The sequence below is a fragment of the Streptomyces roseus genome, from assembly GCF_001044425.1.
GTDB classification, from domain to species: domain Bacteria; phylum Actinomycetota; class Actinomycetes; order Streptomycetales; family Streptomycetaceae; genus Streptomyces; species Streptomyces roseus.
On the sequence record NZ_LFML01000100.1, the window covers coordinates 1 to 53,555 of the forward strand.

51 protein-coding genes and 4 pseudogenes are annotated in these 53,555 nt (G+C 74.1%); 16 read left to right on the forward strand and 39 right to left on the reverse strand.

All coding sequences use genetic code 11. The annotated features are described in order from the left end of the window. The first annotated feature begins 797 nt into the window (after positions 1 to 797). The gene (locus tag ACS04_RS23280) at positions 798 to 1,484 is read left to right on the forward strand and encodes a GNAT family N-acetyltransferase (RefSeq protein WP_048478673.1); all 687 of its coding nucleotides are present in this window, start codon (positions 798 to 800) and stop codon (positions 1,482 to 1,484) included. 75 nt (positions 1,485 to 1,559) lie between these two features. Here the strand turns inward: ACS04_RS23280 and ACS04_RS23285 are convergent, their stop codons facing one another. From ACS04_RS23285 to ACS04_RS23295, 3 genes and pseudogenes are all read right to left on the reverse strand, one after another. Then, on the reverse strand, positions 1,560 to 2,588 hold the full coding sequence (locus tag ACS04_RS23285; RefSeq protein ID WP_048478674.1) for a TolB-like translocation protein: 1,029 nt from the start codon (positions 2,586 to 2,588) through the stop codon (positions 1,560 to 1,562). Positions 2,589 to 2,635: 47 nt separating this feature from the next. Further along, complete coding sequence (locus tag ACS04_RS23290) at positions 2,636 to 3,949, reverse strand: MFS transporter (RefSeq protein WP_063839294.1); 1,314 nt, start codon at positions 3,947 to 3,949, stop codon at positions 2,636 to 2,638. Between the two features lie 2 nt (positions 3,950 to 3,951). Then, positions 3,952 to 4,832: pseudogene (locus ACS04_RS23295) on the reverse strand (alkaline phosphatase family protein). A 279-nt stretch (positions 4,833 to 5,111) separates the two neighbouring features. Here ACS04_RS23295 and ACS04_RS23300 point away from each other — a divergent pair. Beyond that, on the forward strand, positions 5,112 to 6,356 hold the full coding sequence (locus ACS04_RS23300) for an alpha/beta hydrolase-fold protein (RefSeq protein ID WP_078865203.1): 1,245 nt from the start codon (positions 5,112 to 5,114) through the stop codon (positions 6,354 to 6,356). On the opposite strand, the gene ACS04_RS23305 is transcribed toward ACS04_RS23300, so the two are convergent. Continuing rightward, positions 6,334 to 7,788, reverse strand: a complete 1,455-nt coding sequence (locus ACS04_RS23305; protein ID WP_048478675.1) for a carboxylesterase/lipase family protein — start codon at positions 7,786 to 7,788, stop codon at positions 6,334 to 6,336. The genes ACS04_RS23300 and ACS04_RS23305 overlap by 23 nt on opposite strands. A gap of 130 nt (positions 7,789 to 7,918) precedes the next feature. Here ACS04_RS23305 and ACS04_RS23310 point away from each other — a divergent pair, with 130 nt between their 5' ends. Both ACS04_RS23310 and ACS04_RS23315 read left to right on the forward strand, forming a co-directional pair. Next, positions 7,919 to 8,299: a hypothetical protein gene (locus ACS04_RS23310; protein ID WP_209441758.1), complete on the forward strand. Its 381-nt coding sequence runs from the start codon at positions 7,919 to 7,921 to the stop codon at positions 8,297 to 8,299. 82 nt (positions 8,300 to 8,381) lie between these two features. After that, a complete protein-coding gene (locus ACS04_RS23315) occupies positions 8,382 to 8,660 on the forward strand; it encodes a chaplin (RefSeq protein ID WP_030154075.1) in 279 nt (92 codons plus the stop codon). Positions 8,661 to 8,723: 63 nt separating this feature from the next. On the opposite strand, the gene ACS04_RS23320 is transcribed toward ACS04_RS23315, so the two are convergent. The 5 genes from ACS04_RS23320 to ACS04_RS23340 form a co-directional block, all read right to left on the reverse strand. Further along, positions 8,724 to 9,587 carry a tyrosinase family protein gene (locus ACS04_RS23320; RefSeq protein ID WP_048478677.1) on the reverse strand — a complete coding sequence of 288 codons (864 nt, stop codon included), beginning with the start codon at positions 9,585 to 9,587 and terminating at the stop codon, positions 8,724 to 8,726. 10 nt (positions 9,588 to 9,597) lie between these two features. Continuing rightward, positions 9,598 to 9,963 (reverse strand): tyrosinase family oxidase copper chaperone, encoded by a 366-nt coding sequence (locus ACS04_RS23325; RefSeq protein ID WP_048478678.1) that lies wholly within the window; start codon positions 9,961 to 9,963, stop codon positions 9,598 to 9,600. Positions 9,964 to 10,192: 229 nt separating this feature from the next. Continuing rightward, complete coding sequence (locus ACS04_RS23330) at positions 10,193 to 11,299, reverse strand: acyl-CoA dehydrogenase family protein (protein ID WP_048478679.1); 1,107 nt, start codon at positions 11,297 to 11,299, stop codon at positions 10,193 to 10,195. Then, on the reverse strand, positions 11,296 to 12,489 hold the full coding sequence (locus tag ACS04_RS23335; RefSeq protein ID WP_048478680.1) for an acyl-CoA dehydrogenase family protein: 1,194 nt from the start codon (positions 12,487 to 12,489) through the stop codon (positions 11,296 to 11,298). The genes ACS04_RS23330 and ACS04_RS23335 overlap by 4 nt, the downstream gene beginning before the upstream one ends. Continuing rightward, positions 12,486 to 13,463, reverse strand: coding sequence for an NADPH:quinone oxidoreductase family protein (locus ACS04_RS23340; protein ID WP_048478681.1), 978 nt, complete (start codon positions 13,461 to 13,463; stop codon positions 12,486 to 12,488). The genes ACS04_RS23335 and ACS04_RS23340 overlap by 4 nt, the downstream gene beginning before the upstream one ends. 195 nt (positions 13,464 to 13,658) lie before the next feature. On the opposite strand from ACS04_RS23340, the gene ACS04_RS35430 reads away from it, so the two are divergent. Genes ACS04_RS35430 through ACS04_RS23355 form a run of 3 tightly spaced genes read left to right on the forward strand, consistent with a single transcriptional unit; the run spans position 13,659 to position 16,587 of the window. Then, positions 13,659 to 14,801: a hypothetical protein gene (locus tag ACS04_RS35430; RefSeq protein ID WP_053080909.1), complete on the forward strand. Its 1,143-nt coding sequence runs from the start codon at positions 13,659 to 13,661 to the stop codon at positions 14,799 to 14,801. A gap of 49 nt (positions 14,802 to 14,850) precedes the next feature. Beyond that, positions 14,851 to 15,750, forward strand: a complete 900-nt coding sequence (locus ACS04_RS23350) for an SDR family oxidoreductase (RefSeq protein ID WP_048478682.1) — start codon at positions 14,851 to 14,853, stop codon at positions 15,748 to 15,750. Between the two features lie 36 nt (positions 15,751 to 15,786). After that, positions 15,787 to 16,587, forward strand: a complete 801-nt coding sequence (locus ACS04_RS23355) for a hypothetical protein (protein WP_048478683.1) — start codon at positions 15,787 to 15,789, stop codon at positions 16,585 to 16,587. Here ACS04_RS23355 and ACS04_RS23360 read toward each other — a convergent pair. The 5 genes from ACS04_RS23360 to ACS04_RS23380 form a co-directional block, all read right to left on the reverse strand. Next, positions 16,574 to 17,407 (reverse strand): enoyl-CoA hydratase/isomerase family protein, encoded by an 834-nt coding sequence (locus ACS04_RS23360; RefSeq protein ID WP_048478684.1) that lies wholly within the window; start codon positions 17,405 to 17,407, stop codon positions 16,574 to 16,576. The genes ACS04_RS23355 and ACS04_RS23360 overlap by 14 nt on opposite strands. Before the next feature lie 43 nt (positions 17,408 to 17,450). Then, complete coding sequence (locus tag ACS04_RS23365) at positions 17,451 to 18,215, reverse strand: PIG-L deacetylase family protein (protein WP_048478685.1); 765 nt, start codon at positions 18,213 to 18,215, stop codon at positions 17,451 to 17,453. Between the two features lie 53 nt (positions 18,216 to 18,268). Beyond that, positions 18,269 to 19,573 (reverse strand): alpha/beta fold hydrolase, encoded by a 1,305-nt coding sequence (locus tag ACS04_RS23370; RefSeq protein ID WP_107438672.1) that lies wholly within the window; start codon positions 19,571 to 19,573, stop codon positions 18,269 to 18,271. A 200-nt stretch (positions 19,574 to 19,773) separates the two neighbouring features. Continuing rightward, positions 19,774 to 20,859 carry an S-(hydroxymethyl)mycothiol dehydrogenase gene (locus tag ACS04_RS23375; protein WP_048478687.1) on the reverse strand — a complete coding sequence of 362 codons (1,086 nt, stop codon included), beginning with the start codon at positions 20,857 to 20,859 and terminating at the stop codon, positions 19,774 to 19,776. A gap of 73 nt (positions 20,860 to 20,932) precedes the next feature. Next, positions 20,933 to 21,880: a LysR family transcriptional regulator gene (locus tag ACS04_RS23380; protein ID WP_048478688.1), complete on the reverse strand. Its 948-nt coding sequence runs from the start codon at positions 21,878 to 21,880 to the stop codon at positions 20,933 to 20,935. A 71-nt stretch (positions 21,881 to 21,951) separates the two neighbouring features. Between ACS04_RS23380 and ACS04_RS23385 the strand changes: the two genes are divergently transcribed. Together ACS04_RS23385 and ACS04_RS39515 are read left to right on the forward strand one after the other, a co-directional pair. After that, positions 21,952 to 22,926 carry a dihydrodipicolinate synthase family protein gene (locus ACS04_RS23385; RefSeq protein ID WP_078865213.1) on the forward strand — a complete coding sequence of 325 codons (975 nt, stop codon included), beginning with the start codon at positions 21,952 to 21,954 and terminating at the stop codon, positions 22,924 to 22,926. A 303-nt stretch (positions 22,927 to 23,229) separates the two neighbouring features. Then, positions 23,230 to 23,988, forward strand: coding sequence for a transglycosylase SLT domain-containing protein (locus tag ACS04_RS39515; protein ID WP_048478689.1), 759 nt, complete (start codon positions 23,230 to 23,232; stop codon positions 23,986 to 23,988). A gap of 106 nt (positions 23,989 to 24,094) precedes the next feature. Here ACS04_RS39515 and ACS04_RS23395 read toward each other — a convergent pair whose 3' ends face one another. The 12 genes from ACS04_RS23395 to ACS04_RS23450 form a co-directional block, all read right to left on the reverse strand. Then, entirely contained in the window at positions 24,095 to 24,526 is a 432-nt protein-coding gene (locus ACS04_RS23395; RefSeq protein ID WP_048478690.1) for a VOC family protein, read from the reverse strand. A 20-nt stretch (positions 24,527 to 24,546) separates the two neighbouring features. Then, positions 24,547 to 25,152, reverse strand: a complete 606-nt coding sequence (locus tag ACS04_RS23400) for a response regulator transcription factor (RefSeq protein ID WP_048478691.1) — start codon at positions 25,150 to 25,152, stop codon at positions 24,547 to 24,549. Further along, the gene (locus tag ACS04_RS23405) at positions 25,149 to 26,462 is read right to left on the reverse strand and encodes a sensor histidine kinase (protein WP_078865205.1); all 1,314 of its coding nucleotides are present in this window, start codon (positions 26,460 to 26,462) and stop codon (positions 25,149 to 25,151) included. The genes ACS04_RS23400 and ACS04_RS23405 overlap by 4 nt, the downstream gene beginning before the upstream one ends. Positions 26,463 to 26,465: 3 nt before the next feature. Then, positions 26,466 to 27,188: an ABC transporter permease gene (locus ACS04_RS23410; protein ID WP_107438674.1), complete on the reverse strand. Its 723-nt coding sequence runs from the start codon at positions 27,186 to 27,188 to the stop codon at positions 26,466 to 26,468. Further along, a complete protein-coding gene (locus tag ACS04_RS23415; protein ID WP_107438671.1) occupies positions 27,188 to 28,165 on the reverse strand; it encodes an ABC transporter ATP-binding protein in 978 nt (325 codons plus the stop codon). The genes ACS04_RS23410 and ACS04_RS23415 overlap by 1 nt, the downstream gene beginning before the upstream one ends. Positions 28,166 to 28,259: 94 nt before the next feature. Beyond that, the gene (locus tag ACS04_RS23420; RefSeq protein WP_053080910.1) at positions 28,260 to 29,180 is read right to left on the reverse strand and encodes a squalene/phytoene synthase family protein; all 921 of its coding nucleotides are present in this window, start codon (positions 29,178 to 29,180) and stop codon (positions 28,260 to 28,262) included. 63 nt (positions 29,181 to 29,243) lie between these two features. After that, entirely contained in the window at positions 29,244 to 30,953 is a 1,710-nt protein-coding gene (locus ACS04_RS23425) for a serine/threonine-protein kinase (RefSeq protein ID WP_245236504.1), read from the reverse strand. A gap of 27 nt (positions 30,954 to 30,980) precedes the next feature. Further along, positions 30,981 to 32,657, reverse strand: a complete 1,677-nt coding sequence (locus ACS04_RS23430) for a peptide-N4-asparagine amidase (RefSeq protein WP_048478693.1) — start codon at positions 32,655 to 32,657, stop codon at positions 30,981 to 30,983. Positions 32,658 to 32,739: 82 nt separating this feature from the next. After that, positions 32,740 to 33,240 (reverse strand): ribonuclease E activity regulator RraA, encoded by a 501-nt coding sequence (gene rraA, locus ACS04_RS23435; RefSeq protein ID WP_048478694.1) that lies wholly within the window; start codon positions 33,238 to 33,240, stop codon positions 32,740 to 32,742. 72 nt (positions 33,241 to 33,312) lie between these two features. Next, positions 33,313 to 33,579, reverse strand: coding sequence for a GlsB/YeaQ/YmgE family stress response membrane protein (locus ACS04_RS23440; protein ID WP_048478695.1), 267 nt, complete (start codon positions 33,577 to 33,579; stop codon positions 33,313 to 33,315). A gap of 85 nt (positions 33,580 to 33,664) precedes the next feature. Beyond that, a complete protein-coding gene (locus ACS04_RS23445) occupies positions 33,665 to 34,645 on the reverse strand; it encodes a hypothetical protein (protein ID WP_048478696.1) in 981 nt (326 codons plus the stop codon). Further along, positions 34,642 to 35,556: a phosphatase PAP2 family protein gene (locus ACS04_RS23450; RefSeq protein WP_048478697.1), complete on the reverse strand. Its 915-nt coding sequence runs from the start codon at positions 35,554 to 35,556 to the stop codon at positions 34,642 to 34,644. Before ACS04_RS23450 ends, ACS04_RS23445 begins: the two co-directional genes overlap by 4 nt. A gap of 171 nt (positions 35,557 to 35,727) precedes the next feature. Between ACS04_RS23450 and ACS04_RS23455 the strand changes: the two are divergent. Beyond that, a pseudogene (locus ACS04_RS23455) lies at positions 35,728 to 36,315 on the forward strand (TetR/AcrR family transcriptional regulator); the annotation flags it as partial. A gap of 280 nt (positions 36,316 to 36,595) precedes the next feature. Here the strand turns inward: ACS04_RS23455 and ACS04_RS23460 are convergent. The 3 genes and pseudogenes from ACS04_RS23460 to ACS04_RS23470 all read right to left on the reverse strand — a co-directional run. Then, on the reverse strand, positions 36,596 to 37,150 hold the full coding sequence (locus tag ACS04_RS23460; RefSeq protein WP_048478698.1) for a TerD family protein: 555 nt from the start codon (positions 37,148 to 37,150) through the stop codon (positions 36,596 to 36,598). A gap of 109 nt (positions 37,151 to 37,259) precedes the next feature. Continuing rightward, on the reverse strand, positions 37,260 to 38,435 hold the full coding sequence (locus ACS04_RS23465) for a vWA domain-containing protein (protein ID WP_078865209.1): 1,176 nt from the start codon (positions 38,433 to 38,435) through the stop codon (positions 37,260 to 37,262). Between the two features lie 68 nt (positions 38,436 to 38,503). Further along, a pseudogene (locus ACS04_RS23470) lies at positions 38,504 to 38,908 on the reverse strand (AAA family ATPase); the annotation flags it as partial. Between the two features lie 332 nt (positions 38,909 to 39,240). Here ACS04_RS23470 and ACS04_RS23475 point away from each other — a divergent pair. Then, positions 39,241 to 40,056 (forward strand): glutamate ABC transporter substrate-binding protein, encoded by an 816-nt coding sequence (locus tag ACS04_RS23475; RefSeq protein WP_048478700.1) that lies wholly within the window; start codon positions 39,241 to 39,243, stop codon positions 40,054 to 40,056. A gap of 66 nt (positions 40,057 to 40,122) precedes the next feature. Here ACS04_RS23475 and ACS04_RS23480 read toward each other — a convergent pair whose 3' ends face one another. Further along, a complete protein-coding gene (locus ACS04_RS23480; RefSeq protein WP_048478701.1) occupies positions 40,123 to 40,689 on the reverse strand; it encodes a DJ-1/PfpI family protein in 567 nt (188 codons plus the stop codon). Between the two features lie 262 nt (positions 40,690 to 40,951). Here ACS04_RS23480 and ACS04_RS23485 point away from each other — a divergent pair, with 262 nt between their 5' ends. Both ACS04_RS23485 and ACS04_RS23490 read left to right on the forward strand, forming a co-directional pair. Next, entirely contained in the window at positions 40,952 to 41,797 is an 846-nt protein-coding gene (locus ACS04_RS23485) for an endonuclease I family protein (protein WP_048478702.1), read from the forward strand. A gap of 116 nt (positions 41,798 to 41,913) precedes the next feature. Further along, a complete protein-coding gene (locus ACS04_RS23490; RefSeq protein ID WP_048478703.1) occupies positions 41,914 to 42,225 on the forward strand; it encodes a DUF3040 domain-containing protein in 312 nt (103 codons plus the stop codon). 46 nt (positions 42,226 to 42,271) lie between these two features. Here ACS04_RS23490 and ACS04_RS23495 read toward each other — a convergent pair whose 3' ends face one another. The 4 genes from ACS04_RS23495 to ACS04_RS23510 form a co-directional block, all read right to left on the reverse strand. Further along, positions 42,272 to 42,703 carry a GNAT family N-acetyltransferase gene (locus ACS04_RS23495; RefSeq protein ID WP_048478704.1) on the reverse strand — a complete coding sequence of 144 codons (432 nt, stop codon included), beginning with the start codon at positions 42,701 to 42,703 and terminating at the stop codon, positions 42,272 to 42,274. Positions 42,704 to 42,779: 76 nt separating this feature from the next. Further along, positions 42,780 to 44,417, reverse strand: a complete 1,638-nt coding sequence (locus tag ACS04_RS23500; RefSeq protein WP_048478705.1) for a family 20 glycosylhydrolase — start codon at positions 44,415 to 44,417, stop codon at positions 42,780 to 42,782. 100 nt (positions 44,418 to 44,517) lie between these two features. Continuing rightward, on the reverse strand, positions 44,518 to 44,955 hold the full coding sequence (locus ACS04_RS23505) for a GlcG/HbpS family heme-binding protein (protein ID WP_048478706.1): 438 nt from the start codon (positions 44,953 to 44,955) through the stop codon (positions 44,518 to 44,520). Between the two features lie 74 nt (positions 44,956 to 45,029). After that, positions 45,030 to 46,250, reverse strand: a complete 1,221-nt coding sequence (locus tag ACS04_RS23510; protein ID WP_048478707.1) for an MFS transporter — start codon at positions 46,248 to 46,250, stop codon at positions 45,030 to 45,032. 201 nt (positions 46,251 to 46,451) lie between these two features. On the opposite strand from ACS04_RS23510, the gene ACS04_RS23515 reads away from it, so the two are divergent. Further along, positions 46,452 to 46,925 carry a MarR family winged helix-turn-helix transcriptional regulator gene (locus ACS04_RS23515; protein WP_048478708.1) on the forward strand — a complete coding sequence of 158 codons (474 nt, stop codon included), beginning with the start codon at positions 46,452 to 46,454 and terminating at the stop codon, positions 46,923 to 46,925. Between the two features lie 448 nt (positions 46,926 to 47,373). Here ACS04_RS23515 and ACS04_RS35435 read toward each other — a convergent pair whose 3' ends face one another. From ACS04_RS35435 to pdxR, 5 genes are all read right to left on the reverse strand, one after another. Continuing rightward, positions 47,374 to 47,889: a hypothetical protein gene (locus ACS04_RS35435; RefSeq protein WP_053080911.1), complete on the reverse strand. Its 516-nt coding sequence runs from the start codon at positions 47,887 to 47,889 to the stop codon at positions 47,374 to 47,376. Beyond that, positions 47,886 to 48,488, reverse strand: coding sequence for an RNA polymerase sigma factor (locus ACS04_RS23530; protein ID WP_245236505.1), 603 nt, complete (start codon positions 48,486 to 48,488; stop codon positions 47,886 to 47,888). The genes ACS04_RS35435 and ACS04_RS23530 overlap by 4 nt, the downstream gene beginning before the upstream one ends. Positions 48,489 to 48,605: 117 nt before the next feature. After that, positions 48,606 to 49,037 carry an LAETG motif-containing sortase-dependent surface protein gene (locus tag ACS04_RS23535; RefSeq protein ID WP_048478709.1) on the reverse strand — a complete coding sequence of 144 codons (432 nt, stop codon included), beginning with the start codon at positions 49,035 to 49,037 and terminating at the stop codon, positions 48,606 to 48,608. A 153-nt stretch (positions 49,038 to 49,190) separates the two neighbouring features. Next, complete coding sequence (locus ACS04_RS23540) at positions 49,191 to 50,777, reverse strand: glycosyltransferase (protein ID WP_158977469.1); 1,587 nt, start codon at positions 50,775 to 50,777, stop codon at positions 49,191 to 49,193. A 48-nt stretch (positions 50,778 to 50,825) separates the two neighbouring features. Continuing rightward, on the reverse strand, positions 50,826 to 52,355 hold the full coding sequence (gene pdxR / locus ACS04_RS23545; RefSeq protein ID WP_048478710.1) for a MocR-like pyridoxine biosynthesis transcription factor PdxR: 1,530 nt from the start codon (positions 52,353 to 52,355) through the stop codon (positions 50,826 to 50,828). A 29-nt stretch (positions 52,356 to 52,384) separates the two neighbouring features. Between pdxR and ACS04_RS23550 the strand changes: the two genes are divergently transcribed. Together ACS04_RS23550 and ACS04_RS23555 are read left to right on the forward strand one after the other, a co-directional pair. Beyond that, a complete protein-coding gene (locus tag ACS04_RS23550) occupies positions 52,385 to 53,332 on the forward strand; it encodes a DMT family transporter (RefSeq protein WP_245236506.1) in 948 nt (315 codons plus the stop codon). 32 nt (positions 53,333 to 53,364) lie between these two features. Beyond that, positions 53,365 to 53,555 (forward strand): annotated as a pseudogene (locus ACS04_RS23555) (AraC family transcriptional regulator); the annotation flags it as partial.

Genomic DNA, 53,555 nt, shown 5'->3' on the forward strand with positions numbered 1-53,555 from the left:
GGTGTGAAGCCGCGCTCGGGAAGAGCGCGTTGGAGGGACGGTAGGGGGCGGGCGGCGGGGCCGGGTGCCGCAGGCCCCGTCCTCCTCGCGTCCGCGGCCCGGGGTCGCCGGCTCGAGCGTCGCGATCCGCGGGCGGAAGAGCACGTAGGAGAGCCCGTGGGAGAGTCCGCCGCGGGCGAGTGCGACCGGGAGGAGCGGCCGGGTCTGCTCGCGATGCCGCGGTTGACGACGCGGCCGGTCGGGCGTCGTGCGGCGGCGCGCGCCGCCGGCTGCGGACCGCCTTCCGCGAGGCCCGGGGCGCCCCCGCCGGGCCCCCGGGCGCCGCGGGGCACCGACCTGCGCCCCGAAGGGCCCTGGGGGCGGTGTTGGACACATCACCGACGGCCGCCCGTTCGATGCCCCCGGGGCCCCGGCGGGGCCCGGGATCATCGGCTCCCGCGGCGGCCTGCGCCACCCCGGGCGCGCACCTGGCCCCTCTTACGTCCATGCAGTTCAGAGGGTGTTTTCCGCCCGATCGGAGGCGATCGTGACGGCCGCCCGGGGGACATGTGCGGCGCGCCGGAACGGATGTCCGGGGATCAGGATTGCGGACGCTTGGGAGCGGGGACCAAAGTCATCGAAAAACATGGCCGCGGCGTTGCCAATTTGGGGGTTCATGAGAGCACATTTAGGGGCTACATTGAGCCACTCGCGTTCACCTGACAGCCCGTTGCCTTTCACCCGTGTTTTGCGCGGGGGGTGACGTCAGGGACGCACACTGTGCAACCACCCCACCGCCCAGAAGGACCGAAGGCTCCGTGCCCGTACCCGTACTTCTCGCCGGCCGCACCGTGCGGCTCGAGCCCCTCGCCCCCCGCCACACCGAGGCCTTGGCCGTGGCCGGCGCCGAGGATCGTACGACTTACGCCTTCACCCCCGTACCCCATGGGGTGCAGGCGTCCCACGAGTACATCGACCGCGCCCTCGCAGATCAGGCGGCGGGTCGATCGCTCCCCTTCGCGGTGGTCAGAGCCACCGACGGCCGGGTCGTCGGTTCGACCCGGTTCCTGGAACTCGACTACTGGCAGGGACCACTGGTGTGGCCCGCCGTGCCGGGCGTCCCGTTCGGTGATCCGGCGACCGCGATCCCCGATGCCGCCGAGATCGGCAATACCTGGCTGTCCCCGGGCGCCCAGGGGACGGGCATCAACACGGAGGCGAAGCTGCTCATGCTCCGCCATGCCTTCGAGACCTGGGGCGTACGCCGCATCTCGCTGCGCGCCGACGCCCGCAACGGGCGCTCGCGGGCCGCGATGGAACGGCTCGGGTTCACCTGCGAGGGGGTCCGCCGGGCTCATTCGCGGGGCCTGGACGGCGCCGTGCGCAGTACCGCCTTCTACTCGATCCTCGACGAGGAGTGGCCGGCCGTGCGGTCGATCATCGAGCTGAAGCTGTCGGCGGGCGCCCAGCGCAAGCGGCGCCGCAAGACCCTGGTCCCGGCGTAACGGTCCCGCGTTCGGCGCGGCGGTCCCGCGTACGCGCGGCGGTCCCGGCGGCCCCCGTCCCGTCCTCCCCCGGCGTCAGCCGAGGAAGGCCGGGGCGAGGGCCGATGCCATCAGCGGGGCGGGGGCGCCGCTGCCGTCGGCCGGCAGGGCGTACAGGTCGGCGCCGAAGTCGCCGGGCAGCGAGTAGACGACGGTCCTGTCGTCCCTCCACACCACCTGGTCGTCCACGCTGCGCTCCTCCGCGAGCGGCATCTCCCGCATCGAGGCCAGGTCCAGGACGTACAGCCGCCACGGGGCGTCGGGCGACAGGCCCGGCACCCGCTTCTTGAAGACCAGCCGGGTCCCGTCGGGCGACAGCGACGGGCATTCCAGGTTCTCGCGCAGCGTGGTCACGGTGCGTTCGCCGAGGTCGCCGCGGACCAGGTAGGTCTGGCCTCCGGTGGCGAGCGTCGCGTAGAACGTCCGCTCGTCGGCGGCGAAGGTCACCCCCCAGAAGTTGACGTCCGCGTTGCGGTAGGCCTTGCCGTCCTTGCGGATCGCGAAGTCCTCCAGCGAGGCGTCGAACCTCCCCGTGCGCAGATCGAGCAGCGAGGTCCGGGTGGAGAAGTTCGTACCGGCGTACGAGTCCCCGCCGACGAAGACCGTCCAGGCGACGAGGTGCCCGCCGGGCGAGACGCGGGCGCGGGTGGGGATCCCGGCCAGCGGGTGCGCGGAGACCTCCTTGAGGCGGGCGTCGAGGACGACGGCCCGGTAGCTCTCCTGGACCCCGCCCTTCTCCGCCTGGAGGCAGATCCCGGTGCCGGCGGCGGCGTGGAAGCGCAGGCAGCTCACTCCCGAGGCGGTACGGGGACCCTGAGGCGCGTCGGCGGGGACGGTGGCCAGCTCGTCGCGGTGCGGGCCCCACGCCATGTTCCGGAACACGATCCGCCGCCCGTCCCCGCCCGGGGCCAGGGTCACCTCGCCCCGGGTGATCTGCGGCCCGCCGGCCTGGCTCCGGTTCTTCTCGTCGGCCCGGGAGGAGGCCCGTACGACGGCGAGCACCCCCACGGCGGCGAGCAGCAGGACGGCGGAGACCAGGATCAGGATCCGGCGTTGGAGGGTCATGGGGGCCTTTCGGGGAGGTGGGGGAGGTTCGGGGCGGTGGGGACCGCTCAGCCGGCCCGCGCGGCGGCGGGCCGGTCGTCCATCGCGTCGGAGGGCCGCAGCAGTGCGCAGGCCGCGGCCGCGGCGGCCAGCAGTACGGCCGCGACCGCGAGGGCCGGGCGGGGGCCCCAGACGGTCCAGGCTGCGCCGAAGCCCAGCGAGGCGGCGAAGCGGGCGAGAGCCTGCCCGGTCTGGACGAGGGCGAGGCCGCCGCCGCGGTGCTCCTCGGGCACGGCTCCGGCGGCCGCTGCCATCAGCACCCCGTCGGTGGCCGCGTAGAAGCCGCCGTGGAGGAGGAGCACGGCGTACGGCAGGGCCGCGCTCCGGCCGTGCCCGGCCCCGCCGGCCAGCAGCAGCCCGTACGCGAGGAGCAGCGCGAGGTGGCCGCCGAGGAAGACGCGCCAGCGGCCCATGCGGTCGGCGAGCCGGCCGAGCGGCAGCGCGAGCAGGAAGAACGCGGCGGCGGTGCCCAGCGGCAGCAGGGCGAACCAGCGGTCGGCGATCCCGGTGGCCCGCTGGAGCAGCAGGAAGACGAAGGCGTCGCTGACGGTGCACAGCCCGAGCAGCAGGGCGCACAGGGCGATCCGGCGCAGGTCGCGGCGGCCCAGCAGCCCGAAGGCGGCGCGCAGCGAGACGGGTTCCGCGGCGGGCGAGGGCGCGGGCCCGGTGCGCCGGCCGGGCACGAACAGGACCAGCACGAGCACGCCGAGGGCGGCGACGCAGGCGCTGACCGTGAAGACGGCGTCGTAGCCGTCGGCGGCCCCGCGCAGGATCAGGAAGGCCAGGATCGGCCCGATCAGCGCGCCGGCGGTGTCCATGGCCCGGTGCACCCCGAAGGCCCGGCCGCGGTCCTCGGGGGCGGCGGCCAGGGAGATGAGCGCGTCGCGCGGGGCGGTGCGCAGGCCCTTGCCGGTGCGGTCGAGGGCGAGCACCGCGCCGATGGCGGGGAGGGTGTGGGCGAGCAGCAGCAGCGGTTTGCACAGGGCGGAGAGCCCGTAGCCGAGGCCGGCGAGGGCCTTGTGGCGGCCGAGGCGGTCGCCGAGGTGGCCCCCGGTGAGCCGGACCAGGGCGCTGATGCCGTTGTAGATCCCGTCGAGCAGACCGAAGCCGAGCGGGGACAGGCCGAGGCCTGCGACGAGGTAGAGCGGGAGCACGGCCGTGACCATCTCCGAGGAGACGTCGGTGATCAGGCTGACCGTGCCGAGGGCGAGGACCGTGGGGGCGAGCGCGGCGCGCCGCCCCGGGCTGATGCCCGGGACGGCGGCCTGCGGCTCGGGGGTCACGGCGGGCGCGGGGGTACCGCGGCTGTCCGCAACGTACATGGTCAGGAAGCCCAGATCCCCGTGATGTCCTTGGCGCTCGCCGCGTTCCCGGCGTGGGCGGTCAGACCGGCCAGGCCTTCCAGGGTGCGCAGCACGTCGTAGTGGTTGTAGGTGGTGGAGGAGGTGCTGCCGGGGGTGACGGGCTGGCCGTATAGCACGGTGGGGATCTTGTTGCCCGCGAGCCGGTTGTCCTCGTCGAAGGTGACGACGAGGAGGCTGTTGTGGGTCTTGGCCCAGTCCGCGTAGGCCTTGAGGTTGTTCTTGAGCCAGGTGTCGCCCGTGCCGACCGAGCAGTCGTGCATGTCACTGCACAGGTTCGGGACGACGAAGGACACCTTGGGGAGGGTGGTGTAGTCCGTCGGGAACTGGGTCATGGTCTTCGCGGTGCTGGTGGGCACGTTGGAGAAGGCGAACCAGGGGTTGTGCTTGCGGGCGTAGTCCCCGCTGCTGCACGTGGTGGAGCCCTGGCTGGGGAGGGTCTCGTTGTAGCTGGCCCAGCTCTTGCCCGCGGCGATGAGCTCGGAGGCGAGGTTGGGGGCGGAGCTGAAGCCGGGCGTGTAGCAGCTGTCGCCGGTGACGCCCTGGTTGGAGCCCGAGAAGAGCTGGAGGTAGTTGGGCGGCTCGGGTGGGTGATGCCGAAGGACTGCGTGAGGTTGGCGCCCCCGCTCTTGAGGGAGTTGATGTACGGGGCGCTGGAGCTGCCGATGACCTGGTTGTAGGCGTGGTTCTCGAAGACCACGACGACGACGTGGTCGGGGGCCGGAAGGCCCGCCGCGTGCGCGGGCTGGGCGGCGCCGAGGCCGGCCCACAGGGCCGTGCCGGCGGCGGTGAGGCCGAAGGCGGTGGCGAGGGCGGTCTTTCGGGCGGACCGTGACGAGGTCATGCCAAACACGGAAAATACCTCCGGGCAGGGGGTTCTGGTGGCGGCGCGTCGGCACCATACCCAGGGGCATGTGCATGGGCCAGGGACAGGCGGCTAACAGACCGGGAACTCCGAGGGCCTTCCCGGTGTTCGGCAACGCGCCGGCCTACGGAAGTCCAAGAGCTGGAAAAAAGGGGAACCGGGCAGCACGTAGGCTCATCCTTCGAACAAGAAGAGACCACCCCCAGGCGGGGTCATGACATCCCCCACGGGGCAGCACCAGCCGGAGAGCAACCGCACATGTCGTACTCACCCGACGGACAGCACCAGCCGTACCGATCGGAAGGGCAGTACCAGCAGCAGCCCTACGGCGCTTCGTACACGCAGCAGTACGAACCCCAGTACCAGCCCGAGCCCCCGTACGGGCCGCCGCAGCCGCCGTACGGCGAGCCGGAGGAGCCGCGGTACGAGGAGCGGCGGCCGCGCCGGGGCAGGCGCTGGCTGATCGCGGGCGTCACGGTCCTGGCCCTCGCCGGCATCGCGGCCGGGGTGATGTACCACTTCGAGATACCGCCGTTCACGGACAAGGGCAAGGACGTCTCCTTCGGCCAGCCCGCCGCGGGCGCGGGCAAGACCGGCGGGACGGGCGGCGCGGTCCAGCAGGCGCCCAACTCGAAGGCGCTGATGCCCACCGGCCCGCAGGCGGAGTTCAAGAACTCCATGACCCTGGCCGACGGCACGCACGTGGCCGTGACCACGCTGGACGGCAAGAAGTCCGGCTTCAAGGGCAAGGTGTGGGTCTGGGCGCCCAAGGAGTACAACGACCCGAAGTTCGCCAAGAGCGGCTTCCCGGTCATGATCGCCCTGCCCGGCGGGGCCGGCTACCCGAACAACTACTGGATGGGCACCGACCTGGGGCTCCAGACCAGCATCAGCAAGTGGTACGCCGAGGGCAAGAGCAAGCCCTTCATCCTCGCCATGCCCGTGCTGAACCCGGGCCCGGACGACAAGGGCATCTACTGGGACGGCTCCGACATCCCCGAGCAGCCGAAGATGGGCACCTGGCTGACCGAGGACGTCCCGGACCTGATGAAGGCGAATTTCCGCACCGTCAAGTCCCGTGACGGCTGGGCCTACATGGGCTCCTCCACCGGCGGTTTCGCGAGCCTGAAGGCGGTGCTCAAGTACCCGGAGAAGTTCAAGGCCGCGATCTGCTCCGGCCCGGACATCGTGCCCGACTCCTCGCTGTGGAAGGGCCACGAGAAGGAGAAGGCCGAGAACAACCCGGAGCTGCTGGCGAAGGCCCTGATCGAGAAGAAGGGCGCTCCGGACGTCTACCTCGCCTTCCAGGTCGGCGACAACGAGAACAACAAGAAGACGCTGCCCGACGTGCAGAAGTTCATCGCCACGTACGGCAAGGGGCCGATCCACACCAGCATGAGGGTCATCCCCGGCGGCCAGCACAACGCCAAGACCTACGTGCCGAACATGGGCGAGGGCCCGATCCAGTTCATCAGCAAGGTCATGGAAGGACCCGTGGAGTAACACCCGCCGCGATCGATTCCCCGCGCCCCGGCCCGCCGAACACCATCGGCGGGCCGTTGCCGTCCCAGGCCCGCCAGCCCGGGTCCCCGGTGGCGGCGAAGCGCACCCAGGCCGCGTGCATCCGGTCGGCCAGTTCCTGCGGGGCGTCCGGCCCGGCCAGCCAGGAGGACTCCGGCACGTCGAGCGTGTCGAACACGAAGCCCAGCTCCAGGGCGTGACAGGCGCCCAGGCCGGGGACGCCCGAGGGCCAGCCGAACTCGTACAGGAAGCTCGGGGCGGAGCGCCGCGCCCCGGCGAGCCGGCGCAGCGGATCGCGCAGCAGCCGGTCGGTGAGCAGCTGCCCCGCGAGCTCGCCCGCGCCCGCCCCCGGCAGTGCGGCGCGCAGCGCCCGTACGGCGGCCCGGTCCTTGCCGCTGCGGGCCCGGGCCAAGGCCAGGGTGAGCGGACCGAGCCGGTCCATGACGGGCAGCGCGCCGGTGGGGGCGAGCCAGAGCCGGTACTCCTCGGTGGTCCAGCCCAGGAGCAGGGGTACGTCCGCCGCCCCGGCGGCCTCCAGCGGGTCACCGGGCAGCGTGTCCGGGTCGGTGACGAGGCCGAAGGCCGGGCCCCCGGTGAGCGGGCCGGAACGGCGCAGTACGGCGCCCTGGGCGGCGAGCAGGTCGGGGAGGGCGGTGGCACCGAAGGCCTCCGCGGTCGCGGGGACCTTCAGCAGGGAGGCCATCCGCCGGACCACGGCGCGCACCTTCTCGCGCGCCAGCACCTCGGGGGCGCCGCTCTGCAGGGCCGCCCGGGCGAAGAGCCCGGCGGCGCGCGGGGATCCGAGCAGGGCTCCGACGCTGATGGCTCCGGCGGACTCGCCGAAGACGGTGACGCGGGCGGGGTCCCCGCCGAACGCCTCGATGTTGTCGCGGACCCAGGTCAGGGCGGCGATCTGGTCGAGCAGCCCGCGGTTGGCGGGGGCGTCGGGGAAGAGCCCGTAGCCGAGGACGCCCAGGCGGTAGTTGACGGAGACGAAAACCACCCCGTCACGGGCGAAGGCCGAGCCGTCGTAGACGGGGACGGCCGAGGAGCCGCGGGTGAGCGCCCCGCCGTGCAGCCACACCATGACCGGCACCCGGGCCCCCGGCGCCGGGTGCGGGGTCCACACGTTGAGGTTCAGGCAGTCGTCCCCGGGGACCTCGGGGTCGGGCAGCAGGGCGGCGAACTTCGGCGGGTAGGGCACCTTGGGCGCGGTGGGCCCGAAGGCTCCGGCGTCGCGCACGCCCTCCCAGGCGGCCGGGGGTACGGGCGCGGCGAAGCGCAGGGCTCCGACGGGCGGGGCGGCGTACGGGACGCCCCGGAAGACGGCGGTGCCGCCCCGGCCGTTCCGGCCCTCGACGAGGCCGTACCCGGTCCTGACCCGGGGCCGGCCGCTGCCGCCCGCTGCGCTCATCGCGTCCTCCGTCGAACCGCCCCCGCGACGAGGGCCCGAATGCGGCGTTCCGCCGCCCGGGCACGGTCGCACAGGCCTGCGAGGGGTGACAAGGCGTGACCCGGTGCGGGGCGGTCCGGGTTGGACCGGCATGCGATCCATGCGTATCCACCCCGGCGTCCGCGGCCTCGTCCGGGCGGCCGGGCCGGTCCACCCGCTCGCGCCCGTGCTGCTGCCCCTGCTCCTGCTCGTGGCGGCGGGCCCGGCGCGGGCCGCGGCCGGACCCGGCTTCCAGTACGTCGGCCAGGACGACAAGGTCCACGGCATCGCCGCCCCGAAGGGCTGTGTGGCGGCGAAGGGCGGCGGCTCCAGGGCCGCCACCAACTCCACCCGCGGCACGGCGACCTTCTACCGGGAGCCGGGCTGCGCGGGCAGCCCGGCGGCCGTGCTGCAGCCGGGCGCCGCGGGTCAGATCACTCCGTATTTCGCCTCCGTGCGATTTTCCTTCACCACCTCGGCCCAGCGGCCGTGACCGCTCGGCCTCGGCCGCGTTGTACGCCATGTCACATGCCACGGACCTCTGTGGCAGCCACACATCTCACGAGGAGATCTTGATGTCGCGTATCGCGAAGGCAATCGCCGTCACCGCTGTTGCCGGTAGCGCCCTGGCCGCCGGCGCCGGGCTGGCCGTCGCCGATGCCGGAGCGCACGGTGCGGCGGTCGGCTCCCCCGGTGTCCTCTCGGGCAACCTGGTCCAGGTTCCGGTTCACGTCCCGGTCAACGTCTGCGGCAACACCGTGAACGTGATCGCCCTGCTCAACCCGGCGTTCGGCAACACCTGCGTCAACGCGTCGGGTGGCGGCGAGCACCACACCGAGGGCTACGGCGGCTGACGGCCGGTCGAAGGACCGAGGGCCCCCGCCGCATGGCGGGGGCCCTTTCCGTTCCCGCGGCCGTCACTCGTAGCGGTAGAGGCCCTGGTGGCTGAGCATGTCGCGCGGGGTGAGGTCCCACGGGGGCATCGGCTCGTCGAGGGCGATCACCCGGCCGCGCTGGAGGTCGCCCGGTTCGAGCGGGGCGGCGGGCAGGTAGCCGGAGCGGGGGTGCCTCTGCTGCCAGCGGTCCCAGAGCAGGTCCACGAAGGCGTGGTGCAGCCAGAAGGCCGGGTCGTTGGGGGCCGTCCCGCCCGTCATGTGACCGCCGATCCACTGGTGCACCTTGTTGTGGTTGCGCCAGCGCTCACTCTTCGGCGCCGCCCAGCCCTCCAGCTTGTTGCGGAACCCCCCGCCCCGGGCCGTCGAGTCCCAGGGCGAGGTGTCGTACGTCGGGTCGTCGAGCGCCCACTGGAGCTCGGCCGCGGTGGGCAGGGCGATCGGCTTCTGCGGCCGGCCCAGGTTGCGGGTCAGGAAGCGGGCCTCCGTGATGCCGACCGTGATCTCCCAGTTGCCGTTGTCGTAGGCGAACGGGCCGGTCATCACCCGGCGGTCGCCCTCGCGGCCGGTACCGCCGAGGAAGTCCTCGGCCCAGAGGGAGGAGACCGGGCTGTTGTCCGCGGTCCAGTCCCAGTACGGGACCGAGACGCCCGGATCGACACCCTGGAGCAGCCGCTCGAACTGGAGCAGGTAGCGCCGGTGCCAGGGGAAGAAGGACGGGGACATGTGCCCGACGCGCAGTTTGCTGTCGCGGTCGGGCACGAAGTACTTGTCGTGGGTGCGCACCAGGTCGTCGTACGCGCCGGTGCGCTTGACCTCCAGCACGGCCGCCGTGAACCGCTTCTTCTGGGCGCGGGTCAGGTTCTTCTGGTTCTGCCGGGTGTACATGCGGGGCTCCTCAGCCGTGGTGCGGGGCCGCGAACGCCAGCTGCGTGGTGCCCAGCTCGTCGACGGCGGCGCGGGCGAGTTCCAGCGGGGTCCCGAAGGACTGGAAGTGGTTGATCCCGCTCAGGTAGCTGCCGTCCGCGCGGCGCATGACGTGCAGCGGGCGGCCGTCGATGCGGACGCCTGCGAGGTCGACGGCGATGTGCCGGCCCCGGTACGTCTCCTCGGCGAGGGGAGCCGGGGTCAGGGTCTGCCGGGGGCGGCGGGCGCGCAGTACGGGGGCCAGGGCCGCGGCCGTACCGGCGAGCACCGCCGCGGTGAAGGCCGTACGAAGGACCGTGCGGCGGGTGAGTGCTGCGGAGGCGGGTGTGGCGTACATACGGTCTCCTTCGCTCGGTGGTCCGCGCTACGGGGTCTAACGCGGAGCGGCGGGCGAGGTCACCTCAACGGCTCAGGTGCTTGGGGAAGAGGCCACCGGTCGACCCCGCCCTCCCGCCGAGGCCCTTCCCGAAGGGGTGTCCGCAAGGTCCTGAACGGCCCGCGGCGCCCGGCGCGCCAGGAGCGCGCACCGGACGCCGCGGGGCCGCCGTGGTCCGAAGGAGACGGCCTCAGGGGGCCGGGAGTTCCGCGAAGTCGGCCACCAGGGTGTGGTGGTGGCCCGGGGTGCCCAGGGCCAGGGCCGCGCTCTTGGCGCGCTTGAGGTAGAGGTGGGCCGGGTGTTCCCAGGTCATGCCGATGCCGCCGTGCAGCTGCACGCACTCCTCCGCGGCCCGCACCGCGACGCCGGAGCAGTACGCCTGCGCGACCGCCACCGTGAGCGGGGCGTCGGGCGCCCCGGTCGCCAGTGCGTCCGCCGCCGCGCGGGCCGCCGCGCGCGCCGATGCCACGTCCAGCCACAGCCGGGCCAGCCGGTGCTTCAGCGCCTGGAAGGAGCCGACCGGCCGGTTGAACTGGTGGCGCCCGCGCACGTGCCGCACCGTCTCCGCCAGGCACCACTGCGCGAGCCCGAGCTGCTCGGAGGCCAGCAGTCCGGCCCCCGAGAGCAGCGCGCCGGCGACCGCCGCCCGCGCCGTCGCCGGGTCCGCGAGCCGGGTGCCCGCGGCGCCGTCCAGGGTCACCGTGGCGAGCGGGCGGGTCAGGTCCAGCGGGACCCGCTCCGTCAGCGAGACCTCCGCCGTCGGAACCGCGTACAGCCCCGTGTCGGCGAGGACCAGCAGGACGTCGGCGGCCACCGCGTCCGCCACCGAGGTGACGGTGCCCGTCAGGATCCCGCCGCCGGTGTCCCGGACGGCGGCCGGCAGCGGCGCGCCCGGAGCCTGCGTCAGGGGCAGCGCGGGGACGCACACCTGCCGGCCCGCGGCCAGCTCCCGCAGCGGTCCGGCGACGTCCGGGGTGTCGCAGCCCAGCAGGATCTCCGTCGCGAGCACCGCGCTCGTCAGGTACGGCACCGGAGCCACCGCCCGCCCCAGCTCCTCCAGGACCACGGCCGCCTCCCGGTGGCCCGCGCCCTGGCCGCCGAGCTTCTCCGGTACGAGCAGCCCGGCGGTGCCGATCTCCGCCGCGAGCGTGTGCCACAGAGCGGGGTCGTGCGGCCGGCCGGTCTCCGCCCGGGCGAGTACGTCCGCCGGTGCGCACCGGTCCGCGAGCAGGGCCCGTACGGCGGACCGGAGCTCCTCCTCCGTCTCGGAGTAGAGGAGGTCGAACGCAGTGCTCATCGGGCCAGGTCCTTCCAGGCGAGGTCCTTGTCGTCGCGCGGCTCGGCGGGCAGGCCGAGGACGCGTTCGGCGACGATGTTGAGGAGGATTTCGCTGGTGCCGCCCTCGATGCTGTTGCCCTTGGCGCGCAGGTAGCGGTAGCCGGCGTCGCGGCCGGTGAAGTCGACGAGCTCGGGCCGGCGCATCGTCCAGTCCTCGTACAGCAGGCCCTCCTCGCCGAGGAGTTCCACTTCCAGGCCGCTGATCTCCTGGTTGAGGCGGGCGAAGGTGAGCTTCATCCCGGAGCCCTCGGGGCCGGGCTGTCCGGCGGCGAGCTGCTGGCGCAGCCGCTCGCCGGTGAGGCGGGCCACCTCCGCCTCCACCCACAGTTCGAGCAGACGCTGGTGCAGGGCGTGGGTACGGAGCCCGGGCCGCTCGCGCCAGGCCGCGGCGACGGGCGCGATCATGCCGCCCTCGCGCGGGATCCGCATGCCGCCGATGGAGACGCGTTCGTTCATCAGGGTGGTGCGGGCGACCTCCCAGCCCTGGCCCACGGCGCCGAGGCGGTGGCTGTCGGGGATGCGGACGCCGGTCAGGAAGACCTCGTTGAACTCGGCCTCGCCGGTGATCTGGCGCAGCGGCCGGACCTCGACTCCGGGGGCGTGCATGTCGCAGAGGAAGTACGTGATGCCCTGGTGCTTGGGGAGCGCCGGGTCGGTGCGGGCGATCAGGATGGCCCAGCGGGCGGTGTGGGCGCTGGAGGTCCACACCTTCTGGCCGTCGACGATCCAGTCGCCGGTGGCGGCGTCGCGCAGCGCCCGGGTGCCGAGCGCGGCGAGGTCGGAGCCGGCGCCGGGTTCGCTGAAGAGCTGGCACCAGACCTCCTCCCCCACCCACAGGGGGCGCAGGAAGCGGCGTTTCTGCTCGTCGGTGCCGTACGCGAGGATCGTGGGCGCGGCCATGCCGAGGCCGATGCCGATCCGGCGCGGGTCGTTGTCGGGGGCGCCGGCGGCTTCGAGTTCGGCGTCGACGACGGCCTGGAGGGTGCGGGGTGCGGCGAGTCCGCCGAGGCCCTCGGGGTAGTGGACCCAGGCGAGGCCGGCGTCGAAGCGGGCCCGCAGGAAGTCGGCGCGGCCGGTGTCGGCGGGCGGGTGCGCGGCGAGCAGGTCCCGGACGCGGGTGAGCAGGTGTTCGGCGGTGATCACGGTCATCGGGACACACCCGGCTGCCGGGGCAGGGCCAGGACGATCCGGCCGGTGGTGGTGCCGTCGGCGAGGCGCTGTACGGCGTCGGCCACGGCGGCCATGTCGATGGTCTCGCTGATCAGGGGTGTGATCGCGCCTTCGGCTGCGAGGCGGGTGAGTTCGGTGTGGCAGGCGAGGACCGAGGCCGGGTCCTTGGCCGCGTACAGGCCCCAGTGGAGGCCGAGGATCGCGTAGTTCTTGACGAGGGCGTGGTTCAGGGCGGGGGTGGGGATGGTGCCGCTCGCGAAGCCGACGACGACGATCCGGCCCTCGAAGGCCACGCACTTGGCGGAGGCGGTGTACGAGTCGCCGCCGACGGGGTCGTAGACCACGTCGGCCCCGCGCCCGCCGGTGAACTCCTTCACCCGGGAGACGACGTCCTCGCTCTTCCGGTCGATCACCAGGTCGCAGCCGAGTTCCTCGGCGGTGCGCACCTTGGCCTTGCCCCCGACGACCCCGATGACGGTGGCCCCGGCGGCCTTGCCGAGCTGGACGGCGGCGCTGCCGACCCCGCCGGCGGCGGCGTGCACGAGCAGGGTCTCACCGGCCTGGAGGCGGGCCCGGCGGTGCAGGCCGAACCAGCCGGTCTGGTAGCCGATGTGCAGGGCGGCGGCCTGGGCGTCGTCGAGGCTTTCGGGGGCCGGGAGCAGGCCGCGCTCGGAGGCGGTCACGTACTCGGCGAAGCCGCCGTGGGGCAGGCTCGGGGTGGCGATGACCCGGCGGCCGTCCTCGGTGAGGCCGCAGATCTCGACCCCGGGGGTGAAGGGCAGCGGCGGGCGGACCTGGTACTGGCCGCGGACGAGCAGCGCGTCGGGGAAGTTGAGGTTGGCCGCGAGGACCCGCAGCCGCACCTCGCCCTCGCCGGGGACCGGTTCGGGAATCTCCTCGAGGCGCAGAGCCTCTCGGGGTTCGCCGGGGGTATGTACTCGCCATGCCTGCATCCGGGGCCTCCAGCCGCCGTCGAGGAACCACGCTCCGCGGGCATACTAAGCGGTCGCTTGTCACTCTGGGAACCGTCGGCGGGACGGATTCCGGGCCGGACCGAAACACCACGCGTCATTCCGGCCACTTCCTTCCCGGATCCGGCAGCATGTGGCGTGCACTCGTCATGACTTGAGTCCAGGGGGGACCACCACATGAGAAGAAGCACGTCCGCGGCCGCGGCCGCCGTCGTCCTGGCCGGGCTGATCACGACCGCCGCCCCGGCCGCGGCCGCCGGGACCGCGTGCACGCCGGACATCCTGCGGCTGCCGGCCCTCGCGCAGGGCCCCTCGCCCGCCTACGGGTCCGTACGGGCCTTCGGGGCCGGCGGACTGGTGGCCGGCGAAAGCGCCGGACTGCCCGCGTACTGGACCGCCGACCACGCGGTGCACGCCGTGCCGCTGCCCGAGGGCTTCGTGTCCGGCGAGGTCCTCGCGGTGAACGCCGGCGGCCTGATGGTGGGAACGCTCCGGCGGGCCGGCGGCTCCGACACCCCGTACGGGTTCACGTACCAGAAGGGCGCGGCCGCGGTCCGGCTGATCGGCGGCGGAGCCGCGCCGGGCGCCGTGACGGACGTCAACGACGCGGGCCGCTCCGTCGGCATGGAGGGCGGCGTCGCCAAGGAGTGGCGGGGCGGCGCGGTGGTGCGCGAACTGCCCGTGCCCGCGGACGCCCATCCGGGCACCGGGATCGTCTCGGTGGACGGGATCAACGCGCGCGGCGACATCGTCGGCACGGCGAGGACGTCCTACGAGGAGGACGACCAGCTCAGGGGGAAGACCTTCCCGGTCGTCTGGCCCGCCGGGGGCGGCTACCCGCCCTACAGCCTGCGGGTGTGGACCGAGGACGACCCGACGGTGCGGACGTCCGCGGCCGGCATCGACGACCGCGGCCGGGTCGTCGGCCACGAGGACCGCAGCCACCGCGACTGGCAGGAGCGCAAGCCGGCCGTCTGGAAGAAGCCGTACGACGCCCTCCCGAACGACCCCGGCCGGGTCAAGGGCTACGACCACGTGACCTTCGACGGGCTCAGCCCGGCCACGAACGTGGCCGTCGGCTCGGCCGTCACCTTCGTCGAGGGGTACCCCAACCGGCTCCACGCCGCGTACTGGCCGGGCACGGGAGCCCCGCTGGCCCTCCCCCACCCCGCCGGCACCGGCCCGGACTCGCGCAGTTCGGCGTACGCGGCCTCGGACGACGACCGGGTGGGCGGGAACTTCTACGACTGGGAGACGCTGAAGGGCACCGCCGTGGTCTGGACCTGCGCGAGCAAGCAGGCGTACGCGCCGCAGGGTTGACCCCGCCGCGGGCATGGCCATCTCGGCTCCCGCGCGCTATCGATGCCCCATGACGGACGAGACCCCGCGCGGGCTGCCCGCGCCCCCGCCGCTCGGCGCGGCCGCCCTGCCCCCCGGTACGTACGGGGGGCGGGTGATCCTCGTGACGGGCGGCGGGACCGGGCTGGGCAAGGCCATCGCCGCCGAGTTCGCGCGGCTCGGCGCGGACCTGGTGATCGCGGGCCGGCGCGCCGGGCGGCTGGAGGCGGCGCGCAAGGAGTTGTCAGCCGTCCCCGGCGCGGGGCGGGTGACGGCCGCCGTCTGCGACATCCGGGATCCCGAGCGGATCGCGGAGGTCTTCGACGCGGCGCAGGCGGCGCTCGGCCTGCCGGACGTCCTGGTCAACAACGCGGCCGCCAACTTCCCCTCCCCGGCGGAGGACCTGTCCCCGAACGCCTGGCGGGCGGTCGTCGACATCACCCTGACCGGCACCTGGTTCATGACGCGCGAGTTCGCCCGCCGCCACCTCGGCGACGGTACGCCCGGCTCCATCGTGAACATCGGCGCCTCGTACGCCTGGACCGGCGGGCCGGGCTTCGCCCACAGCGCGGCGGCCAAGGCCGGCGTGAAGAACCTGGTGGAGACCCTCGCCGTCGAGTGGGGCCCCTACGGCATCCAGGTCAACGCTCTCGTACCGGGCCTGTTCCCGCACGCCGACATGACCGAGGAGATCCGCGGCGGCCTGGAGCGCGCCGCACCCGATGCGAAGGACTCGCGCCAGCCCGCCCTGCGCGTCGGCGCCCCGCGCGAACTCGGCTGGGCGGCCACCTTCCTGGCCTCCCCGTACGCCCGGTTCATCACCGGGCACACGCTGGTGGTCGACGGGGCGAACTGGCAGCGCCGCTCACCGGTCAACCCGGAGGTGGTCCCGGTCCGCACGCAGCTGGGCCGCGGCCCGTTCACCCCGTGAGCGCCTGTTGTCAGTGCCCGGTGCGAAGATCACCGCATGTCTCTCGCCGAACTGACCCTGGACCACTGGCGTTCGCTCGACCGGGCCGCCGCCGGACGCCTGGCCCACGAGGCCGCCGCGCAGGCGGGCGGGCGCGTGGTGCTGCTCGACACCGTCGACCACCTCGGCGCGCCGCTGCACCGTGTCCGCATCGAGCGCGAGGGGCAGGAATTCGCCCTCATACCCGGCGGACGGGTACGGCTCGGCTTCGACCCGGACGCCTGGGTGCCGACCGCCGCGCAGATCGCGGACTTCGAGGAGAGCCGGGCCGAGGGGTACGGCTACGAGCTCCCGCTGAAGGACTATCTCGCCGAGGTGCTCAGCCCGGTGCGCACCGCGGCGCCGGCCACCGTGCTCATGGCGGTGCGGGACGAGACGCTGACCGAGTGCCCGGAGGAGATGGCGGACGTGCTCGCGGCGCGCGGGCTGCGGATGCCGAGCGCCGACGAGTGGGAGCACGCCTGCGGGGCCGGGGCGGACACCCTGTTCCGGTGGGGGAACGAGTGCCCGCTGGAGGAGCCCTCGTACGGGGGCGGTGGTGGCGTGCGGCAGGAACCGAACGCCTTCGGGCTGCACATCGCCTACGACAGCTACGCCACGGAGCTCAGCGGTGACCGGGCCGCGGTGCACGGCGGCGACGGCGGGGAGGCCGTCTGCGGAGGATACGGCGCCCTGCTCGCGTGGCTGCCGCTGGCCACCGCCAACCGCAACCCGTCCGTGGCGGAGTTCGTGTACGGACCGGAGGGCGCGGGGATGGGCGAGGAGTTCTCGACGCGGCCCGTGTTCAGCCTCCGGTGAAGTGCGGCGGACGGCGGGCCGCCTTGGCGGTGTAGCCCTCGGCGCAGTCCTCGGAGGTGAGGGTCAGGGCCGCCGTCATCGCCACGCGGTCCAGCGCCGGGGCGAGGGCCGCGTCCGCGTAGGCGTCGATCGCGCGCTTGACGCCCTGTACGGCGAGCGGTGCGTTGGCCGCGATCTCCGCCGCCACCGCGCGGGCCGTGCCCTCCAGCTCGGCCGGGGCGACGAGCAGCTGGACGAGGTTGAGCCTGTGCGCGGTAGCGGCGTCGATGCGGCGGCCGGTCAGCGCCAGGAACTTGGCCCACCCCGCGCCCGCCTCGCGGGCGATCCGCAGATCGCCGCCCGCGTCCACCGCCACGCCCAACTGCGCCTCGGGCAGGGCGAAGACGGCGTCCTCGGCGGCGATGCGCAGGTCGGCCATCAGGGCCAGTTCGAAGCCGAAGCCGAGGCAGTAGCCCTGTACCGCGGCCACGACCGGCTGCGGCAGGCGCGAGAGCACGGCGAAGCGCTCGTGCACCCAGCGGATTCCCTCGTAGTAGTTGCGGGTGCGCTCGGCGGCGGTGGCGCCCGTGATGGAGCCGCCGGGGGCCTTCACGTCGATGCCCGCGCAGAAGGCGCGGCCCTCGGCGCGCAGCAGCACCACCCGCACCTCGGGGTCGAAGCGGATCCGGTCCGCGAGCAGGCCCAGCTGGCGGGTTGACTCCCAGCTCCAGCCGTTGAGCCGGTCGGGGCGGCAGAGGGTGAGGACCGCGATGCCGTCCTCGGTGTCGAGACGGATGCGCTCCTCACCCTCCGCGACCCCGGCGGCGATGGTGTCGATCACGAGACCCCTCCTTCTGACGGTTCGTCAGAATAGAGGCTCGGGCTCAGCGGGTGAAGAGCTCGAACGTCACCGCCGGGCGGCCGCCGAAGCGCGGGGCCGCCTGCTCGGCGTAACCGGTGAGGAAGCCGCGGACGTACTCCTCGGGGTCCTGGTCGGTGAGGACCTCGATGTACGCCTTGTGCTCCATCAGCGATGCGATCGAGCGCTCCAGTCCGGGACCGGCGTCCACCGCGTGCGTGGGTGTCGGGGACCCGGCGACCGCGACCCAGCGCACCCCGTTCCAGGGCTCCAGACCCTGCTCGGATATGAGCTCGGGGAAGATCCACCGGTTGCCGGCGTCGGCGGCGGCGTCCAGAGCGGCCCGGCCGACGGCCTTGTGGTCGGGGGTGTTCCAGTTGCCCCCGCCGCCCTGACCGCCCCAGGTGTCGCGGTGGTTGAGCGTGACGAGCAGTTCGGGGCGGTGCCGGCGGATGGCCGCCGCGATGTCCCGGCGCAGGTCCAGGCCGTACTCGACGACGCCGTCGCGGTAGTCGAGGAACTCCACCGTGGAGACCCCGACGACCGCGGCGCTCGCGCGCTGCTCGGCCTCGCGCAGCGGGGCGCACTCCTCGGGCGGGATCGTGTCGATGCCGGCTTCGCCGCGAGTGGCCAGGAGGTAGACGACCTCACGGCCGCCGTCCGTCCAGTGGGCGATCGCGCCGGCCCCGCCGTACTCCAGGTCGTCGGGGTGGGCGACCACCGCGAGGGCGCGCTGCCAGTCGGCGGGCATCGGTTCCAAGGGCGCGGGCTGATCCAGTTGTTCGGTCATGCCCGCACCCTAGACTCCCGCCCCCCGGAGGCCCGCGTTCCGCGGCCCGAGTCCTAGACGTCGTCGCGTACGAGGGCCAGCAGGCGGTCCAGGACGCGGGGGCCGCCGGCGCGGACCCCGTCGTGTTCGAACTCGTCCGTCACCCAGGTGCGCAGGCCCCGGATCCGCGCGGCCGTCTCCAGCGAGTGGGCGGTGTCCACGTACAGGTCGTCGTGGTAGACCGCGGCGGCCGCCGGGACCGTGTTGGCGGCGAGCCGGGCCGGGTCGTACAGGGGTGTCCAGCCGGTACGGGCGGCCAGCAGTTCGGCGGTCTCGCGCAGCGGGGCCAGCGCCGGGTCGCAGGTGAACTGCCACGGGTGGATGGTCTCGCCGGTGAACAGCAGGGGCGCGTTGCCCGCGAGAGCCTTCCCGGCGTCGAAGCCGGGGTGGCCCGCGCGGACCCGCTCGGCGGCCCAGGCGGTGGGCGCGGCCGGGTCCTGGGCGTAGATCGGCTCGTGGAGCAGGGCGTACAGGGGGTGCGCGGCGAAGGAGAGCAGCCCCTGCACCTGCTCCAGGAACGCGTCGGAGAGGGCCGGACCCGCCGGGGTCGGCACGAAGGCGTCCTCCAGCAGGTAGTGCAGCCGGTGGCTGCCGTCGCTCGTGCCGAGCAGGATGCCGAGCGACTGGAAGCCCTCGGCGGTGAGGCGGTGGCCGCCGGGGAGGCCGGCCGGGCGCTCCACGAGGTGGGCGGCGATGCGGCGGGCCCGCTCGACGTCCATGGGGTAGCGGGCGTAGTGGGCGAGGTTCTTGCGCTCCATGCGGGGGTACGCGGCCTCGTACACCTCGTCGGCGGTGGCGGTCAGGGACGGCAGGCCGCCGGTGATCAGGGCGGCGGCGAGTCCTTCGGGGGCGGTGGAGAGGTAGTGGGTGGTGCAGAAGCCGCCGAAGCTCTGCCCGAGCACGGTCCAGGGCGCGCCGCCGGTCAGGACGGGGCGGATGGCCTCGGCGTCGCGCACGATGGAGTCGGCGCGGAAGTGGGCCAGGTACTCGGCCTGCTGCGCGGGCGTGCCGCGCAGGGGCAGCGTCTGGCGGTTCGCCGGGGTGGAGCGGCCCGTGCCGCGCTGGTCCAGCAGGAGGACGCGGTACTCGGCCAGGGCCCGCTCCAGCCAGGCCTGCCGGCCGGTGAAGCGACGGGCGCCGAAGCCGGGGCCGCCCTCCAGGTAGAGGAGCCAGGGCAGCGTCTCGGGGTCCTTGCCGGTGGCGACGGCCTCGCGGGCGTACAGCTCGATGTGCTCCCCGTCCGGGCGCGCGTGGTCGAGCGGGACGCTGAAGCGGTGGTCGGTGAGGACGACACCGGGCTGGCGGTAGCTGCGGTCGATGGTCACGAACGGCCCCTGGGTGTGCGGCGGCCCCGGCCGGGTCGCGACCGGGGCACGGGTCTGGCGGCCCGGCCGAGTCTAGTACGGGCCCGCCCGCGCCCCGCGGCCCCCACCTGCGCCCGCGGCCCGGTACGGCGGGAGCGCGTGCCGGGAGTCGCGGGGCGGGTGTCGCGGGGCGGGCGGGACTTCGCGGACGCCCCCTAGAACTCGACCACCGAGCGGAGGACATCGCCCCGGTGCATGCGGGCGAAGGCCTCTTCCACGGCGTCCAGGGGGATGGTCTCGGAGACGAAGGCGTCCAGGTCGAGGCGGCCTTGGAGGTAGAGGTCGATGAGGAGGGGGAAGTCCCGCTCGGGCAGGCAGTCCCCGTACCAGGAGGACTTGAGGGCGCCGCCGCGGCCGAAGACGTCGAGCAGCGGGAGTTCGAGCCTCATCTCCGGTGTCGGCACGCCGACCAGGACCACCGTGCCGGCGAGGTCGCGGGCGTAGAAGGCCTGCCGGTAGGTCTCGGGGCGCCCCACGGCGTCGATGACCACGTCGGCGCCGTGGCCGCCGGTGAGGGCCTGGACGGCCTTGACCACGTCCTCCGTACGGCCGTTGACGGTGTGGGTGGCCCCGAGGCCGCGTGCCCACTCCAGCTTCCGGTCGTCGAGGTCGACGGCGATGATCCGCCCCGCGCCGGCCAGGCGGGCGCCGGCCACGGCCGCGCTGCCCACTCCCCCGCAGCCGATGACGGCGACGGAGTCGCCGCGTCCGACGTTGCCGGTGTTCAGGGCCGCGCCGAGGCCGGCCATCACCCCGCAGCCGAGGAGGCCCGCGGCGGCCGGGGAGGCCGCCGGGTCGACCTTGGTGCACTGACCGGCCGCGACCAGGGTCTTCTCGGCGAACGCACCGATGCCGAGCGCCGGGGAGAGCGGGGTGCCGTCCTCCAGGGTCATGGACTGCGTCGCGTTGTGCGTGTTGAAGCAGTACCAGGGGCGGCCGCGCTTGCAGGCGCGGCAGGTGCCGCACACGGCGCGCCAGTTGAGGACGACGAAATCGCCGGGCGCGACGGAGGTGACGTCGGGGCCGACGGATTCGACGATTCCGGCTGCCTCGTGGCCGAGCAGGAAGGGGAACTCGTCGTTGATGCCACCCTCACGGTAGTGCAGGTCGGTGTGGCACACCCCGCATGCCTGGACCTTGACCAGGGCCTCGCCGGGTCCCGGGTCGGGCACGAGGATCGTCGTCGTCTCCACCGGTGCGCCCTTGCTCCGGGCGATGACCCCTCGTACGCGATGCGTCACGTCGTACCCCGCTCTGGTCGGTTCTGTCTGGATCAACGAACGTACACGGGCGCGGCGGTGGAGGGGAGCCGTGTCACTCCGGGGAAGCCGGAGTGGCGGGTTCCGGCGGTACGTCGGCGCGGAGTTCCGGCGGTACGGCGGCGCGAAGTGCCGCGGTGAACGCGGCCACGCCCGGGTGGGCCGCGGCTCCGCTCCGGAAGGCGATCTTGGTGCGGCGCTCCATGAGGAGCCGGGTGAGGAAGACGGCCGGACCGGCGGGGCCCGTGACCCCGAGGTGGGGGACGACGGCGACGCCCTGACCGGCCGCCACCAGGGCGAGCACGGTGGTGAACTCGTCCACGCGGTGGCGGATCCGCGGGGTGAACCCGGCGGCCTGGCAGGCCCGGACGGCCATCGCGTGGCACAGGGTGCCGTGGGTGGCGGCGATCCAGGGGGCGTCGGCGTACGCCCGCAGGACCGCGCCCTGGTCGGGGCCGGGGGCCGCGGCGGGCGCGGGGGTGGCCAGGTACATCGACTCGCGGTACAGGCGCTGTGTGGTGAGCCCCGGCTCCTGGGGCGCGGGGACGAAGTCGTACTCGTGGACCAGGGCCACGTCCAGGTCCCCGGCGCGCAGCGCGTGCGCGACCGCAGCCGGGTCGGTCTCCGAAACCATCGGCTCCAGCCGCGGATGGCGCCGGGCCAGGGTCACCAGGGCGGCGGGGACGATGGCCCGGGTGGCGGTGGGGAAGGCCCCGATGCGCAGGGCTCCGGCCGGCCCGCTGCGGGCTTCGGCGAGATCGGCGGCGGCCTCCTCCAGCCGTTCCAGCACGGCTTCGGCGTGCCGGACCAGGTTCTGCCCGGCGGGCGTGAGCCGGACGCGGCGGCCGGTGCGTTCGAGGAGCGGCAGACCCGCCTCGCGTTCCAGGACGGAGAGTTGCTGGGACACCGCCGACGGGCTGAAGGCGAGGGCCTCGGCCACGGCGGCGATGGTCCCGCGGCGGGCGAGTTCGCGCAGCAGGCGCAGGCGTCGTACGTCGAGCATCGGCTCAGCTTACGGGTCGGGTAAGAAACGCGAACTGGATTTGACGCTCGGGGCAGATGAAGCTCGACGGCATGACACACGACCTCCCCCTCCACGGGATTCACGTACCGCTCGTCACCCCCTTCGACCCCGCCGGGGACGTCGCCGCCAACGCCCTGGAGGCGCTCGCCCACCAAGTGCTCGACGAGGGCGCCACCGGGATCGTCGCCCTCGGCACCACCGGTGAGCCCGCCGCCCTCGACGAGGCCGAGCGCGACCTCGTCACCGAGGTCTGCGCCCGGGTCTGCCGGGAGCGGGGCGCGATGCTGACCGTGGGCGCGGGCGGGAGCGGCACCCGGGCCACCGGGGAGGCGCTGGGCCGGCTGGCGCGGTGGCCGGAGGTGGGGGCGGCGATGGTGACCCCGCCGCCGTTCGTCCGGCCCGGGGCCGCGGGGGTGCTGGCGCACTTCGCGCGCCTGGTCGAGGTGAGCCCCGTACCGCTGGTCGTCTACCACATCCCGTACCGGACGGGGCAGCCGCTGGACGCGGCCGCGCTGCGAGCACTCGGGGAGCTGCCGGGGGTGGCCGGGATGAAGTACGCGGGCGGCGGGGTCGGCGAGGAGGTGGTGGCGCTGCTCGGCGACCTGCCGGACGGGTTCGCGGTGCTGGCGGCCGACGACCTGTACGCATCCGCGCTGCTGGCGCTCGGTGCGACGGGCGGGATCCTGGCCTCGGCGCACCTGGCGACGGCGCGGTACGCGGAGCTGGCGGCGGCCTGGGGGGACGGGGACGTGCCGCGGGCGCGGGCCCTGGGACACGGCCTGTCACGGCTCTCGGCGGCCCTCTTCGCCGAGCCGAATCCGGCGGTGGTCAAGGGCGTGCTGCACGCCCGGGGCCGGATCCCGACGCCGGACGTGCGGCTCCCGCTGCTGCCCGCGGGCGCGGCGGCGGTGTCGGCGGCGCTGGAACGCCTGGCGGAGGTCGAACAGACCGCCATCCCGCGCCGGGAAGCGCCCCCTGTGGGCGGTTCGCAAACAACGGGCGAGATGCCCGAATCAGGCAGGTGAATGGGCGAGTTGTCCGTTTCCCGGAAGGGCCTACGCGGCTCGTGATGTGAGTCACTCGAATAGGAGCAACATCATTTAATCCGGAACGGGCGATTCCCTTTTCCTGGAAAGGAATTTCGGCATTCCCGGAAGGCGCCCTCAAGGTCGTTTTCGACCCCGAAACCGGCAAGTCGATCATCCGGGGGAATTCGTGCCTTGTTCCCGCCCGGCGGACTCGCTTACCTTCACGTCATTCCCAGCGGGCAGCCGCCGAAACCGGCGGCCGCCAGGGATCCCCCGCACCCCCACGTGAGGAATTCCGCCATGCCCGGACTCGGTAAGCACCGTCGGCCGAAGCAGCGCCCGATCGCCCGCAAGCTGGCCTTCGCCGGCACCGGCGGCGCCGCCCTGGCCCTGCCGCTGATCAGCGCGACCACGGCCGGCGCGGCCGTCACCCAGCCGGCCGCGGTGCCCGCCGTGAAGACCGCCGCGCTGCCCGCCGTCAAACCGGCGGCGGAAAAGGCGGCGCTCCCGCTGACCTACTCCGTGACCGTGGGCGACACCCTTTCGAAGATCGCCGTCGAGCACGCCGTGAGCGGTGGCTGGCAGGCCCTGTACGAGGCCAACCGGACCGCCATCGGATCCGACCCCGCGATCATCCGGCCCGGGCTCAAGCTGAGCATCGGCGCGGCGGCGAAGGCGGCCACCGCGAAGGCGACCGCAGTGCAGGCGGCCGCGGCGGTCAAACCCGCCACCACCTACGCGAACAACCTCGACGGCTGGATCCGGCAGTCGCTGGACATCATGGCCCGGCACGGAATCCCCGGCAGCTACAACGGAATTCACCGCAATGTGATGCGGGAGTCCTCGGGCAACCCGCTGGCCATCAACAACTGGGACTCCAACGCCGCGGCGGGCATTCCCTCCAAGGGCCTGCTCCAGGTCATCGACCCGACGTTCCGCGCCTATCACGTGCCCGGCACATCCCTGGACTCGTACGACCCGGTCGCCAACATCACGGCAGCCTGCAACTACGCGGCGGCCCGCTACGGCTCCATCGACAACGTCAACGGCGCCTACTAGAAGCCCCGGAAGGCCGTCTCGGAGCGGCCGGCCGTCAGGAACACGGGCCGCACCGATGTTCCCGAAGGCCTGGGGCGGCGCCCCTCCCCGCAGTCTCGGGCGGTAATCAGTCGAGGCAGAACTCGTTGCCCTCGATGTCCTGCATCGTGATGCAGGACTCGTTGACGCCGTCGGCGCGCTGCGTCAGCACGTGCTTCGCGCCGAGCGCCGTCAGCCGTGCGCATTCGGCCTCGAGTGCGGCCAGACGCTCGTCACCCACGAGCCCTGCGGCGACCCGCACATCGAGATGCACCCGGTTCTTGACGGTCTTGCCTTCGGGAACGCGCTGGAAGAGCAAGCGCGGGGCCACACCCGAGGGATCGCTGCACGCGAAGTAGATCTCGTCCTCGGGCGGCAGCGAGCGGTGGTACTCCTGCCACGTGGCAAAGCCCTTCGGGACCGTGGGCAGTACGTACCCCAGCACCTCGCACCAGAAGGCGGCGAGGCTCGCGGGCTCCGCGCAGTCGAAGGTCACTTGGAACTGCTTGATCGTTGACATCGGCGCACGATAACAGGGGCCTAGAGCCAGCCCTGGCGGCGGGCCGCGCGGACGGCCTCCATTCGGTTGCGGGTGCCCGTCTTGCCGATGGCCGAGGACAGGTAGTTGCGCACCGTCGACTCCGACAGGTGGACCCTGGCCGCGATGTCGGCCACGGTCGCCCCGTCGACCGCCGCGCCCAGCACGTCCACCTCGCGCGCGGTCAGCGGACTCGGTCCGGCGCTGAGCGCGGCCGCGGCGAGCGCGGGGTCGATCACGGTCTCCCCCGCGAGCACCCGGCGGATCGCGGCGGCCAGTTCCTCCACCGGCCCGTCCTTGACCAGGAAGCCGGCGGCCCCCGCCTCCATCGCCCGGCGCAGATAGCCCGGGCGGCCGAAGGTGGTCAGGATCAGCACCCGGCAGTCCGGGAGGCGCGTGCGCAGCTCGGCGGCGGCGTCGAGACCGCTGCGGCCCGGGAGTTCGATGTCGAGCAGGGCCACGTCCGGCCGCGCCAGGGCCGCGGCCGGCACGATCTCGTCCCCGGCGCCGACCTGCGCGACGACCTCGATGTCCTCCTCCAGCCCGAGCAGCAGGGCCAGCGCGCCGCGCATCATGCCCTGGTCCTCCGCGAGCAGGACCTTGATCATCGACTCTCCTCGTTCTCCGGGTCCGCCTGGCCCGCCGGGTTCCGCGGGTGATGCGGGTCCACCGGATCCTTCCCGTTCGCCGCGTGCTCCACCGGAAGCTCGGCCGTGACCCGGAACCCCCGCCCCGGGCCCGGAACCGGGCCGCCGACGAGGGTGCCGCCCGCCGCGGCGAGCCGTTCCGTCAGGCCGGTCAGTCCGCTGCCCGGCGGGGTCGAGCCTACGCCGTTCCCGTTGTCGGTGATCACCAGGCGGACCCGCTCCGCCGCGCTCCGCACCTCGATCTCGCAGGTGGTCGCACCGCTGTGCCGGATGGCGTTGGTGGCGCCCTCGCGCACCACCCACCCCAGCAGCGCCGCCGCCTGCGGGGGCAGCGGGGGCCCGGACTGCCGTACGACGGGCTCGATCCCGGCGGCGGTCAGCGCGCCGCGGGCCCGGTCGAGCTCGGCGGCGAGGCTGGTCTCGCGGTAGCCCGTGACCGCTTCCCGGATCTCGGTGAGCGCCTGCCGGCCGACCGCCTCGATGTCGGCGATCTGGCCCAGGGCGGCGTCCATGTCCCGGGGGGCGACCCGCCGGGCCGCCTCCGACTTCACGACGATCACCGACAGGGTGTGGCCGAGCAGGTCGTGCAGGTCGCGGGAGAAGCGCAGCCGCTCCTGGTCCACGGCGGCCCGGGCCAGCTCCTGCCGGGTCTCGCGCAGTTCCCTGACCGTCTCGGACAGGGCGAGGATGGCGGCGGTGACCATGCCGGAGACGAGGGTCCCGTACGCGATGCCGAGGGTGTCCCAGCCCTCGTCGAGCCCCGCGACCGCCCCGGCGAGGGCGGTGACGACGAACATCACCGGACCCAGCATCCGGCCCCGGATCACCGCCCCCGTGGCCAGGCCCCACAGCGGGAAGAACAGCAGCCAGTTGCCCCCGTACGCCAGGGCGAGGGCGCAGGTGACCGCGCCGAGGGCCGCCAGGCACCAGCGGGTTCCGGCCGCCTCCCGGGCCCGCCGGTCGAAGGCGCGGAACACCAGGGTGACGTAGAGGGAGTTGAACAGCAGCAGGCCCAGAGCGCCGATCCAGGGGTTGGGGGTCTCCCCCTTGACGACGTTGGAGATGGCCCCCATGCCCAGCAGCAGCCACGGCAGCAGCGCGAACGGGTTGGACGGGGCCATCGGGCCGCAGCCGTGGTCAGGCGCCTCGCCCCGTGCCTTGCGCAGCCTCTCCCGCACCCGCCACTCGGCCTTGCGGACCGCCCACTCGGCCTTCCGCGCCTGCCTGTTCCTGCGCCAGTCCTGGATCTTCACACCCGTTCCCCGCTCCATGCGTCACACCGTCCTCGCGGACCGACGGTACGAGAGCACCGCGTACGCGGCGAACAGCAGGGCCCATACGGCGAGCACCGCGACCGCGGCCGGGCCGGGGGCTCCGCCGGCGGCGAGGGACTGGCCCAGCTCGGCGAAGCGGCGGGTCGGGGTGAAGTCGGACAGGGAGCGCAGCCAGTGCGGGAACAGCTCGGCGGGGAACCAGAGTCCGCCGACGATGGAGAGCCCGAGGCCGCACCCGACGTTGACCAGGCCCGTGGTCTGGGCGGTGAGCCGGTAGCCGTTGCCGATGCCGAGCAGGGTGAAGGGGAGCGCGCCGAGCCACAGGACGAGCGCGACCGCGGCCCACTGCCAGGCCTCCAGCCGGATCCCGTTGACGGACGCGCCGGCCGCCAGCACGGCGGCCACGGCGGGCAGCACGGTCACCGAGCCGGTCAGGGCCCGTCCGATGACGACCTGGCGCGGGGTCATCGGGGTCACCCGCAGCTGCCGCAGCCAGCCGATGCCCTTGTCCTCGGCGACGCCGGTTCCCGTCCCAAGGGCCGCGCCCAGCGCCCCGTACGCGGCCATGGCCACCATGGACGACGTCTTCCAGTCGCCGGTGTCGGCGCCGGACCCGATGTTGGTGAAGAGGAGGTACATCAGCACCGGCATGCCGATGCCGAAGACGACGAACGAGGTGTCGCGCAGGGTCCGGCGGACCTCCAGGCGGACGTAGGCGGTGATCAACGGGGGCTCCCTGCGGGGATGGTGTCGGCGGGGCGGCTGGGTCGGCTGCCGGTGAGGGCGAGGAACGCGTCGTCCAGCGAGGGGGCGGTGACCTCGATCCCCCGGACCGCGCCGAGGCCCGCGAGGGCGACGACCGTCGCGTCCGGGTCCTCGGTGCGCAACCGCGCGCGGTCCCCCCGTACTTCCACGCAGACCACCCCGGGCAGCTCGCCGAGGCCCTCGGTGGGGCGCCCGGCCAGGTCGACGGAGACCAGCGAGCCGCCGGCGGCCCGGCGCAGCTGCTCCCCGGTGCCGTCGGCGACGATCCGCCCGGAGTCGACGACGACGATGCGGTCGGCGTGGGCGTCGGCCTCCTCCAGGTAGTGGGTGGAGAACAGGACGGTGTTGCCGCGCCGGGCGTAGCCGCGCATGGACTCCCAGAAGGCGCGGCGGGCCTCCACGTCGAGGGCGGCGGTCGGCTCGTCGAGCACGATGAGCTCCGGGTTCCCGGCGAGGGCCACGGCGAAGCGGACGCGCTGGGCCTGTCCGCCGGAGAGGCGGTCGATGCGGCGGCCGGCGAGCTCGGTGAGTCCGGCCAGCTCCAGCGCCTCGGCGACGGGCATCGGAGCGGGATGGGTGCGTGCCACGAAGCCGATGAGCTCGCACACGGTGATGCGCGGTACGGCGCGCCCCTCCTGGAGCACGGCACCGACCCGGCCGGCCCTCACCGCCCGCTCGGGGGTCTCGCCGAAGAGCCGTACGCTGCCCGCGTCGGGCTCTTCGAGGCCGAGCAGCAGGCTGATGGTGGTGGACTTGCCGGCGCCGTTGCGGCCGAGCAGGGCGACCGCCTCGCCGCGCCGGACGTCGAGGTCGATGCCGGCGACGGCGCGGACGGCTCCGAAGGACTTGGCCGCGTGCCGGAAGCGGATCGCGGGCTCTTCGCGCGGTGGCCGCGCGGTCCGTGGCTGCGGGGCCGCCGGTGTCGTCTGTGTCATGCCCACCACGTTACGAAGGGGGCGTGCTCCCCGGCAGATCCGCATGTACGGACCCCGCCGGTACAAATGTCCCGGCTCGCGGTGCGGTGGGGCGCTATCCGGCCGGCCGGTGCCGGGACCGGCCGGCCCGGGCGCGCAGCAGGGTGCGCACGGGGGCGGCCAGGCCGTAGCCGACGTCCTTGCGCAGCGCCCGGGTTCCGGCCCGTTCCACGGCGGCGAGTTGGTGTCCCATCAGCTCCGTCATCGCGGCGATCACGGGGCGCAGCCCGGGCTCGACGAGGCCGAGGATGCCTTCGGTGGCGGCGAGGGCACCGCGGGCGCGCCGCGTCTCGTCGGCGAGGAGCGCGCGTACGGCCGGGGTGTCGCGGGCCTGTTCGAGGTCGGCCCGGGTGACGGAGTGCTCGGCGAGGCGGGCCCGCGGCAGGCACAGCCGGCCGTCCGCGAGGTCTCCGGCGAGGTCGGCGAGGAAGTCGACCCGCTGGGCGGCGTCGACGAACCGCCGCCATCCGGCGGCCTGTTCCTCGTCGGGGCCGCCCCGGTACTGGAGCCCGGTGAAGACCAGCACCCCGGGCCACGCGTAGGCGTCGAGGTAGGTCTGGAAGTCCTCCTCGGTGCCGAAGCCTTCGAAGCCGGCCTCGGCGGTGGCGGCGCCTTCCAGGAACCGGGAGACCCAGTGCGCGGGCAGCCCGCGGGTGGCGACGGCGTGGACGTACGCGCGGATCAGCGGGTCGGGGCTGTCGCCGGTCCTCAGCGCCGTCTCCACCTGCCCGGTGAGCGCGGCGAGGCCGGCGGAGCGCTCCCGCGGGGTGCCGGTCTCGGCCACGTCGTCGACGAGGTTCATGAAGGCCACCCCCGCCGTCAGCCAGGGCACCAGCGGCGGCGCGGCGAGCAGGCGCAGCGTCACGTACGGGGCCGGCTCCCGGCGCAGGACCCGGCGGGCGACGTGCGTGTAGTCCTCACGCAGCCGGGGGCCGGTGATTCCGGCCGCCGTGAGGGTGGTGCGCCAGCTGGGCATGGTGGTGTTGCTCCTCGAACCGAACCGCGACCGAACCGCGAAGGACCGTACGGGTACACGATGTCAGGAGCGGTAGACCTTCTTCACCTTGCCCTGGGTGTCGGCGTAGACGTACCCGCCCTGGCCGTACTCGTCGGTGAGGTAGGGCCGCATGGACGGGCTGCCGTCGAGGAGCCAGGGTTCGACGATGACGTAGCGCGAGGTCGGGTTGGTCACGCCGAGTTCCTGCTTGGCCGTGTCGAGGAGGCCGGGCAGGGCGTCCCAGTTGACGGTCGCCATGTCGATCAGCGGCTCGTCGGCCTTGATGGTGCTGCCGGGGCCGGTGCGCTTCGCCTCGCCGTCGCGGTACTGGTAGCGGTCGTAGGTCTTGGCTCCGGGTGCGGTGGGAATGGACGCGAGGACGTACTCCTCGTAGATGTTCATCTCCACGAACTGGGTGGTGCCCGTCTTCTGCTTCAAGGCCTCGATCGCGGTCCGCACGTTGGCGGGGGTGAGCAGGCTGCCCTTGGGGGCGGCGGCCTGGCCGCCGACCTTTGTGGGCAGGCTCTGCTGCGGTCGGGGGGTGGAGGGGCCGGTGCTCGCGGCGGCGCCCGAGCCCTTGGCCCCGGCGCCGCTCTTGTCCGCGGAGTCGCCGGGGAACCACTTGACGAAACCGATCGCGCCGACGGCCAGGACCAGCGCGGCGAGGGCGGCGAGCAGCGCCGGGCGGCGGCGCGGGGTCCGGTTCGCGGGGACGGGGGCGGTGACCGAGTACGGGGAGCCGCCCCCGGGGGTGAACGGCGCGTAGGGCTGGGGGACCTGCTGCTGCGCGGGCCGGGTCGGGCCGCCGCCGAAACCGCCGCCGCCCCCGGCGCCCGGCGGTGGGGTCGGGGGCCCGTACTGACCCAGGGCCGTGGGCGACGGGGCCGGCGGGGCGCTCCCGGCGGCGGCACCGCTCGCCTCCCGGAGCAGTCGTTCCAGCTCCGCGGCGTCCGGCCGGACGGACAGGTCCCGTACGAGCAGCCGTTCCAGTACGGGCCCCAGCGGGCCGGAACGCACCGGGGCCGGGATGGGCTCGTCGAGGACGGCGACGACGGTGGCCAGGGTGGTGGCCCGGCGCAGCGGGTGGGTCCCCTCCGCGGCCACGTAGAGCAGCATGCCGAGCGACCACAGGTCGGAGGCGGCGAGACCCTCCTCGCCGCGGGCCCGCTCCGGGGCGATGTACTCCGGCGAGCCGATGAGCACGCCGGTGGAGGTGAGGGCGGTCGAGTCGTGGAGGGCCGCGATGCCGAAGTCGGTGAGGACGGCCGAACCGTCGGGGCGCAGCAGCACGTTGGCCGGCTTGACGTCGCGGTGGAGGACGCCTTCCGCGTGGGCGGCCCGCAGGGCGGACAGCACGTCGAGGCCGAGCCGCAGCACGTCGGCGACGGGCATCGGCCCCGACTCCAGCCTGTCGTGCAGGGAGCCGCCCTTGACCAGCTCCATCACGATCCACGGATGGCCGTCCGTGCCGGCGGCGGGCTCGACGATGTGGTGGATCGTCACCACGTGCGGGTGCGCCATCCGGGCGAGCGCACGGGCCTCCCGGATGGCGCGTTCGCGCAGTTGCTCGGTGAGTCCGGGCTGGGCGGCCGCGGTCGCCGGGTCCGGCGGGCGCACCTCTTTCAGGGCGACGTCGCGGTGCAGTGCGATGTCGCGGGCGCGCCACACCGTGCCCATACCGCCGGCGCCCAGCGGCGCGATCAGTTCGAAGCGGCCGTCGACCAGCTGTCTGCCGGCCTCACTCATGTCCATGGCCGGTCATCGTAGGCGCAGCCACCGTCAGCAGTGTCGGCGGTCCACCGTCACCGTGCCCTGGGCGGTGGACACCGTGCGGTCGTAGCAGCCGCGTGCGGGATCCGAACCGTACAGCCGGTAGTGCTCGGTGCTGGTGCCCACCGCGTGGCGCTGGTCGCGCGGGACGTTCGCCGTGTAGCTCGCGTCGCCCGTGTACCGGTCGTCGAGCAGCGTGCGGTCCACGGTGCGGCCGCCGCGCAGGGTGCTGGTCTCGGCGCGGTCGCCGAGCGAGATGACGGTGCGCAGCCGGTCCCCGGCACCGAGAGTGGTCTCGCCGTCCATCGTGTACGTGCGCGCGGTGCGGACGGTGGCGGGGCCGCGGCTGACGCTCTCCTCGTCCGTCCAGGTGGCGGTCAGGGCGTCCTGGTTCTCGCCCTCCGTCCAGCGGTGCACGGAGGTGTTGTGGACGGCTCGGGTGACGGTGGTGGTGACCCGGCCGTGGGAGGTGTCGAGCCGGCCGGCCACGGTGAGCCGGTGGCCGCCCTCGGTGTCGAGGCGGTGCCGGGCGGCGGGGGTGCCGGGCGCGGCGGGCGTCCAGCGGGTGGAGTTGGCCGGTTCGCCCTCCTCGTGGCGGGTGAGGGAGCCGGTGACGACGGCGCGGCCCTCGTCCTGCCAGATCAGCAGGTTCGCCGGGGTGCTCCAGCCGCTCTGCCCGGCCGGGACGCCGGCGACGCCGACCTCGATCCGGTGCGGGCGGCCGTCGTTGAGGAGGGCGGCGTACGGGGTGAGGTCGTAGACGATCGGCTGGACGTCGAAGGCGCGGGGCGCGGGGGTGACGTACCACAGGAAGGGGTTCGACCAGCCGCCCGTCCACACGGTCGGGAAGGGGGCGGCGATGCCGGCGAGCTGTCCGTCGACGGAGATGCGGACCTCGCGGTAGGGGCCGTCGGCCGCCTTGCAGGAGTACGGGGCGGCGTCCGGGGTGGTCATGTACCAGTACTCCTCGCAGCCGCCGCCGGAGCCGGTGGCGTACACCTCGGCCAGGAGCCGCTCGGTGTTGCGCGGGGTGGTGACCGAGGGGCTGGTGAGCGGGAGGACGCGGTCGGGGGTGTCGGGGACGGTGACGTGCCGGTCCCGGTCGGCGGTGTAGAAGGTGAGGGTGGCCTTGACCTCGATGACGCCGGTGTAGGTGTCGTCGACGACATTGCCGATCAGCATCTCGACGGGCTGCGGCCCGGCCAGGACGTCGCGGTAGCGGGTGACGTCCTTCTCGACGGACCAGGTGATGCCCTCGGGCGAGGGCTCGGGGGTGGAGGTGCGCAGGATCTCGACGCCGCCGACGGAGAGGTGGCCCAGGCGGTCGTACTGGCGTCCCTTGACCTTGCCGTCGAGGCGCAGGACGATCTTGGCCCAGCTCCCGCCGCATGCGGCCGGGGGCGCGTAGGTCCCCACGTACGGGGTGTAGTCGCGGAAGTCGGCCTCGGCGACGGTCACCTCGCAGGAGCGGGTGGCCGGGCGGGCGACGGGCGGGGCGGCGGTGAGGGGGTCGTGCCAGTCCGTGCCGAACTCGGCGGGCGGTGCGGCCGGGGCACCGGCGGCGGAGGCGTGGACGCCGCTGGTGCGCGCGTCGGCGGCGGCCGCCGCGGGTCCCGCGCCGCCGGCCAGGGCTGCGGCGGCGAGCGCGAGGGCGCCGAGCAGGCCCGTGATCCTGTGTCGTGTCATGGCCCCGCAGTGAATCCGGCCCGGCGCGGGCGGCGCCAGGGGCCGTGGCCCGCCCATGGCCGGATCTCGCCCCCGGGCCGGGTCAGAAGGCGGGGAGGACGACCGTGCCGTCGTCGTCCGCGTGGACCGTGTCCCCCGGACGGAACGTCACTTCACCGAGGGTGACGGGCTCGTCCACCGTGCCCGCGCCCGTCTTGCCGCTCTTGCGCGGGACCGTGCCCAGGGCCTTGATGCCGAGGTCGAGCCCGCCGAGGGCCACGCTGTCGCGGACCGCGCCGTTGATGATCAGGCCGGCCCATCCGTTGCGCTGCGCCGCCGCGGCGATGAGGTCGCCGGTGAGGGCGGTGCGCAGGGAGCCGCCGCCGTCCACGACGAGGACGGCGCCCCCGCCCGGCGTGTGGACCAGCTCGCGCAGCAGCGCGTTGTCCTCGTGGCAGGTGACGGTCCGCACCGGTCCGGCGAACAGCCGGCGCCCGCCGAACTGGCGGAAGGACGTGGTGCAGATGGCCAGCCCCTCGCCGTGCTCGTCGTACAGATCGCTGGTGGGAACGGGGGTGACGGGAGTGGCAGGGGTGACGCTCATGGGACTCGGGGCTCCTCGCAGCTCGTACGTCGCGCCGTGCGGCCCGAGCCTAACCGGTGGCCCCGGAGCCGCTCAGTCGCGGGAGTTGCCGAAGAGGATGCGGTAGCCGATGAGCAGGACCAGCGAGCCCGCGATGGCGGAGCCCCAGGTGGCGGGGTCGTAGAAGTCGTGGCCGATCGGCTTGTCCAGGAACTTCGCGGAGAGCCAGCCGCCGATGAAGGCTCCGGCGATGCCGATGAACGTGGTGCCGATCAGTCCGCCGGGGTCACGGCCGGGCAGCAGGACCTTGGCTATGATCCCGGCCAGCAGCCCCAGGACGATCCAGCTGACGATCCCCATGGTCGTTCACTCCGCTTCGTTGTATGTCGGTGTTCGCGTTCTCACCAGGGAGGACGCGAACACCGGCGAAACGGTTCTGGCCGCCTCAGACCGGCACCCGGCCGGCCGGCACCGGGACCGCCGGTACGGGCACGGGCGCGGCCGCGGCCGCGGATGCGGATGCCGGCGCCACCGCGCGTACGGGTGCGGGCGCGGAGACGGGTACGGGGACGGGCGCGGAGGCGGCAGGGGCCGGGGCGGGAGCGGTACCCGGCGCCGTACGCGTCAGGAGCAGCACCCCGCGCGCGGCCGCCAGGGCGCCGGCCACGGCGAGCAGCAGCCCCACCGCTCCGCCCTGGAGGCGTTCACCGAGCAGGATCATGCCGATGGCGGCCGCGGCCAGCGGGTTGGCCAGGTTCACCACGGCCAGCGGCGCCCCGAGCCCGCCCCGGTAGGCACGCTGCGACAGCAGCATCCCGCCGACCGCGAAGACCACCACGAGCACGGCTACGGCGACGACCCGCACGCTGAGCAGGGCCCCGCCACGCCCGCCCGCGACGGCCACCGTCTGGGTCAGCGCGGAGGCCACGGCGGAGGCCAGCCCGGAGGCCGTCGCGTGCCGCAGCCCCGAGCGCACGTCCCGGCGTACGGTCAGCAGGGTGATCACGGCGAGCGTGGCCCCGGACACCGCCAGCGCCTCGGCCAGGGTGAGCGTGTCGTCGGGGGCCGGCCCCGAGGCGGGGAGCAGCAGGAGGCCGAGCCCGACGACGGTGGCCAGGGTGCCCCGCCATTCGGTGGCGGCGACGCGGCGGCCGGCCCCGTGCGCCCCCAGCGGGACGGCCGCGACGAGCGTGAGGGCGCCGAGCGGCTGGACCAGGGTGAGCGGCCCGTAGCGCAGGGCGGCGGCGTGCAGCAGAGCGGCGCCGGCGTTGAGACCGGCCGACCACCACCAGGCCCCGTTGCCGAGCAGGGCTCCGGCACTGCGGGCCACGGCGGCGCGGGCGAGCCGCTCCTGGGCCACGGCGGCGGCCGCGTACGCGACGGCCGAGGCGAGGCAGAGCAGGACGGCGAGGAGGGTGGCGTTCATCGGCCAGCCCCCACGACCTCGGCCTGGGCCTCGGGAACCGCTGCGGCGGCGGAGGCCTGCGCGACCGCAGGGGCCGCAGGGGCCGCAGGGGCCTTCGAGGCCGCCGGGACCGGGGGCGCCGCGTTCCGCCGCGGGCGCGGCAGGTGTCGTACGACGGCCAGGGTTCCGGCGCGGACCCGCGGACGCGGCACCACCAGCAGGGCCCCGCCGAGCAGGACGGTGGCCACGACGGCGTCGAGCCAGTAGTGGTTGGCGGTGCCCACGACCACGAGCAGGGTCACCAGCGGGTGCAGCAGCCACAGCACGCGCCACCGGGAACGGGTGGCGGCGATCATGCCGAGTGCCAGCATCAGGGCCCACCCGAAGTGCAGCGAGGGCATCGCGGCGAACTGGTTGGCCATGGTGTCGGTGGTGGGAGCCGCCCGGTACACGGAGGGCCCGTAGACCTGGGCGGTGTCCACCAGGTGCGCGGCGCCGAGCATCCGGGGCGGCGCGAGCGGGAAGGTGAGGTGCAGCACGAGGGCGGCGCCGGTCAGGATGGCCAGTACGCGCCGGGCCCACAGGTAGTGGCCGGGCCTGCGCACGTAGAGCCAGATCAGGAAGAGCGCGGTGGCCGGGAAGTGCACGGCCGCGTAGTAGGTGTTCGCCGTGTGGACGAGGGCGTCGCCGTCTCCGTGCAGGAGGAGCCGCTGGATCGCGCCCTCGCCCGGCAGGTGCAGTGCGCGCTCGGCGTCCCAGATCCGGCCGGCGTTGCGGAAAGCCTCGTCGGTGCGGTCCGTGGAGAGCATCCGGCCGGCCTTGTACACGGCGAACAGGCCCGCGACGAGCAGCAGCTCGCGTATGAGTCGGCGCCTCGGCCCGGCCGCTGCCGGGCCGTCGGCCGGCCCGCCCGGTGTGGTGTGGGAGCTCATTTCCCCCGCTTCCTTCTCTGTGCTCGGCGCCGCCCTGTGCGCGGACATCGACACGCCAGTGTATCGATACATTCGCGTATCGATACGCGGGTGTACCGATACGCTGGCGTTCCCGTACACTTTTCCCCACGGATCCATCAGCTGCGGAGTCCCCGAGGAGAGCCGCTCACCATGACGTCGACAGCGCCCGCCGCGCGCCGCTCCAAGATCACCCCGGAACGGGTGCAGGAGTTCTACGACGCCGTCCTGGACCAGCTGCGCGAGCACGGGTACGAGGCGCTGACCATGGAGGGCGTCGCCGCCCGGGCCTGCTGCGGGAAGTCGACCCTCTACCGGCAGTGGAAGACCAAGCCCCAGCTCGTCGCGGCCGCCCTGCGCGCGAACCGGCAGGGCACGCTGGCCGCGGTGGACACCGGCACCCTCGCCGGGGACCTGCGCGAGGCGGCCCGGATCGCGGCCGGCAGCTCGGGACGCGACACGCGCCTCACCCAGGCCCTCGGGCACGCCGTGCTCAGCGACGAGGAGCTACAGGCGGCGCTGCGCGAAGCGCTGGTCGAGCCGGAGCTGGCCGCCTTCAACGCGATGGTGGGACGGGCCGTGGCGCGCGGCGAGATCGCGGCGGGCCATCCGGCCACGGAGTTCCTGCCGGCGCAGCTGATGGGCGTCATGCGCATCCGGCCGGTGCTGGAGGGGCGCTACGCGGACGCGGACTACCTGGTCCGGTTCGTCGACGCGGCCCTGCTGCCCGCCCTGGGCCTGGCACCCGCCCCCGAGCACGCGCCGGTCCCCGTACCCGCGCCCGTACCGGAACCCACCCCGGTCACCGGACCCGCGCCCGCCGCGGGCCCGGACCGGGCCGAGACCCCCTGAACCGGTGGGCCGCCGTCACCGATGACCGACTGGCGACCCGCCCGCGCTGCCTCGTGGGGACGGCGGCAGCGCGCCACCCGGACGGGGCGGTGGTCACTCACTCGAGGGAGTGACCACCGCCCGGTCTGTGCGGCTGCCGCACATCAGAACCCCGCAGGACGGCGGCGCTTCAGGACCGCGGCGCGCCCATGACCCGGGTGAAATCCTCAGGGTCCGCGTCGAAACCGCGCACGGAGGCATCCAGCGACCAGGCTCCCGAACCGTCCCGCGTGAACTCCGCGACCGCGGCCGCCGTGGCGGCCGGGATCGCCGCGAAATCGGACACCGCCAAGTCGGTGTAGCCCTCCCGGATCCGGACCCCCGTACCGCCGATGGCCGCGAAGGACTTCGTACGGGCACCCCGCTGCCCCGTGTCCTGTATGACCACGCCGACCACCACCCGTACCAACGCGGGTGCCATCCGGTCCAGTTCGAGGGTCATCACCTCGTCGAAGCCGAAACCCTGGCCGGTGTGGCTGTCGCGGTTCAAGGTGATGGTGCCGTCGGGGGAACGGCTGCCGAAGTGCACGAGGTGGACCGGCTCCCCGTGCGGGTCCGCGGCGGCGAACACCGCCGCGATGATGTCCAGGTCGTGGGCGGGCGTGCCCGCGGGGCTCGGATCCCACCGCAGCGCGATCTCCACCTTGGCCAGGCCCTTGCGTACTCCGCTCGTGGACGTGCTCACCGAACTCCCCCTCCGCTTGCCGGGTGTTGCCCGGCCATGCTGTCATGCGACGGCCGCAGCGGCCCGTAATACCGTACTTTTTCGGCCAGTTGAGCCGGATACGACCTCTTCAGGCCCTCGGCGGCACGCGTACGGTCTCCACCCACCCCGGCGGCTGCGGCGCCCCGGCCCCGATCAGCGCGGCGATCAGCCGGCAGGACGGGGTCTCGCCCGGCCACGGCGTGTACCCGTCGGTCAGGACGACGACGATGTTCGGCCGCTCCGCCGCCGCCAGCGCGGCCCGGATGCCGACGCGCATGTCGGTGCCGCCTCCCCCGGCGAGGGTCACCTGCTCGGCGCTCGTCACGCGGGACACGGCGTGCACGTCCGCGTCGCAGGCCGGTACGGCGACCCGGTTGCCCCGGACGCCCACCTCCAGCAGCACCCCGGTGACCTCGCCGAGCGCGGCGGCGAGCTCGTCCTCGCCCATCGACCCCGAGGTGTCGACGACGATCGCCACCCGCGGCAGCGGCCGGCGCAGGCTGGGCAGCACCACCCGGCCGCCGAGCGCCGGAGTGCGGCGCGAGGGACGGCGGTAGGTGTAGTCCACGGCGCCGCCCGCCCACGCGGCGGCTTCCCGGACCGCCCCGGACAGCGCACGGCGCCAGTCGACGGTGGGCTCCAGCAGTTCCTGCGCCCAGCGCTGCCAGCCGGCCGGGAGCAGGCCGCGGGTGCGCTGGTGGGCGCGCATGGCCCGGGCGGTCTGCCGGCGCAGCGCCTCCGCCTCGACCGAGCCGATCCGGCCGGGTCCGGCGCCCTCGGCCGGCTCCCCCGGCGCGGGCGCGCCGCGGGCCCCGGAGCCGCGGTCCGGTGCGTGCGGCGCGGTGGCCGGGATCGCGGACAGGTACGACTCGAACATCCCGCCGGTGGCGAGACCGAACAGCCGGGGTTCCATCCGGCCCTCGGGCAGCGCCAGCCCGTCGGCGATCAGGTCGTCGTTGATCTCGCAGTCCTGGGCGACGTTGACGCGGACCCGGTCGCGCTGGTCGGCGGCCGGGAGCCGGTCGGCGCGGGCGTGGTGGTCGCGCAGCAGGTGGGCCACCTCGTGGATCCACACCCCGGCCAGTTCCACGACCGGCGTCGCGTCGACGAAGGCGGGCGAGACGCAGCAGCGCCAGTACCGGTCCACGCCCATCGTCGGGACCCCGGCCGTGGGGACCACGGTCAGCGCGTACAGGGCGGGGGCGAGGTACGGCCGGGCCTCGGCCGCCTTGTACCGGGCGGCCGGGAGTTCGGCCCGGTCCAGGCACCCGCGCCCCCCGGCCGGCCGTCGACGGACGCGCGGTCCGCGGGCAGCGCCGCCGGCGCCTCAGCGCCACCCGGCAGGGCGCCGGAGAGCTGGAGCAGTTCGACGAACCCGTCGATCCCGGCGGGCACCGGCCAGTCCAGGTCGCACATGGCGGCCGGGTCGGTGGCCGCCCGCGCCGCGACGTCCGGCACGCCTGCGTCGACCGCCTCGGCGAGGACGGCCCAGCCGGCCTCCCAGCGGGGCCGGGTGAGCTCTCCCTGGACTGCGGCGACCACGGCGATCAGGAAGGCCAGCTGCCGGTCGCCGCGTTCGGGCAGGTCGAAGGCGTCCGGATCGGCGAGCACCCGGTCCGGGTCGGGCAGGTCGAGGTGCTCCACGTACGAGAGCAGCTCGATCCCGGCCGCGTCCCCGACGGCTCCGGTCAGCGCGGCGGCCAGGGCCTCGCGGCCCGCGCCGGACGCGTACCCGGAACGGCCGCGGGCCGGCGCAATGTACGGATTAAGTGGTTCTGCACCCCTTCGACCGGTAGCCACGCTTTCCCCGATATGCGTACCGAATGAGCCGAATTTTCGATGCGGTCGACCTTTATCCCGTTCGCCACACAATTCGACGGAGAAACGTCGGTCGCGCCGGATCGTTACCTCAAGTTTTGCTCAATTGCAGTGACATCGCGCCGGGCGCCTTCCTAGCTTCCTGGTACACGCGTCACGACTCTTCTTGACGCTTCGTACCAATCCGCGGGTTCCCCCCGCTGCCGGCGATCCCCGCAGCGCGCCCCGCGGCCCCTAGGAAAGAGTGCAGCATGAAGGTGCCCAAGGCCGGTGCTTTGGTCGCAGTGGTCGGCCTCGCCCTGACCGCCTCCGGGTGTGGCGGTGACAGCGGCCCGAAGGGGAACCTCTCGATCGGCATCAAATTCGACCAGCCCGGCGTGGGACTGCGCGAGCAGGGCGGGACCTTCTCCGGTTTCGACGTGGACGTCTCGACGTACATCGCCAAGCAACTGGGGTACAAGCCGGAGCAGATCGAATTCAAGCGGGTCGACAGCTCCGACCGCGAACTGCTGCTCCAGTACAACGAGGTCAAGTTCGTCGCGGCCAGCTACTCGATCAACGACAAGCGCAAGGAGAAGGTCGACTTCGCCGGCCCGTACTTCCTCGCGCACCAGGACCTGCTGGTCCGCGCGGACGACACCACCATCACCAAGGCCGAGGACCTCAACAACAAGAAGCTCTGCTCGGTCACCGGCTCCACCTCGGCCGAGAACGTCAAGAAGACCCTCGCGCCCAAGGCCAGCGTGCTGGAGCTGGACGGGTACTCGGAGTGCGTCGTCGCGCTCCAGGACGGTCTGGTCGACGCCCTCACGACGGACAACTCCATCCTGGCCGGGTACGCCGCCCAGAAGGAGAACGCCGGCAAGTTCAAGCTGGTCGGGCTGAGCCTGAGCAACGAGAACTACGGCATCGGCGTCAAGAAGGGCAACAAGGACCTCCAGGGCAAGATCAACGCCGCCCTGAGGAAGATGGTCCAGGACGGCGCCTGGGAGGCCGCGGTGAAGAAGAACTTCGGCCCGGCCAACTACAAGAACGAGCCCGCCCCGCCGATCACGACGGGCAGCTGACGCTCTCCGGAGCGGCCTTCGGCTCCGACCGCTCGGAGCCGGAGGCCGCTTCGTCGTCCGCGCGCCTCAGGCCAGCGGGGCCTTGGCGCGCAGCACCTTGAGGAACTCCCGCATCCAGGCGGAGTGGTCGGGCCAGGCACGGGCCGAGACCAGGGTGCCGTCGACCACGGCCTCGGAGTCCTCGTACTGCGCCCCCGCGGCCTTCATGTCGAGCTCCAGCGCCGGGTACGCGGTCACCCGGCGGCCCGCCAGCCCGCCGCTCGCGGCCGTGATCAGCGGGCCGTGGCAGATCTGGGCGACCGGCTTGTCCGAGCCGGTGAAGGCGGCCAGGATCCGCCGCACCTCGGGATCGTTGCGCAGGTACTCCGGCGCCCGGCCGCCCGGCACGACGACGGCCGCGTACTCCTCGGTCACCACGTCGGCGAACGCCACGTCGGCGGGCCAGGTGTAGCCGGGCTTCTCCGTGTAGGTGTCGAAGCCCTCCTCGAAGTCGTGCACCACGAACCGCAGTTTCCTGACCGCCGGGGCCGCGATGTGCACCTCGTACCCCTCCTCGCGCAGGCGCTGGTACGGGTAGAGGACCTCCAGCGATTCCGCCGCGTCTCCGGTCACGATGAGGATCTTCACTGCCATGGGCTGCTCCCGGTGGGGGTGTTCACGGTGTGCACGTCCGCGCGGCCCCGGCCGGGGCCACCGCCACCGTGCCCGCGGGGCGGCGATCTGCCAAGGGGCCCTCACCCGTTCGGCCCAGTGACCCCCGGGGGCAGAATCCGGCCTTCCGACACATGGATTTCATCTGTAGGGCACATGACAATGTGAGCCTCGGCTCTGCCACCTGATGCCCCGCCAACTGCCCTGGCGGGGGCGGTGCCTGCGAAAAGGTCTCCCCCACATCATGAGAATCTCCCCACGCGCCCCCTGGGTCGCCGGCGTCGCCGTCGCGGCCCTGACCCTCGTTCCGGCCACCGCGTCGGCCGGCTCGCAGCGGACGGCGGCTCCCCACGCCGACGCGGCCGCCTCCGGCCGGGCCGTCACCGCGGCCACCACCACCGCCTCCGTGGACGCGTACTACGCGGCTGCCGAGGGCAAGACCGGCGCCGCGCTGAAGACCGCGCTCCACGACATCATCAAGACCCAGTCCAAGGTGACCTACGACGGCGTGTGGAACGCGCTGAAGGTGACCGACCAGGACCCGGCGAACCCGAACAACGTCATCCTCGTCTACTCGGGCCGCTCCCAGTCCAAGTCCACCAACGGCGGCGGCGCCAACGACTGGAACCGCGAGCACGTCTGGGCCAAGAGCCACGGCGACTTCGGCACCGCCACCGGCCCGGGCACGGACCTGCACCACCTGCGCCCCGAGGACGTCACGGTCAACAGCACCCGCGGCAACAAGGACTTCGACATGGGCGGCAGCCCGGTCGCCGAGGCCCCCGGCAGCTTCACCGACTCCGACTCCTTCGAGCCGCGCGACGCGGTCAAGGGCGACGTCGCGCGCATGCTCCTCTACATGGCCGTGCGCTACGACGGCGGCGACGGCTTCGCGAACCTGGAAGTCAACGACAAGGTCGACAACGGCAGCGCCCCCGCCATCGGCCGGATCAGCGTGCTCAAGCAGTGGAACCAGCAGGACCCGCCGGACGCCTTCGAGCAGCACCGCAACCAGGTCATATTCGACCAGTTCCAGCACAACCGGAACCCGTTCATCGACCACCCGGAGTGGGTCAACTCCATCTGGTGACGCCCCCCGCGAGGGCCGGGGACGGCCCGCGAGGGTTGGGCCGCCCCCGGTCGGGTATGCGCAGGCCAGAGGCTGTGGTGCGCGCCGCCCGGCGACGCCTGCCGAGGGAGGTCGTCATGGACGGAGCCGGACTGTCCGACCAGGAGCGACGCGCCCTCTCGGCGATCGAGGCCGATCTCAGAGCGGACCGCTCCCTCCAGCGGATCCTGCGCGCCGCGCGCACCCGCCCGCGCCACCGCGCCTTGGCCGCCTGCCTGCTCGCCGGGGTCACGCTGGCCCTGCTGGTGGCGGCCGCGGTCACCGTGTCCCTCCCGCTGATCTGGGGGTTCGCCGCGGCGTGGACGCTGACCGTGGTGCTGGCCCTGCCACTGGTCGGCCGGTGGATCCGCCGCCGCTGGCAGCGCCACGAGCACGCCGGGCGGCTCTGAGGATGCGGGCAAGTCCAGGGAAGGTCCGCGGGGGGTGGCCGCTCCCCTACTGCTCTCCGTACAGCATCCACTTCTCCCGGTCCGCCAGCGGCTCGTAGCCGACCTTGGCGTACACGGCGTGCGCGTCGGCCGTCGCGAGCATCACCCGGCGCAGCCCGTACGGGGCCAGGTGGTCGCGGACCGCGGCGACGAGGGCCGTCCCCAGGCCCGTGCCGCGGGCGGCCCGGTCGACGTAGACGTCGCACAGCCAGGCGAAGGTGGCCCGGTCCGTGACGACGCGGGCGTATCCCACCTGCGCGCCGGTGGCCGTCTCGTAGACGCCGAAGTTCAGGGAGTGCGCCACGGCGCGCTCGTGCTTCTCCCTGCTGCGGCCCAGGGCCCAGTACGCGTCCTGCGACAGCCAGCGGTGGACCAGGTCGGCGTCGAGGCGGGCGGGGTCGGTGGACAGCTCATAGCCGTCCGGGAGCTCATTGTTCATGCCCCGGATCCAAGCAACGCGGATGCCGTCCGGCCAGCGAATATCCCGCGGCGCCCCGGCCCCGGTCCGGGCCAGGTCAGCTCGGGGGCTGGAGCCGGTCGGCGAGCGCCTTGAACTCCGTCCAGGCGGGCTGCGGCGGGCGGGCGTCCCAGACCTTCTGGGCGAGCGCCGCGAGCGGCAGCCGTATCCCTTCGGCGACCTGGGCCTGGGTCTGTGCGCCGGCCAGGTCGCTCCAGACGGCGAGCCGGGCGCCGAGTATCTGCGCCGCGTACCGGGCGGGTACCGGGGTCGTGCCGCGCAGGACGAGCGGGGTCCACTGCTCGTAGATCCGCTTGCCGGTGGGGTAGGTGAACTGGTTGGGCTGGCCGAGCACGTAGTAGAGGTACTCGTCGTTCAGGTTGACCAGCTTGCGGCCCTCCCGCAGGTACTCCAGCGGCGGCCGGGCCCCGTTCTCCTTGCCCGTCCAGTACTCGGCCTGGATGTCCTTGGCCGCCTGGACCACGCCGGCGGTGAAGAATCCGTCGTTCCATGCCTTGGGCACCTTGCCCGCCGGACGCACCACGTCCGCACGGTCGTTCAGCCAGCCCTCCGCCAGGTCCTGGATGCGCGCCGAGGGGCCGTACGCCTGCCGCGCCGCCTGCGCGAGCTGCGGGAAGGAGGCCTGCGGGTCGCGGTAGACCAGCGCCTGGTACTCGTCGGCGCCCAGGTGCCAGAACGCGCCGGGGAACAACGGCAGGTACTCGCGGAGCAGTTCGTCGATGAGCTTGGCCGAGGCGGGGTTCGATATGTCCACGGCGCCCTTCACGGCCCTGCCCTGTAGGTCGCGCAGCTGGAGGGCGGGGTGGGCGCGCAGTACGGCGCCGAGGTGGCCCGGCGAGTCGAGTTCGGGGACGACCGTGATGTGCAGGCGGGCGGCGAGGGCGTTGATCTGCCGGACCTCGGCCTTGCTGAGGTGGGGCGTGGAGACGATCTCCGGGTGGGTGTCGGACTGGATCCGGAAGGCCTGGTCGTCGGAGAAGTGCAGGCCGAGCTGGTTGAGTTTGAGGTCGGCCATGCGGCGCAGCTCGTCCTCGATCCAGCCGACGGTGAAGTTCTTTCGGGCCACGTCGAGGTTGAGACCGCGCTGCGGCTTGGCCGGAGCGTCGCGCACCGTGCCCTCGGGGGCCGAACCCCCGGACTTCACCGCCTGTTTGAGGGTGCGGGTGCCGTAGAAGACCCCGGCCTCGTCGGGGCCGGTGACCCGGACCCGGTTGCCCTGCACGGTGAGCGTGTAGGACTCGGGCGGTCCCGAGTTCTTGGCGCCGAGGGTCAGTTCCACGTCTCCGGGGCGCGGCTCGGCCGTCTCGGCGAAGCCCATGCGCAGTTCACCGGCGAGCAGTTTCCCCTCGTCGGCGAGGGCGGCGGCGTTCCCGGGCGGTACGACGACCCGCGCGTCGGCGGCGGGTTTCCAGCCGGGTCCGCGGGCCGGGGTGTGCTCCCGTACGGCCGGGATGGTGCGCGGGGCGCTGGACAGCGCGTACGACGGGATGGGCGAGGGGGGTGGGGCGGTGGGTGCGGATGCCGTGGCGGCGGAGCCGGTGCCGCTGGCCTCCCCGGAGCCGCGGGCCCCGTCGGAGGCGGCCGTGCACCCGGGCACGGCAAGGGTGGCCAGCGCGGCGGCCACGGCCGTCGCGACGGCCTGCCGTCGCCTGGGCTTCCCGGACCTGACCCGCATGGACCTGACCTGACTGGACTTTCGCATCATGCACCCCTGTCCCCCGTACCAACCTGGCACGGGGGACTCCGGCGCGCGACCCGGGGGCGGGCCGGGAGCGTCAGACCAGCGCGTCGAGGGCGGCCGCGGCGAAGGCGTGGTCCTGGTCGGGGGCGCCGCCGCCGACGCCGATGGCGCCGATGAGGCGGCCGTCGCGGTGGACGGGGAGCCCGCCCGCGATGAACAGCAGCGGCCGGTCCAGGGCGGTGGGCAGGGTGTGGAAGAGCCCGTCGGGACGGACGGCGTCGACGAGGTCGGCGGTCGGGGCGTCGAGCTGGAGGGCCGTGAAGGCCTTGCGGGTGCTGGTCTCGCCGGAGATCAGCACGGCCCGGTCGTCGCGGCGGAAGGCGAGCGGGTGGCCGCCGGCGTCGAGGACGCTGACGCTGACGGTGACCCCGGCCCGCTCGGCGGCGGAGCGGGCGGCGGAGACGAGCAGCTCGGCGTCCTCGGTGGTCAGCGGGGCGACGGCGGTGCGGGCGGGGGTGGCGGTGCCGGACATGCGGGTTCTCCCGGGTCGTGGTGCGGGGCGGTGTACGAGGGGGGTGGTTGGTGCTGGTGGCGTGGGAGCGGGGATCAGTGGTGGACGGGTACGGGGGCGGCGCTCGCGGCGGCGCCCGTAACGACCCGGCCCCCGGAGCCCGCACGGGCGGCCGTACGGCGCTCCAGAGCGCCGGAGACGAGGGCGAGGACCAGGGCGGAGGCGGCGAGCGCGGCGCCGACCCAGTTCGGGGCGGTCCAGCCCAGCCCGGCGGCGATGACGAGCCCGCCCAGCCAGGCGGCCAGCGCGTTGCCGAGGTTGAAGGCGCCGATGTTGACGGCGGAGGCCAGGGTGGGGGCGCCGGCGGCCTGGTCGAGCACGCGCTTCTGCAGCGGCGGCACGGTCGCGAACCCCAGCGCGCCGATCAGCACGATCGTGGCGGCGGCGGCGATCTTGTGGTGGGCGGTGACGGTGAAGACGGCCAGGACCACGGCCAGGGCGCCCAGGGACACGTACAGCATCGGCATCAGGGCGCGGTCGGCGAACCGGCCGCCGATGAGGTTGCCGGCGACCATGCCGAGGCCGAAGAGCACGAGCAGCCAGGTGACGGAGGTGTCGGCGAAGCCGGCCACGTTGGTCATCATCGGCGTGATGTAGGTGATCGCGGCGAAGACGCCGCCGAAGCCGAGGACGGTCATCGCCATGGCGAGCAGCACCTGGACGTTGCGGAAGGCGGCCAGCTCGTGGCGGATGCGGACGCCTTCGGGCCGGGGCAGCTCGGGGACCAGCCGGGCGATGCCCAGCAGGCCGAGGACGCCGAGGGCGGCGACGATCAGGAAGGTGACGCGCCAGCCGAGAGTCTGGCCGACCAGGGTGCCGAGCGGGACGCCGACGACGTTGGCCACGGTCAGACCGGTGAACATCATGGCGATGGCCCCGGCCTTCTTCTCGGGCGCGACGAGCCCGGCGGCCACCACCGAGCCGATGCCGAAGAAGGCACCGTGGGCGAGCGAGGCGACGACGCGCCCGGCGAGCATGACGCCGAAGGCGGGGGCCAGCGCGGAGAGCACGTTGCCCGCGACGAACAAGCCCATGAGCAGCATCAGCATGCGCTTGCGGGGGACCCGGGTGCCGAGGACGGTCATGAGCGGGGCCCCGAGGACGACGCCGAGGGCGTATCCGGTGACCAGGAAGCCGGCGGTGGGGATCGAGGTGCCGTAGTCGGCGGCGACCTCGGGGAGCAGGCCCATGATCACGAATTCGGTGGTGCCGATCCCGAAGGCCCCGATGGCCAGGGCGAGGAGTGCGAGAGGCATGAGGGGAGTGCCCTTCAGGGGAGGGGGTGGTGCGGTTCCGCAGCACTTTCCAGCGCTGCTTACGTGCGTCCACATTAATTGCACGCGCGGGCTAATTGCAAGCGCGGGCTATTGCGTGAGTGGCCTATCCTGGAAGGGAACCCTTGGGAACACAGGGGTACGGGAACACCGGAAGCGGTGTGAAGGAGCAGGGAGCAGCCGATGACGGCCACCGACAGCGCACTGACCGGCCTCGCCCAGGGCTGGTGCGCCCTCTCCCTGCTGCACGGGCGGATCGAGTCCCACATCGAGCGGGCCCTGCAGGCCGGACACGGGCTCAGCGTGCGCGAGTACTCGCTGCTGGACGTCCTGAGCCGCCAGCACAGCGGCCCGGGCGGCCACCTGCGGATGCACCAGGTGGCCGACTCGGTGGTGCTCAGCCAGAGCGCGACCACCCGGCTGGTCAGCCGGCTGGAGGACCGCGGGCTGCTCAACCGCTACATTTGCGACACGGACCGCCGGGGCATCTACACCGACGTGAGCGAGGCGGGCCTGGCCCTGCTGGCCGCCGCCCGGCCGACCAACGACGCCGCGCTGCGCGAGGCACTGGCGGAGGCCGCCCGCAACCCCGAACTCGCCCCCCTGGTCACGGCGGTGGAGAACACCCGCACGTCCCCGGTCCCGCAGCTCCCGTAGCCCGCAGACCCCCTGCCCAGTCCGCCTCTTGCGGCGGATCCGCACGATCCGGACACGACCGCCGGGGCCCCCGTCTCCCCTGGGGCACCGCCTTCGGGGGCGGGCCGCCCACGGTGGGATGGTCCGATGATGGTGGACGGGGAACCTCGCGGTCCAAGCGGACACCGCGGTGATGGGCGGGTGGCACGGCTACACCCCGGTCAGTGGCCTGGACCTCGCCGACGGGGGCGCCCGGTGGACGACACCGTCGCCGGTGGCGTCCGTACGGGCCGTCGCGTGGGCCGCCGGGGTACGTGACCGGCAGCGGGTGCGCGGCAGCGCTTCGAGGCGAAGGGCACCTTCGGCTCCTTCACCCTCACCCCGAAAGCCCGGCGGCCGGTCACGGCCGTGGCCGGCGCGGGGGCCTTGCTGCCCGCAGGCCCACTCGACAAGAGCCGAAAGACACCCCCTAGCCCTTCGAGGCGCTGGGGCTCGGGGGTGGGGAGGAGCGGACCGGGGTGCTCGGCCGGGCGCTGGGGGCCGAGGACCTCGACGGCGGGAGCGGGGAGCGATACCCCGACGGGGTCGGGCCCGATTCGGGCGGGTGCGCCGAGCGGGTCCCGGGGGCCGGGGAGGCCGGCGGGGACGGCGCCACCGACGGGCTCGGGGTGCCGGTTCCCGTACGGGGATCCGGGGTCGGCCCGGGGCCGGTGATCTCGGGGGGCGAGGCCGGCGGCACCGGCCGGGGCGGGGCGGGGTCGGGGCCGAGGACGAGGTACCCCGTCACGGCGGCGGCAGCCGCGGCCAGTCCCGCAAGCGGCAGCGCGTACCGGCGCAGGCTCATCCGCAGCCGCGCGGCGGGCAGCCGCCCGGCGTGCCGTCCCGGCGGCTGCGCGGGGCGCAGGTCTCGGACGGTGATCCCGGCCGCGCGGGCGTCGAGGGCCTGGCGCAGCCTGCTCTCGACGGGGCGTTCGCCGTGCGTCATATCCGTCCCTCCAGAATCCGTTCCAGCGCGTCCAGGGCGCGGCTCGCGTTCGACTTCACCGCACCCCGGCTGATTCCGAGGGTGGTCGCTATCTCCGCCTCGCTGAGTTCGGCCCAGTAGCGCAGTACGAGGACCTGGCGGCGGCGCGGGGTCAGCCGGGCGAGCGCGGCGAGGACCTCGCGGTGTGCCTCGTCGAGGACGACGTGGTCCTCCGCGGAGGGGACCTCGGCCGCCGCGGGCGGGGTCCACGCGCGGGCCGTGCGGCGGCGGCGCAGCACGGAGCGGGAGGTGTTGACGACGGCGGTCCGCAGGTAGCCGAGGGCGTTGTCGACCTCGCTGATCCGCTCGCCGTGGCGCCGGTACAGGGCCGTGAAGGCGTCCTGGACCACGTCCTCGGCGGTGGCCAGGTCGTCGACGAGCAGCACCGCCAGCCGGACCATGTGCAGCCGGTGTGCGTGGTAGAGCTCGGTGACGGTGGGCTGCGGGGCGCCGTCGCCGTACCCGGTGCCCGCCCCCTCCCCCGCGAGGGCCCCGTACGCGGCCCCCTGCCCGTACGGCTGCGCGGACCGCGGCGGGGTCGCGCGCTCGCGGCGCAGCACCGCCGACCACAGAGCCGGCCACGACCGCCGGCCCCGCCACGCCCGGCCGAAGCCGAGCGTGAGGGGGCGTGCGAATGGTGCTGGTGGTACGAGATGGAGCACTGGAGTCCCGGGTTCCTAACCGTTGGCGCGGCGCCGGACGGCGTAGAGGGTGCCGGCCCCGGCGGCTATGAGGGCGGCGGCCCCGCCCCCGAGGGCGGCGGTGGTCGCGGACGAACCGGTCTTCGCGAGCTCGTCCCCGCTCCGCGAGGGCGCGGCGGAGGGCGCCGCGCTCGGCTCCGCGTCGGTGCGGCCGGTCGGCGTGGCGCTCGGCGCCGCCGTGGGCGGGAGGCTGCGCGAGGGCGAGGGCTTGGCACTCGGTGCCGCGGTCGGCGGCACGCTGCGCGAGGGGGTGGGCGTCGCGCTCGACGCCGTGCCGGGGGCGGCCGACGGGGTGGCCGAGGCCCCCTGTGCGGCGAAGGCGGGACCGGCCAGCGCGAGGACCGCCCCGGTGGCGGCAGCGGTGACGGCCGCCCGGCGGAGGGTCGAGGGGACGCGCTTCAGGTTCATCACAGTGGTTCTCCACGGTCGGGTCACGGTCGGTGCAGGGCTCTCAACGCCGCCCTTCACCCCCGCACGACGCGCGACCCCCCGGGAGGTTGCCGCCGATTCCGAGAAATTTTTCCCAGGCCCGAAGATTCTTCTCAGGCCCGAAGTTTCTTTTCAGGCCGTGGGCAGCGGGATCCTGCGGACCACCTCGAAGCTCAGATTCCCGTAGGCCGTGAAGAAGGCGGCGGCCGAAAGCTCCGTGGCGCCGCCCGGGTCGCGGGCCACGACCTTGGCCCGGCGGGCGGTGCGGTCCAGCTCCGGGGCGTGCCGGCGGCCGAGCCGGACGGTGCGCGTGACCCCGTCCGCCCGTACGTTGAGGAAGCAGTCCCAGGTGCCGGGCGGTATGGGCTCGCCGCCGGCCAGCGTGGCCAGGTCGAGCTCCGCGAGGAACCCGGCCATCATCAGCTCCGGGTTCTGCTCGGTGAGCTCCGGGGCGGGTCGGGCCAGCGCGGGCACGAGGTGCTCTTCGCCCGTCTCCCTCGCCCGCAGCACGAGCTCGCTCTCCATGCGGTCGGTCCCGAGCGACTGGACGTACGCGTGCCCGGTCAGCCGTACGCGGCTGCCCTGCCAGGTCAGCGACGCGAGCCGGTGGTGCGTCTTGAGCTTGTCGGTCACGTCGAACAGCACGTCCGGCAGCCCCGCCGCCGGATCGCGGAACAGCGGGTAGCAGCGGTACACGCGGCCGTCGTCGACGATCTCCCTCGGCGCCGGCTCCAGGGCCGGGTCGTACTCCATCAGTTGCTCGAAGGCGGGCAGCGGTCCGCAGGCGAAGGCGTACAACCGGATCCAGTCGACGGTCGGCAGCTCGCCCCCCATCTCGGGCCGCCAGTACGTCTGCACCAGTGCCCGCGCCCGCTCGTACACCTCCGCGGTGAAGCCGGGGTTCTCGTGGCGGGCCTCGACGGCCGGACGCAGCGCCGTGCGCAGCAGGCTGCGGAAGTGCCGGCCCAGCATCCGGCGCCGCCCGACCGGGTCCTGCACCCGCTCGGCGACCAGGGCCATGACGCGCTCGATGTGGGCCACGGTCTCGGCCGCCGTGCGGGGGCGCGCGGTGATGTTCTGGCCGTCTTCGCGGCGGCGCAGGTAGTAGCAGTCGTAGTCGCCGACGACCGAGATCTTCCCGGCGGCCAGGTACACCTCGGTCACGAAGACCTGGTCCTCGCCGTACCAGAGGTCCTCCGGGTAGCGCAGCCGGCCCTCCTCGATGATCCGGCGGCGCATCAGCTTGGCCGAGTGGAGGGAGCGGTAGACCTCGGAGGTGTGGAGGTCGGCGTCCTCGGCGTGCCGGTGGGCCTTGTCCGACACCGGCCGGCCGAGCCCGACCTGTTTGGCGAGCACGACGTCGCTGCCCTGGGTCTCCGCCATGTCCAGGAGCCGCTCCAGGGCCTCGGGGCCGAGGTGGTCGTCGGCGTCGAGGACGAAGACGTACCGGCCCCGGGCCAGGTCGAGGGCCCGGTTGCGGGGGGCGCCCGGGCCGCCGGAGTTGGGCTGGTGCAGGACGCGGACCTGGGGGTGGCGGGCGGCGTAGCGGTCCAGCTCGGCGCCGCTGCCGTCCGTGGAGCCGTCGTCGACGGCGATGATCTCCAGCCGCTCGACGCCGAGGCTCTGCCCGAGCGCGGAGTCGAGGCACTCGTTCAGGTAGGGCATCGCGTTGTAGACGGCGATGATCACGGTGATGTCGGGGACGGACGCGTGGTGCATGCCGCTGAGCATAAAGTTCCGCTTCCGCGCCTTCGGAGGGGGCCGCCCTCAGCGGAGCCGGGACAGGGCGCGGCCGAGGAGCGCGACGCCCTCCTCCAGTTCGCCCGGCGGGCCCGCCGCGTAGCCGAGGACCAGCCCGGGGGCGCCCGGCCTGATGCGGTGCCAGGACAGCGGGTGGGCCTTGACCCCGAGCGCCAGGGCCGCGGCCGCCAGGGCGGTGTCCTCGAAGTCCGCCCCGTCGAAGGTGACCACCAGGTGCAGGCCCGCCGCCGCGCCGTGGACCCGGGCCCCTGTCAGGTGCGCGGCGATCGCCCGGAGCATCGCGTCCCGCCGGCGGCGGTGCCGGCGCCGGACGAAGCGCAGGTGGCGCTCCAGCTCGCCCGAGTCCATCAGCCGGGCCAGCACCAGCTGGGCGAGGACCGGATTGCCGAGGTCGGCGTAGCGCTTGGCGGCGACCACCTCGCCGAGCAGGCGCGGCGGGACCAGCAGCCAGCCGAGCCGCAGCGCGGGGGCGAGCAGTTTGGACACGCTCCCGGCGTAGCAGACGCCCTCGGGCAGCAGGGCGCGCAGCGCGGGGACGGGCGCGCGGTCGTAGCGGTGCTCGGCGTCGTAGTCGTCCTCGACGACCAGCCCTCCGGCCGCCGCCCAGGCCAGCAGTTCCCGGCGGCGCGCGCCGTCGAGGACGACCCCGGTGGGGAACTGGTGCGCCGGGGTCAGCAGGACCGCGCGGGCCCCGCTCGCGCGGAGCGCGGCGGTGTCCACTCCGCCCTCGTCCACGGGCACCGGTACGGTCTCCAGCCGCCCGTACTCCAGCTGTTGTCGCGCCCCGAGCGAGCCGGGGTCCTCCACGGCGATCTTCCGCAGGCCGCGTTCGCTCAGGACGTGCGCCACCAGGCCGAGCGCCTGCGCCACCCCCGCGACGATCACGACCTCGCCGGGGTCGGCGCGGATCCCGCGGTTGCGGGCGAGCCAGCCGCCGACCGCCGACCGCAGCGCGGGGGCGCCCTGCGGATCGCCGTACCCGAAGTCGGCGGCGGTGAGCCCGGCGAGCACGTGCCGCTCGGCCCGGAGCCAGGCGGTACGCGGAAAGGCGCTCAGATCGGGTACCCCCGGTGAGAGGTCGATCCGGCACGGTACGGCCCGCAGGGCGTCGACCGGCGCCCCGCCGGCCCCCGGCCCGAACGGCCCGCCCGTACCGGCCGGGAAGGCTCCGGACCCGCCCGTCGGGGCGGGCCGGGTCAGTGCGGCGGGCGGGGGCAGCGGGGCGGCGACCACCCTCGTGCCCGCGCGGCCGCTGCCCTGGACCTGGCCCGCGTCGGCCAGGCGCTGGTAGGCCTCCGTGACGAGACCCCGGGTGACGCCGAGCTCGGCCGCGAGCACCCGGCTGGACGGGAGCCGGCTGCCCAGGGGGAGCGTGCCGTCGGCGATGGCGGCCCGGATGCGTGCCGTCAGCCACTCGGTGCGGCCACCCGGCGGGGCCTGCTCCAGGTCGAGTTGGAGGAAGTCCGAGCCGCCTGCGGTGCCGGCGCGTGCCGGCGTTTCGGACCCCTGGGTTTCGCTCTCTTCGGCACTGTCCACGGGTCCGATGCTGGCAGAGCCTGAACCTCGTGAACACCTCCATTCCCCGTTCGCGCGGCCCGCTGCGCGACCTCGCCCCCGGCGTCCTCGGCATGGTGCTGGTCGGCAGCAGCGTCTCCGTCTCGCGCTCCCTGGTCCACGCCCCGCTGTTCGCCACCCAGGCCGTCCGCTACGCGGCCGCCGCGCTGCTCCTGACCGCCTTCGCCCGGGTGGCCCGGGTGCCCGTCCCTCGTCCGCGCGGCCCGGAGTGGCTGTGGCTGGCCGGGATCGCGGCGACCGGGCTGGTGCTGTTCAACGTGGCCGTCGTCCGCGGGGTCGCGCACGCCGAGCCGGCCGTCATCGCCGTCGCGGTGGCCTCCGTACCGGTCCTCCTCGGGGTGCTCGGTCCGCTGCTGGAGGGCCGCCGGCCCAGCCGCCGGATCCTGGGAGCGGCCGTCGTGGTCGTCGCCGGGGCCGTCCTCGTGGAGGGCACGGGCCGCACCGACGCCGCCGGAGTGGCCTGGGCGGCGCTCGCGCTCGCCTGCGAGGCCGCGTTCACCCTGCTCGCCGTGCCCGTCCTGCGCCGGCACGGCCCGTGGGGGGTCTCCGTACACGCGGTGTGGATGGGGGCCGTGATGCTGGCGGTGCTGACACTGTGCACCGAGCGCCCGGCGGACGTGCTGTCCCTCGGGCCGGCCCGGTGGGCGGCCGCCGGGTACCTCGCCGTCATGGTCACCGCGGTGGCCTTCCTCCTCTGGTACCGCACGGTGGCCGCCGTGGGCGCCGGCCGGGCCGGACTGCTGACCGGGGTCGCGCCCCTCGCCGCGGCCGCCATCGGGGCGCTGTGCGGCGGCGGGACGCCCGGACCGCCGGTCTGGCTGGGCCTGGTCGTGGTGGTCGCGGGGCTCGCGGCCGGGCTCGGCGGCCCCCGGCAGGGGCCCGTACGCGGGCCGCTGCGGCTGAGGTCGCGCAAGGGGCGGGCTCCCGCGTCCCCTTGAGGGGGCCCGGCCCGGTGGATCACAATCCGCAGATGCCGAAGCCCCCGTACAGCAGCTGGATGCGGTACTTCGCCCCCACCGCCAACCACCGGCGCCTCGGGCTGGTCTGTCTCGGCGTCGGAGTGCAGCAGGGGCTGCTGCCGGTGGTCGGCCCCCGGGCCCTGGACCACCACGTCGCCGTGGTCGTCACCCGTGGGCGGGGTTGGTTCAGCCACGGCGGGCG

Bases quoted from the DNA above. Each gene is read 5' to 3' on its own strand.
- rraA (WP_048478694.1), bottom strand. From the start codon at position 33,240: ATGAGCGTCACCCCTGCCACTCCCGTCACCCCCGTTCCCACCAGCGAT.
- ACS04_RS39515 (WP_048478689.1), top strand. From the start codon at position 23,230: ATGCCCGGACTCGGTAAGCACCGTCGGCCGAAGCAGCGCCCGATCGCC.
- ACS04_RS23430 (WP_048478693.1), bottom strand. From the start codon at position 32,657: ATGACACGACACAGGATCACGGGCCTGCTCGGCGCCCTCGCGCTCGCC.
- ACS04_RS23485 (WP_048478702.1), top strand. From the start codon at position 40,952: ATGAGAATCTCCCCACGCGCCCCCTGGGTCGCCGGCGTCGCCGTCGCG.
- ACS04_RS23505 (WP_048478706.1), bottom strand. From the start codon at position 44,955: ATGTCCGGCACCGCCACCCCCGCCCGCACCGCCGTCGCCCCGCTGACC.
- ACS04_RS23425 (WP_245236504.1), bottom strand. From the start codon at position 30,953: ATGGACATGAGTGAGGCCGGCAGACAGCTGGTCGACGGCCGCTTCGAA.
- ACS04_RS23305 (WP_048478675.1), bottom strand. From the start codon at position 7,788: ATGAGCGCAGCGGGCGGCAGCGGCCGGCCCCGGGTCAGGACCGGGTAC.
- ACS04_RS23450 (WP_048478697.1), bottom strand. From the start codon at position 35,556: ATGAGCTCCCACACCACACCGGGCGGGCCGGCCGACGGCCCGGCAGCG.
- ACS04_RS23350 (WP_048478682.1), top strand. From the start codon at position 14,851: ATGACGGACGAGACCCCGCGCGGGCTGCCCGCGCCCCCGCCGCTCGGC.
- ACS04_RS23385 (WP_078865213.1), top strand. From the start codon at position 21,952: ATGACACACGACCTCCCCCTCCACGGGATTCACGTACCGCTCGTCACC.
- ACS04_RS23340 (WP_048478681.1), bottom strand. From the start codon at position 13,463: ATGCAGGCATGGCGAGTACATACCCCCGGCGAACCCCGAGAGGCTCTG.
- ACS04_RS35430 (WP_053080909.1), top strand. From the start codon at position 13,659: ATGAGAAGAAGCACGTCCGCGGCCGCGGCCGCCGTCGTCCTGGCCGGG.
- ACS04_RS23320 (WP_048478677.1), bottom strand. From the start codon at position 9,587: ATGTACACCCGGCAGAACCAGAAGAACCTGACCCGCGCCCAGAAGAAG.
- ACS04_RS35435 (WP_053080911.1), bottom strand. From the start codon at position 47,889: ATGACGCACGGCGAACGCCCCGTCGAGAGCAGGCTGCGCCAGGCCCTC.
- ACS04_RS23500 (WP_048478705.1), bottom strand. From the start codon at position 44,417: ATGCGGGTCAGGTCCGGGAAGCCCAGGCGACGGCAGGCCGTCGCGACG.
- ACS04_RS23335 (WP_048478680.1), bottom strand. From the start codon at position 12,489: ATGACCGTGATCACCGCCGAACACCTGCTCACCCGCGTCCGGGACCTG.
- ACS04_RS23365 (WP_048478685.1), bottom strand. From the start codon at position 18,215: ATGACCGAACAACTGGATCAGCCCGCGCCCTTGGAACCGATGCCCGCC.
- ACS04_RS23330 (WP_048478679.1), bottom strand. From the start codon at position 11,299: ATGAGCACTGCGTTCGACCTCCTCTACTCCGAGACGGAGGAGGAGCTC.
- ACS04_RS23445 (WP_048478696.1), bottom strand. From the start codon at position 34,645: ATGAACGCCACCCTCCTCGCCGTCCTGCTCTGCCTCGCCTCGGCCGTC.
- ACS04_RS23325 (WP_048478678.1), bottom strand. From the start codon at position 9,963: ATGTACGCCACACCCGCCTCCGCAGCACTCACCCGCCGCACGGTCCTT.
- ACS04_RS23310 (WP_209441758.1), top strand. From the start codon at position 7,919: ATGCGATCCATGCGTATCCACCCCGGCGTCCGCGGCCTCGTCCGGGCG.
- ACS04_RS23475 (WP_048478700.1), top strand. From the start codon at position 39,241: ATGAAGGTGCCCAAGGCCGGTGCTTTGGTCGCAGTGGTCGGCCTCGCC.
- ACS04_RS23415 (WP_107438671.1), bottom strand. From the start codon at position 28,165: ATGACACAGACGACACCGGCGGCCCCGCAGCCACGGACCGCGCGGCCA.
- ACS04_RS23315 (WP_030154075.1), top strand. From the start codon at position 8,382: ATGTCGCGTATCGCGAAGGCAATCGCCGTCACCGCTGTTGCCGGTAGC.
- ACS04_RS23285 (WP_048478674.1), bottom strand. From the start codon at position 2,588: ATGACCCTCCAACGCCGGATCCTGATCCTGGTCTCCGCCGTCCTGCTG.
- ACS04_RS23290 (WP_063839294.1), bottom strand. From the start codon at position 3,949: ATGTACGTTGCGGACAGCCGCGGTACCCCCGCGCCCGCCGTGACCCCC.
- ACS04_RS23480 (WP_048478701.1), bottom strand. From the start codon at position 40,689: ATGGCAGTGAAGATCCTCATCGTGACCGGAGACGCGGCGGAATCGCTG.
- ACS04_RS23355 (WP_048478683.1), top strand. From the start codon at position 15,787: ATGTCTCTCGCCGAACTGACCCTGGACCACTGGCGTTCGCTCGACCGG.
- ACS04_RS23405 (WP_078865205.1), bottom strand. From the start codon at position 26,462: ATGGAGCGGGGAACGGGTGTGAAGATCCAGGACTGGCGCAGGAACAGG.
- ACS04_RS23300 (WP_078865203.1), top strand. From the start codon at position 5,112: ATGTCGTACTCACCCGACGGACAGCACCAGCCGTACCGATCGGAAGGG.
- ACS04_RS23490 (WP_048478703.1), top strand. From the start codon at position 41,914: ATGGACGGAGCCGGACTGTCCGACCAGGAGCGACGCGCCCTCTCGGCG.
- ACS04_RS23380 (WP_048478688.1), bottom strand. From the start codon at position 21,880: ATGCTCGACGTACGACGCCTGCGCCTGCTGCGCGAACTCGCCCGCCGC.
- ACS04_RS23510 (WP_048478707.1), bottom strand. From the start codon at position 46,250: ATGCCTCTCGCACTCCTCGCCCTGGCCATCGGGGCCTTCGGGATCGGC.
- ACS04_RS23540 (WP_158977469.1), bottom strand. From the start codon at position 50,777: ATGCACCACGCGTCCGTCCCCGACATCACCGTGATCATCGCCGTCTAC.
- ACS04_RS23400 (WP_048478691.1), bottom strand. From the start codon at position 25,152: ATGATCAAGGTCCTGCTCGCGGAGGACCAGGGCATGATGCGCGGCGCG.
- ACS04_RS23440 (WP_048478695.1), bottom strand. From the start codon at position 33,579: ATGGGGATCGTCAGCTGGATCGTCCTGGGGCTGCTGGCCGGGATCATA.
- ACS04_RS23535 (WP_048478709.1), bottom strand. From the start codon at position 49,037: ATGAACCTGAAGCGCGTCCCCTCGACCCTCCGCCGGGCGGCCGTCACC.
- ACS04_RS23395 (WP_048478690.1), bottom strand. From the start codon at position 24,526: ATGTCAACGATCAAGCAGTTCCAAGTGACCTTCGACTGCGCGGAGCCC.
- ACS04_RS23515 (WP_048478708.1), top strand. From the start codon at position 46,452: ATGACGGCCACCGACAGCGCACTGACCGGCCTCGCCCAGGGCTGGTGC.
- ACS04_RS23420 (WP_053080910.1), bottom strand. From the start codon at position 29,180: ATGCCCAGCTGGCGCACCACCCTCACGGCGGCCGGAATCACCGGCCCC.
- ACS04_RS23495 (WP_048478704.1), bottom strand. From the start codon at position 42,703: ATGAACAATGAGCTCCCGGACGGCTATGAGCTGTCCACCGACCCCGCC.